43 protein-coding genes and 1 pseudogene (1 of these 44 cut by a window edge) are annotated in these 57,671 nt (G+C 44.3%); 20 read left to right on the forward strand and 24 right to left on the reverse strand.

Features of this window, described 5'->3' with window-relative positions:
* Positions 1–450: 450 nt before the first annotated feature.
* From ACTHQF_RS09165 to rnhA, 5 genes are all read left to right on the forward strand, one after another.
* Positions 451–4,266: a hypothetical protein gene (locus ACTHQF_RS09165; RefSeq protein ID WP_440429845.1), complete on the forward strand. Its 3,816-nt coding sequence runs from the start codon at positions 451–453 to the stop codon at positions 4,264–4,266.
* Complete coding sequence (locus ACTHQF_RS09170; RefSeq protein WP_440429846.1) at positions 4,260–5,078, forward strand: hypothetical protein; 819 nt, start codon at positions 4,260–4,262, stop codon at positions 5,076–5,078. Before ACTHQF_RS09165 ends, ACTHQF_RS09170 begins: the two co-directional genes overlap by 7 nt.
* 5 nt (positions 5,079–5,083) lie before the next feature.
* Entirely contained in the window at positions 5,084–5,722 is a 639-nt protein-coding gene (locus ACTHQF_RS09175) for an SIR2 family protein (RefSeq protein WP_440429847.1), read from the forward strand.
* A 108-nt stretch (positions 5,723–5,830) separates the two neighbouring features.
* Complete coding sequence (locus ACTHQF_RS09180; protein WP_440429848.1) at positions 5,831–6,250, forward strand: hypothetical protein; 420 nt, start codon at positions 5,831–5,833, stop codon at positions 6,248–6,250.
* 62 nt (positions 6,251–6,312) lie between these two features.
* Positions 6,313–6,786: a ribonuclease HI gene (rnhA, locus tag ACTHQF_RS09185; RefSeq protein WP_440429849.1), complete on the forward strand. Its 474-nt coding sequence runs from the start codon at positions 6,313–6,315 to the stop codon at positions 6,784–6,786.
* A gap of 6 nt (positions 6,787–6,792) precedes the next feature.
* Here the strand turns inward: rnhA and fbp are convergent, their stop codons facing one another.
* The 5 genes from fbp to purL are packed head-to-tail and all read right to left on the reverse strand — an operon-like array spanning position 6,793 to position 11,668.
* Complete coding sequence (gene fbp, locus ACTHQF_RS09190; protein WP_440429850.1) at positions 6,793–7,827, reverse strand: class 1 fructose-bisphosphatase; 1,035 nt, start codon at positions 7,825–7,827, stop codon at positions 6,793–6,795.
* A gap of 22 nt (positions 7,828–7,849) precedes the next feature.
* Positions 7,850–8,341, reverse strand: a complete 492-nt coding sequence (locus tag ACTHQF_RS09195) for a metallophosphoesterase family protein (RefSeq protein WP_440429851.1) — start codon at positions 8,339–8,341, stop codon at positions 7,850–7,852.
* Positions 8,342–8,351: 10 nt separating this feature from the next.
* The gene (locus ACTHQF_RS09200; RefSeq protein WP_440429852.1) at positions 8,352–9,002 is read right to left on the reverse strand and encodes a tRNA1(Val) (adenine(37)-N6)-methyltransferase; all 651 of its coding nucleotides are present in this window, start codon (positions 9,000–9,002) and stop codon (positions 8,352–8,354) included.
* 56 nt (positions 9,003–9,058) lie between these two features.
* The gene (gloA2, locus tag ACTHQF_RS09205; protein ID WP_440429854.1) at positions 9,059–9,442 is read right to left on the reverse strand and encodes an SMU1112c/YaeR family gloxylase I-like metalloprotein; all 384 of its coding nucleotides are present in this window, start codon (positions 9,440–9,442) and stop codon (positions 9,059–9,061) included.
* Between the two features lie 3 nt (positions 9,443–9,445).
* Positions 9,446–11,668, reverse strand: a complete 2,223-nt coding sequence (gene purL / locus ACTHQF_RS09210) for a phosphoribosylformylglycinamidine synthase subunit PurL (protein WP_440429856.1) — start codon at positions 11,666–11,668, stop codon at positions 9,446–9,448.
* Positions 11,669–12,101: 433 nt separating this feature from the next.
* On the opposite strand from purL, the gene ACTHQF_RS09215 reads away from it, so the two are divergent.
* Both ACTHQF_RS09215 and ACTHQF_RS09220 read left to right on the forward strand, forming a co-directional pair.
* The gene (locus ACTHQF_RS09215) at positions 12,102–14,285 is read left to right on the forward strand and encodes a glutamine synthetase III family protein (protein WP_440429857.1); all 2,184 of its coding nucleotides are present in this window, start codon (positions 12,102–12,104) and stop codon (positions 14,283–14,285) included.
* Between the two features lie 94 nt (positions 14,286–14,379).
* Positions 14,380–15,561, forward strand: a complete 1,182-nt coding sequence (locus ACTHQF_RS09220) for an AIR synthase related protein (RefSeq protein WP_440429858.1) — start codon at positions 14,380–14,382, stop codon at positions 15,559–15,561.
* 66 nt (positions 15,562–15,627) lie between these two features.
* Here ACTHQF_RS09220 and ACTHQF_RS09225 read toward each other — a convergent pair whose 3' ends face one another.
* Positions 15,628–16,944, reverse strand: coding sequence for a S41 family peptidase (locus ACTHQF_RS09225; protein WP_440429860.1), 1,317 nt, complete (start codon positions 16,942–16,944; stop codon positions 15,628–15,630).
* A gap of 575 nt (positions 16,945–17,519) precedes the next feature.
* Here ACTHQF_RS09225 and ACTHQF_RS09230 point away from each other — a divergent pair.
* Both ACTHQF_RS09230 and ACTHQF_RS09235 read left to right on the forward strand, forming a co-directional pair.
* Positions 17,520–20,711: a SusC/RagA family TonB-linked outer membrane protein gene (locus ACTHQF_RS09230; RefSeq protein WP_440429861.1), complete on the forward strand. Its 3,192-nt coding sequence runs from the start codon at positions 17,520–17,522 to the stop codon at positions 20,709–20,711.
* Positions 20,712–20,740: 29 nt separating this feature from the next.
* Positions 20,741–22,276: a RagB/SusD family nutrient uptake outer membrane protein gene (locus ACTHQF_RS09235; protein WP_440429862.1), complete on the forward strand. Its 1,536-nt coding sequence runs from the start codon at positions 20,741–20,743 to the stop codon at positions 22,274–22,276.
* Between the two features lie 287 nt (positions 22,277–22,563).
* On the opposite strand, the pseudogene ACTHQF_RS09240 reads toward ACTHQF_RS09235, so the two are convergent.
* Positions 22,564–23,981 (reverse strand): annotated as a pseudogene (locus ACTHQF_RS09240) (IS1182 family transposase).
* Positions 23,982–24,153: 172 nt separating this feature from the next.
* Positions 24,154–27,507, reverse strand: a complete 3,354-nt coding sequence (locus ACTHQF_RS09245; RefSeq protein WP_440429863.1) for a TonB-dependent receptor — start codon at positions 27,505–27,507, stop codon at positions 24,154–24,156.
* 466 nt (positions 27,508–27,973) lie between these two features.
* Here ACTHQF_RS09245 and lpdA point away from each other — a divergent pair, with 466 nt between their 5' ends.
* The 3 genes from lpdA (at position 27,974) to ACTHQF_RS09260 (ending at position 31,394) form a co-directional block, all read left to right on the forward strand.
* Positions 27,974–29,362 carry a dihydrolipoyl dehydrogenase gene (lpdA, locus tag ACTHQF_RS09250; protein ID WP_440429864.1) on the forward strand — a complete coding sequence of 463 codons (1,389 nt, stop codon included), beginning with the start codon at positions 27,974–27,976 and terminating at the stop codon, positions 29,360–29,362.
* Between the two features lie 87 nt (positions 29,363–29,449).
* Positions 29,450–30,289, forward strand: a complete 840-nt coding sequence (locus ACTHQF_RS09255) for an MBL fold metallo-hydrolase (RefSeq protein ID WP_440429866.1) — start codon at positions 29,450–29,452, stop codon at positions 30,287–30,289.
* Between the two features lie 244 nt (positions 30,290–30,533).
* Positions 30,534–31,394 carry a sigma-70 family RNA polymerase sigma factor gene (locus ACTHQF_RS09260; protein ID WP_188625209.1) on the forward strand — a complete coding sequence of 287 codons (861 nt, stop codon included), beginning with the start codon at positions 30,534–30,536 and terminating at the stop codon, positions 31,392–31,394.
* A 132-nt stretch (positions 31,395–31,526) separates the two neighbouring features.
* On the opposite strand, the gene ACTHQF_RS09265 is transcribed toward ACTHQF_RS09260, so the two are convergent.
* On the reverse strand, positions 31,527–32,510 hold the full coding sequence (locus ACTHQF_RS09265; RefSeq protein ID WP_440429867.1) for a potassium channel beta subunit family protein: 984 nt from the start codon (positions 32,508–32,510) through the stop codon (positions 31,527–31,529).
* A gap of 156 nt (positions 32,511–32,666) precedes the next feature.
* Between ACTHQF_RS09265 and ACTHQF_RS09270 the strand changes: the two genes are divergently transcribed.
* Positions 32,667–33,608 carry a M28 family peptidase gene (locus ACTHQF_RS09270; protein WP_440429868.1) on the forward strand — a complete coding sequence of 314 codons (942 nt, stop codon included), beginning with the start codon at positions 32,667–32,669 and terminating at the stop codon, positions 33,606–33,608.
* 93 nt (positions 33,609–33,701) lie between these two features.
* Here ACTHQF_RS09270 and ACTHQF_RS09275 read toward each other — a convergent pair whose 3' ends face one another.
* The 4 genes from ACTHQF_RS09275 to ACTHQF_RS09290 are packed head-to-tail and all read right to left on the reverse strand — an operon-like array spanning position 33,702 to position 37,151.
* Positions 33,702–35,339 carry a S41 family peptidase gene (locus ACTHQF_RS09275; RefSeq protein ID WP_440429869.1) on the reverse strand — a complete coding sequence of 546 codons (1,638 nt, stop codon included), beginning with the start codon at positions 35,337–35,339 and terminating at the stop codon, positions 33,702–33,704.
* Positions 35,340–35,377: 38 nt separating this feature from the next.
* Positions 35,378–35,992, reverse strand: coding sequence for an HAD hydrolase-like protein (locus tag ACTHQF_RS09280; protein WP_440429871.1), 615 nt, complete (start codon positions 35,990–35,992; stop codon positions 35,378–35,380).
* Complete coding sequence (locus tag ACTHQF_RS09285; protein WP_440429872.1) at positions 35,992–36,492, reverse strand: hypothetical protein; 501 nt, start codon at positions 36,490–36,492, stop codon at positions 35,992–35,994. Before ACTHQF_RS09285 ends, ACTHQF_RS09280 begins: the two co-directional genes overlap by 1 nt.
* 8 nt (positions 36,493–36,500) lie before the next feature.
* On the reverse strand, positions 36,501–37,151 hold the full coding sequence (locus ACTHQF_RS09290; RefSeq protein WP_440429873.1) for an ABC transporter ATP-binding protein: 651 nt from the start codon (positions 37,149–37,151) through the stop codon (positions 36,501–36,503).
* Between the two features lie 138 nt (positions 37,152–37,289).
* Between ACTHQF_RS09290 and sucC the strand changes: the two genes are divergently transcribed.
* Positions 37,290–38,480 carry an ADP-forming succinate--CoA ligase subunit beta gene (sucC, locus tag ACTHQF_RS09295; protein WP_440429874.1) on the forward strand — a complete coding sequence of 397 codons (1,191 nt, stop codon included), beginning with the start codon at positions 37,290–37,292 and terminating at the stop codon, positions 38,478–38,480.
* Between the two features lie 130 nt (positions 38,481–38,610).
* On the forward strand, positions 38,611–40,059 hold the full coding sequence (asnS, locus tag ACTHQF_RS09300; RefSeq protein ID WP_440429875.1) for an asparagine--tRNA ligase: 1,449 nt from the start codon (positions 38,611–38,613) through the stop codon (positions 40,057–40,059).
* A gap of 24 nt (positions 40,060–40,083) precedes the next feature.
* Here the strand turns inward: asnS and ACTHQF_RS09305 are convergent, their stop codons facing one another.
* Positions 40,084–41,724, reverse strand: coding sequence for an FMN-binding glutamate synthase family protein (locus ACTHQF_RS09305; protein WP_440429876.1), 1,641 nt, complete (start codon positions 41,722–41,724; stop codon positions 40,084–40,086).
* Positions 41,725–41,805: 81 nt separating this feature from the next.
* Between ACTHQF_RS09305 and ACTHQF_RS09310 the strand changes: the two genes are divergently transcribed.
* Positions 41,806–42,426 carry an L-threonylcarbamoyladenylate synthase gene (locus ACTHQF_RS09310; RefSeq protein ID WP_440429877.1) on the forward strand — a complete coding sequence of 207 codons (621 nt, stop codon included), beginning with the start codon at positions 41,806–41,808 and terminating at the stop codon, positions 42,424–42,426.
* 23 nt (positions 42,427–42,449) lie between these two features.
* On the opposite strand, the gene trpA is transcribed toward ACTHQF_RS09310, so the two are convergent.
* The 6 genes from trpA to recR form a co-directional block, all read right to left on the reverse strand.
* Positions 42,450–43,220 carry a tryptophan synthase subunit alpha gene (gene trpA, locus ACTHQF_RS09315; protein WP_440429878.1) on the reverse strand — a complete coding sequence of 257 codons (771 nt, stop codon included), beginning with the start codon at positions 43,218–43,220 and terminating at the stop codon, positions 42,450–42,452.
* Positions 43,221–43,229: 9 nt separating this feature from the next.
* Positions 43,230–44,411, reverse strand: coding sequence for a tryptophan synthase subunit beta (trpB, locus tag ACTHQF_RS09320; RefSeq protein ID WP_440429879.1), 1,182 nt, complete (start codon positions 44,409–44,411; stop codon positions 43,230–43,232).
* Between the two features lie 10 nt (positions 44,412–44,421).
* Positions 44,422–45,048 (reverse strand): phosphoribosylanthranilate isomerase, encoded by a 627-nt coding sequence (locus ACTHQF_RS09325; protein ID WP_440429880.1) that lies wholly within the window; start codon positions 45,046–45,048, stop codon positions 44,422–44,424.
* A 1-nt stretch (position 45,049) separates the two neighbouring features.
* The gene (trpD, locus tag ACTHQF_RS09330; protein ID WP_440429881.1) at positions 45,050–46,039 is read right to left on the reverse strand and encodes an anthranilate phosphoribosyltransferase; all 990 of its coding nucleotides are present in this window, start codon (positions 46,037–46,039) and stop codon (positions 45,050–45,052) included.
* Positions 46,040–46,265: 226 nt separating this feature from the next.
* Entirely contained in the window at positions 46,266–47,081 is an 816-nt protein-coding gene (locus tag ACTHQF_RS09335) for an SDR family oxidoreductase (protein ID WP_440429882.1), read from the reverse strand.
* A 5-nt stretch (positions 47,082–47,086) separates the two neighbouring features.
* Entirely contained in the window at positions 47,087–47,704 is a 618-nt protein-coding gene (gene recR / locus ACTHQF_RS09340; protein WP_440429883.1) for a recombination mediator RecR, read from the reverse strand.
* Between the two features lie 77 nt (positions 47,705–47,781).
* Here recR and ACTHQF_RS09345 point away from each other — a divergent pair, with 77 nt between their 5' ends.
* Both ACTHQF_RS09345 and ACTHQF_RS09350 read left to right on the forward strand, forming a co-directional pair.
* Positions 47,782–49,290: a sodium:solute symporter gene (locus tag ACTHQF_RS09345; RefSeq protein WP_440429884.1), complete on the forward strand. Its 1,509-nt coding sequence runs from the start codon at positions 47,782–47,784 to the stop codon at positions 49,288–49,290.
* Positions 49,291–49,308: 18 nt separating this feature from the next.
* Positions 49,309–50,016, forward strand: coding sequence for a TIGR00730 family Rossman fold protein (locus ACTHQF_RS09350; RefSeq protein WP_440429886.1), 708 nt, complete (start codon positions 49,309–49,311; stop codon positions 50,014–50,016).
* A gap of 136 nt (positions 50,017–50,152) precedes the next feature.
* On the opposite strand, the gene ACTHQF_RS09355 is transcribed toward ACTHQF_RS09350, so the two are convergent.
* Both ACTHQF_RS09355 and ACTHQF_RS09360 read right to left on the reverse strand, forming a co-directional pair.
* Positions 50,153–50,746, reverse strand: coding sequence for a DUF502 domain-containing protein (locus ACTHQF_RS09355; protein ID WP_440429888.1), 594 nt, complete (start codon positions 50,744–50,746; stop codon positions 50,153–50,155).
* Positions 50,747–50,755: 9 nt separating this feature from the next.
* Entirely contained in the window at positions 50,756–53,224 is a 2,469-nt protein-coding gene (locus ACTHQF_RS09360; RefSeq protein ID WP_440429890.1) for a bifunctional UDP-N-acetylmuramoyl-tripeptide:D-alanyl-D-alanine ligase/alanine racemase, read from the reverse strand.
* Between the two features lie 92 nt (positions 53,225–53,316).
* On the opposite strand from ACTHQF_RS09360, the gene ACTHQF_RS09365 reads away from it, so the two are divergent.
* The gene (locus tag ACTHQF_RS09365; protein ID WP_440429892.1) at positions 53,317–54,321 is read left to right on the forward strand and encodes an alpha/beta fold hydrolase; all 1,005 of its coding nucleotides are present in this window, start codon (positions 53,317–53,319) and stop codon (positions 54,319–54,321) included.
* Here ACTHQF_RS09365 and ACTHQF_RS09370 read toward each other — a convergent pair.
* Together ACTHQF_RS09370 and ACTHQF_RS09375 are read right to left on the reverse strand one after the other, a co-directional pair.
* Positions 54,298–54,918, reverse strand: coding sequence for a TetR/AcrR family transcriptional regulator (locus tag ACTHQF_RS09370; RefSeq protein ID WP_440429894.1), 621 nt, complete (start codon positions 54,916–54,918; stop codon positions 54,298–54,300). The genes ACTHQF_RS09365 and ACTHQF_RS09370 overlap by 24 nt on opposite strands.
* 95 nt (positions 54,919–55,013) lie before the next feature.
* Positions 55,014–55,295, reverse strand: a complete 282-nt coding sequence (locus ACTHQF_RS09375) for a hypothetical protein (RefSeq protein ID WP_440429896.1) — start codon at positions 55,293–55,295, stop codon at positions 55,014–55,016.
* A 217-nt stretch (positions 55,296–55,512) separates the two neighbouring features.
* On the opposite strand from ACTHQF_RS09375, the gene ACTHQF_RS09380 reads away from it, so the two are divergent.
* Positions 55,513–57,671, forward strand: partial view of an SDR family oxidoreductase gene (locus ACTHQF_RS09380; RefSeq protein WP_440429897.1) — the 5' portion only. The gene runs 46 nt beyond the window's last position; the window shows 2,159 of its 2,205 coding nt (coding positions 1–2,159); the start codon lies at positions 55,513–55,515; its stop codon lies beyond the right edge, outside the window.

The following is a 57,671-nucleotide window of genomic DNA, read 5'->3' on the forward strand; positions in this document are numbered from 1 at the left end:
CTACCTTTCCGCCGGAGCCTTTCCTGGCTTTTTGATAGTCACCCTCACCTGATTGGGCGGGGATTGCAGACAAGGCTTTGCCGAAAAAAATACTACCCGTAGGGTGGGGATTTTTTTCGAGCAAACCCGAAGGGCCTGGCCTTGGCTGGAAGCCACGTCCCATCAGAAATTTGTGCTCAAAAAGCTTGGAAATCACTCTTTATCCATCTCAAAAAAATCTTACTAGAGACCAGGAAGGCAGCTCTGCCAACGGCAGTGCTGTATTGCAGGTTAACAGCGGCTGAAGGCTGTGCAGCGGAGCGAACAGGCAAAGTGGCTGTCCTGCCTGGCAAATCCAATTCACTTTTATCGTTCCTATAAGTAACGACGGTTTATTGTATAGGAAAATAGTAACCATTAAGATTTGATATTATCTATATTAGTATGATTTTTCGTTTTCAACCACCTGTCATGGATACAATAAACTGGGCTAATTATAGCTTTGATGAATTTGAACTTTTCTGTAGTGCGCTACTTACTTTTGAAATAGGAAAGTCATATCAGCCATTTTCTGCTCCGGGAAGAGATGGTGGAATCGATGGTTCTTATACCGGACCATACCAGCAACAGTCTGGTAAATGGAGATTTCAATTTAAATTCCATCAGGTAGCCAGAAGCCAGGGGGTTAGTTCGTTAAGGTCTCAAATGAAAAAAGAAGCGGAGAAGCTCGGAGATGAGAACTTTTTTGTCCTTTTGACTAATGTGGAATTGCTGCCACAAGAGCATACCTCATTAATTGATACATTTCAGAACGAAGCGCAACTTTTAGGAAAATCGTGCACCTGTTTTGTTTGGGACGGCGCAAAACTTTACAATTTATTTCTTCAATATCCGATTCTTTCACTCTGGTTGAATGAAGGATTTAAGACAGCCCAAATACAAGATTATCGTAACGTATTTAGCAAAAACCTATTTGCGCAAGAATTATCACCAGGATCTTTTTCAAATTTATTTATTTCACGAAAAACGGATTTAGAAAAATTAACCGGATTTCTTGGGTCAGAACAAACCATAGCATTGATTATCGGAGAGGCCGGGATTGGCAAAACGCGTTTGGTTTTAGAATTTTTTAAGCAGTGTGTCGATGTATTGGATGATTGGATACCGCTTGTTTTATTAAACAGGCACGTTGATTTTGATAAAATCAGAAAAGCGCTAACCTCGAAATATAATTATGTCATTTTAATCGATGATGCACACAATTACAGTTCAGAGGTTATTGCAGATATGAAAGCATTGGCAGAAAGTCTGAACAGTAGTGTGAAAATTATATTAACGGCCAGGACGCTTGAGGCCTTTAATTCCCTTACATTAATAAAAGAATACGAAGCTGCAAACTTCCCGAAAATAAAACTTGACGAATTATCACGACCAGATACAGAGGTGCTCTTCCGTCATTATATTACCAGTCAGCATTACCTGCATTTTATTAACGAATTAGTTCAGCTTTCATTTGGGAAACCTATAATGATTATTGCGATGCTCAATGCGATGCGTGAAAACATTCCAATAAGCGAAATTAAGGAGCACGATTTCTTAAAAAGTTATGTAAAAAATTACTTCAACAGCTATGTGCAGACGGTTAGTAAATTAACCGGGGTCAACCATTCTTCTGTTCAGCGTATTCTTCAGACGGTCTCGCTTATTGAGCCGTTTAATTTTAATGACAGCAACATCATTAACAAGATAGCTGACCTGCATGAAACCAAGCCACAGAACATTAGCGACGCGCTAAAGTTACTTATAGACAAAGGTTTCGTTAACGGCCGGTATGAACAGAGCATCAAACCTGATTATTATAGTGATATTATTTTATCGGAAATAGACTATAACGAGGTAATCAAATACATCACAGATTTTGCTGCCCATATTGATAATATCGTAATTAACTTGAGTAGTGTTGATGAAATTAATAGCAAACAAAATGACGTTCTAAGAGAAATCTTGTCCATTTATACGGCATTAATTGAGACTGCGCAGTCGATAGATGTTATCAAGAAGATTTTAGGCACCGTTTTAAGCATTAGTTTTATTCAGCAAGAGATTTCGAAACAGGCCATTACTTACTTTACGAAGTCTATCGCGAATGAAAATCATGTCATCTACACTGATTACATCGAAAATGAAAAGTATAATTACCAGTCGGGCGACGAGCCGATAAACAGAGTAATCAGTATTTTAAGTAATCTTTATATGTACCCTGTGAATCTAGATTTCGTCGTCTCAAATTCAATGAAATTGTATAATGTTACAGCGAATAAAAAGTTAGCGAATATTTTTTCCTTCTCAAAGAGAGACGCTATCGAATCATTTGCCATGACACGGCAACAATATCTCCTTTCTGAACTTAACCGAAGGGCGAAAAAGCTTACAAACAAGGAATTAGAGTTTTCGCTACTATGCGTAAGCTCTCTTTTGAATTTAGATTTCACGATATCTGAATGGAATGCGGTCAACCAAGATGCATTTAATATAACAACATACTATTTGCCGTCATCTGGCCCTGTTAAAAAACTAAGAAAGTCTATTGTAGATTTTTTGTTCCAGATTTACAGCTTGCCCAATGCAGATGGGTTGAGAAGTGAAATATTGAAAAGCATTCTAGATGTGCCGAGAGGTATTTTTGCCTCCAGTAGAAATAAATCCGTTTACAGAAATGATACCGAAATAAAGCAAGTTCTCGGATTTTTGAATGAAAAGGCTGCTGACTTCAGCATCATTGACCAAAAAGAAGTGCTTGAAAAGTTATATTGGTTTGAGAAGTGGGGCATGCCGGAAAGTATGTCTTCCTTAGTCGATGTAGTACGTTCTGCTCTCAAGCCCAAAAATTTGACTGAGCGGATTTCCCAACTATTCTCTAAAGCAGAAACAAGTATCTTAGAAATGCCCGATGTAGAGAATTATGTGGCAGGAAAGGCAGCTGAATTTGTTAATATCGCTAACGAGGACGAATTGGCTGAAAGTATTATCTCTTTTTTGGAACCACAACAATATCCCCCTCATTATTACTGGGCCTTTCAAAATGCGCTAGAAAATAATTACCCAAACTATGCCAAAGCACTCAACAATAAGATGTTTGAGCGATCATTTGCTTTGTACAACCTCTACGGTTACAGGATTTTGAGCACTATGTATTTTAAGCATAATGATCATACCTATTACTGGGAATGGGTAAAAAAACTGCAACAGTTAAAAACTCCCGAAGCAGATAACATTTTGCTGGCGGTTTATGGTCAACGTGTTCCCGGAGAAACGGAACTCACCGATCAGGACATAGAAGTGATTTTGAAGGTGTTTAACAAAAAGAAAAAGGAAAACAACTTCATGCTCGCCACTGCGCTCCAAAGTTTATTTGTCGTAAAAGATCCGCTTACGATGGATTATTGCCGGGATTTTCTAGCAAGGGCGGGGCAGCGGGAAGTTGGCATGTTCTTTATCAGGCTAAGTGATAATGTACTGGTCACGGAAGCGCAAATGGCGGATTTAATTCTCAATCATACTGTACATTTTGCATTGACCTATGAGATTGAACGTTGTTTGAATCTTGTATTAAAGACAAACGGACCCGACGACGTTTTTAATTACTTATTGAGGAGGTATCAGTTTAAAAAACAGATCGTTATCAGCAGGAGGACATTGAGTGGGTATGAATTTGTTCCTGATGGGCGGCATTCCCATCTTTTTGATCAATGTGGGCCTGAAATTAAATTGGAAATGTTTTTTAAGGCCATCGAATGGTATTTAATTGAGGACAACGTTGGCGGCCATTTATATTATGCTAAAGATTTGCTGGAATATCTTCAACCCGGAGACGCCTTAAATAATGAGGTGTCCTCCTTCTATGAGACAAAGTTGCAAGATATGGACAGCAATGGAGAAAAACTATTGAGGCTTATAGAGACATTAAGCATATTTCATGTGAAAGATATTACGCTGATGGACTTAGTGGTCAAGCTATATGATTTGGTACAGGAGAGTAACAATAACAACCCGGAACTTTATCAAAAGCTTCGAACGCAATGCTATATTGCTATTACCACAATGGGCGTGAAATCAGGCGCTGCAAATGAACCATTCCAGGTTGATCTAGATCTACGTGATTTAATTGAATCGTATATCAAAGGTCTGCCAGAATATTATCCGGTAAACCAGTTCCTGCGGGATGTGCTTAAATCGGTAAACAATGAAATAAATCGATCAATTGACAGAGACAACTCAACATGGTAAAAACCCAGACCTTACATAGTTTTGCAGCACAAAAAAATGCCCTGCTAAACGTCCTTACCAGAAAAATTGCGGCAACTAAAGTTACCAATCTGAATGTTGCTTTTGATAACAAGTATTCTGTACGGCTCGATTCAATTACCGATTTACTAAACGCAATTGAATCGAAATTCAGAAAGTGCGAAACACTCTTCTACACATATTTTCAGGACATCGATCATAATATACTTGCAGGAAACATCACCTCTTTGCCCTTTGAAATGGATTGTACATTGATTGATGGAACTTCGACATTAAAATATTATTACAAGGTTGATGATAAATCATTATATAAAGAGATGATTGATCTTAATTTTCAAAATTTCATTTTAATGTTAGCTTCATTATACGAGAATCTGGTGTTGCTTGCAGAGATTTTTATTAAAAAAGTAATGATCTATGTTAAGCAGCCTTTAAGTTCTCCATTGCACGATTATCTAACCTATTTGAAACGTCTGATAGACTTAGGCTATCGGCAAAACGATAAACTGAACAGGTGTATGGTCAGTTTTGATCCCTTCTTCACAAGATATCTTTTGCAAATCAACAACCTGAGAAACAGGTTTATCCATGGATATACCCTGAATCTTCAAACAGATGGGTTTTCATATTTTGTAAAGAAGATGGAAGGAACTGCTTTTTCCCAAACCTCACCAGAACTAATTATTGATCAATTTACTGAACACGTTTTGAACAATACAAGGGACTTTATCAGAGAGCTTTTCGTGGCTTTGAAAGAATCCAGCACTCATCACCGTAAATCTATCCCTGCTTAATAGATATGAATAATGATCTAACCTACCTCTCTTATACACTTTATAACAATCCGGGCGTACAGGCTCTGTTCTTAGGGTCTGGTGTCTCCAGAAATGCTGGCATACCCACCGGCTGGGAAATTAACGAGGATCAGATCAAACAACTAGCTGTTGTACACAAGGAAGATCCCGGAAAAGACCCAGCGCGATGGTACCGTAATAAATTCGGCAAGGAGCCAGACTACTCTGAGATTTTAGAATCAATTACCAGCACACCAGAAGAACGGATTAATCTGCTTAAAAGGTATTTTGAACCTACGGAAGAAGAATTCGAAGAAGGTCTGAAACGACCTACCAAGGCGCACCAGGCTATTGCTAAATTAATTAAAGCCGGAACCTTTAAAGTCGTCGTCACAACAAATTTTGACCGGTTGCTGGAAAATGCGTTAAAAGATGAAGGGATCGAGGCGGTTGTGATCTCAAATGCTAGCCAGATTGAAAATGTGCAACCCATTGTTCACAATAAAATCACCATAGTGAAAATAAATGGCGATTACCTGGACACCAAATTTCTGAATATCAAGTCAGAACTGACGGGTTATGACGAAAGAATGAATGTACTGTTAACGTATACGTTCAGGCTATCCAGAATTGTTTGTCGCTAGTATTGCGGAAGCCTATACCAATCAGCACCGTGCAATAAAAGAAGAAAGCGACGAACTCATCCGACAAATTGGGGAAGCCAATAGAAAATTGACAATGCAAGAGAACTATTGCTGCTACATGAGCTGGAAGCGAATGAGTATCGGAAGATTAAAGAGGAGAACGGTTCGACAGTCGCACGTTTGGAGATGCGGCTAAATGAAGTAAACGTACAGAAGTCGACGCATGTAAACATCAAAAATCTAGCTCAAATGGCTGTAAACGCGCTTTGTGAGGTAGACAGGTTATATGATATTGCCAGTATTGAGGCGAAAAGGTACCTAGTAGGTATTTTGTTCCCTGAAAAAATGATGTACGTAGAAGGGGCATGTCGAACCGGAAAAGTCAACCGGGCGGCCGAGTTAATATATCTGGAAAACAAAGAGTTACGGGAAAAAAAAATGGGGCAAAAATCTCGTTTAAAGACTTTGCCCCATAAAGGGTGGAATATAGGGCTCGAACCTTTACCAAGAAACACCAATAACGACTAAAACGTCCATTAATCCACACCAATATACGTTTTCAAACCAGAAAACTTACCTTTGCCCCTTCTATGATCGAAATCTTCACAGACGGCGCAGCAAGTGGAAACCCCGGCCCAGGTGGCTACGGTGTTATCCTGCGCTCCGGAAAACATTACAAGGAACTTAGCGGTGGCTTCCGCATGACCACCAACAACCGCATGGAACTACTCGCCGTAATTGAGGGCCTAAAAGCCATCAAGACACCAGGCGCGCAAGTGATGGTCACCTCCGATTCCAAGTACGTGATCGATTCCATAGAAAAGAAATGGGTTTTCGGCTGGGCTAAAACCGGCTTCAAAGGCAAAAAGAATAAAGACCTTTGGATGCAGTTCCTCAACATATACAAGCTTCATCATGTTGCCTTTACCTGGATCAAAGGGCATAACCTGCACCCGGAAAACGAACGCTGCGACCAGCTGGCAGTCGCAGCATCAAAAAACCGTGCAGAATGGCAGATTGACGCTGCCTTCGAAGCGGAGCGCAACGCCTCTACCCTACTTTAAACACGCTTAACCTACTTTAACTTTCAGACCGCTTGCTGCCTTGTCCTCTGCGAGGAATCCTTCCACCATCTCCACCATTTCTTTAGAGCCGATGTAAATGGAGGTGCGCTGGTGCAGATCCTTCGGTTCAATGTCCACGATCCGGCGGAAACCGTCTGAGGCCTTTCCTCCAGCTTGCTCCACAATGAAAGCCATCGGATTGCATTCATACATCAACCGCAGCTTTCCATCCTGCGAACAGGTCGTCGTTGGATAGATGTAAATACCCCCCTTAATCAAATTCCGGTGGATGTCGGCCACCATAGAGCCGATGTATCTTGCAGTATAAGGCCGGTTGGTCGCCTGATCTGTACTTTGTGCATAATGCAGGTATTTCTTTACCCCCTCAGGGAAGTTCATATAGTTCCCTTCATTGATCGAGTAGATCTTACCATTGGCAGGAATCTTCATGTCCGGGTGTGAAAGGCAAAATTCCCCAATTGAAGGATCCAGCGTAAAGCCGTTTACCCCCTTACCGGTGGTGTACACCAGCATCGTTGATGATCCGTAAACAACATAGCCCGCAGCAACCTGCTCCGTGCCCCTTTGCAGTACGTCCGCAAGCGTGGCCTTACCCTCAACAGATTTTCGCCTAAGCACAGAAAACACCGTACCCACACCCACGTTACAGTCGATGTTCGAGGAACCGTCAAGCGGGTCAATACAAACAATGTATTTAGCATCCACCGATACCGGTGAATCGATAGCAATAAACTCATCCTCTTCTTCGGAGCCAACAATGCAGCACTCGCCACCGCAGGTCAGGGCCGCAATGAACTGGGTATTCGCAAACACATCCAGCTTCTTCTGCTCCTCCCCCTGGACGTTCACAGACCCGACGTCGCCCAGGATATCCACCAGTCCGGCCTTATTCACCTCCCGGTTTACAATTTTAGCTGCAATTCCAATGTCGCGCAGCAACCTGGATAATTCCCCTTTTGCATACGGGAAGTCGGCCTGTTTTTCAAGAATGAACTGGCCCAAAGTTTTAATGCCTGCCATGATACTTAGTGTAAAGTGTACGTTATCTTTTACCTAACTCTATTACTTCTAAGTTATCAATTTTGTCGAAAGAAATGCTAAAACGAATTAATGTTCTTACTTTATGCCAGCCGGATTTACCTGCTGCTCCGGGATTTATATGCAGACAGTTGATTTTTGGGTCAAACATGACTTTCAGTATGTGCGAATGTCCTGTTATAAAAAGGTTTGGTGGCTTAGTGTATATTTCTGGTCTTACCTGTTGCGCATATTTTCCCGGATAACCACCAATATGCGTCATCCAGATATCCATATCTTCACACATAAAGCGATTATGCTCCGGAAACTCCAGGCGGATGTCTTTATCATCAATATTCCCCCATACACCTCTTAAAGGTTTGAAAGCTGCTAATGGGGCTGCTACATCTGCACCAAAATCGCCCGCATGCCAAACCTCATCACATTCCTCGAAATGTTTAAATACTGCTTCATCCAGATACCCGTGGGTATCAGATATCAATCCAATTCGCTTCAAAATAGTAGATTTAAAATGCCAGGAAAAAGTCCTTCAGCAAACTTACGTAAGCATCCGTGTACACGCCCTGCGCAGCGTAAATATAGAAATCTTCATGTACAGGCGCCACATTGGCGAAACTGAAACAAATCACCTGCCGGATCTCTGGTTTACTTTCATCGGAATGCACATGGATGATGCGCTTCGGAAACAACTTGTACAATACCGCCTGAACCACCAATTCCTCCGCTTGTTTAACGGGTAAGATCAGCCAGCATTCACCAGAAGGATTTAACAGCATGGAAACCTTCCGGATCAGCCCAACAAAAAAATCTTCATCGGCATGCCGCGCGAGTCGCTTTCGTGCTTCCGGATTTTGTAGATCATTTACAAAAAATGGTGGATTGGAGATGATCAGGTCGTAACCAGTAGCACTTTCAAAGTGTAGGATATCTCCGGTATGAACCTTAAGCCTCGAAGCAAAGGGCGATGAAGCGCAGTTCTTAGTAGCTGTAGCAGCGGCAGCAGGATCGATTTCTATGGCCTCCACAACAGCATTAGGAAACCGCTGCGCCAGCATCATGGCGATCACACCGGTGCCGGTTCCAACGTCCAGCATACGCGAGGGCGCATCAGCAGTAACAATTCCGCCAATCAGCACACCATCGGTATTGATCTTCATCGCACAGCCAGTTTGATCAACTTCAAACTCCTTAAAACGGAACACAGAACCCATCGCTAACGTTCGTAGATCTCCAGCGGCAGCTTGTCCGGATCGGTAAAGAAGGTAAAGCGTTTGCCGCTGTACTCGTCCACCCGGATCGGTTCAGTGACCACACCCCGGGCATTTAACGTTGCAACCACAGCATCCAGGTCATTGACCTCAAAACACAAATGCCTTAAGCCGACGGCCTCAGGACCTGAAGCCCGCAATGGTGGGTTTTCAAAAGAAAAAAGCTCGATCTGGTAGTGACTATTCACCGCCAGATCAAGCTTGTAAGATTTCCTGGCTTCCCGGTATACTTCCTGTACCACTGTTAATCCAAGGGTATTCACGTAGAAATCTTTGCTCCGGGTATAGTCGGAGCAAATGATCGCTACATGGTGTATTTTATTGAACATGGCTTATGCGCCTAAGATGTTGTGCAATACGTTTAAATGTACTTGTTTTGCCTCTAACACCGTTCCGAAGTTTTCTTCGTCAACAACCAATGTACCATCAGTTACGGTACCCAATAAGCTGAACTCCGTTTCTGAAGCGGCAAGCAATTCTACAAATGCTTCCTGCTGATCAGAAGACAGGGATACCACCACGCGGCCTTGTGCTTCACCGAACAGGAAGGCGTCTTTACGGATCGACTCATCGCTGCTGATGTTGAAACCAAGGTTGTTTGGCATTGAAGATTCCAATAGCGAAATGTATAAACCACCATCTGCCACGTCATGCGCAGATTTGATCAGCTTTTGAATAATCAGCTGCTTAACCACCTGCTGCATCGCATACTCTTCTTCCAGGTTGAAATAAGGCGCTGGAGATGCTTTTACTTTTACGTAAGAAGCCAGGTATTGTGAGGATGCAATATCGTTTTTAGAGGCACCGATCAGGTAGATCAGATCACCCGCTTGTTTGAAGTCTAAAGTGGTTAAAGTCTCTTTGTTATCCAGGATACCCAACATACCGATGGTTGGGGTCGGAAATACCGGTCCGTCGTCGGTCGACTGGTTATAGAAAGATACGTTACCACCAGTAATTGGCGTTTCGAACCTTGTTGCTGCAGCGCTCATACCTTTGATCGCTGATGCGAACTGCCAGAATACTTCCGGTACATAAGGGTTACCGAAGTTCAGACAGTTGGTGATCGCCACTGGCTCACCACCTGCACAGGTAATGTTTCTTGCCGCTTCTGCTACCGCGATGGCACAACCGGTTTCCGGATCTGCGTTCACGTACCGTGAGTTACAGTCTACTGTTAAAGCAATAGCCTTATCGGTTCCTTTTACAGAAACTACCGCCGCATCACTTGGACGGTTGGTGGTCATGTTTGCCGTACCTACCATAGAGTCGTACTGATCGGTTACCCATCTTTTCGAAGCAATGTTCGGATGTGAAACCAGGTGATCAGCAATGGCTTTCAGGTTTTGTGGTACCGCAACCGAATCAATGTTGAATTTCTTGTATTCCTGGAAATAAGCCGGCTCTTTGTATTCACGGTCATATACCGGTGCACCACCACCCAATACCAGGTCGTCTGCAGGTACATCTGCAACCAGTTCGCCATTCATGTAGTACTCCAGACGCTGCGTATCGGTTACTTCACCGATCTGCACCGCGTGAAGATCCCATTTATCAAATACCGCTTCCACTTCTGCTTCACGGCCTTTTTCAACCACGATCAGCATACGCTCCTGAGATTCTGATAACAGGATCTCGAAAGGTTTCATGTTCTCCTGACGGGTTGGAACTTTATCTAAGTCGATGCGCATACCGTGCTCACCTTTCGCACTCATCTCTGAGTTCGAACAGATGATACCAGCGGCACCCATATCCTGCATACCGATAACGGCACCAGTTTGAATCACTTCTAAGGTTGCTTCCAATAACAGTTTTTCCTGGAACGGATCACCTACCTGAACGGCAGGAAGGTCGTTCACAGAATCTTCTGTAATATTTTTCGATGCAAAGGCAGCACCATGGATACCGTCTTTACCGGTAGCCGAACCTACGATATATACCGGGTTACCTACACCATAAGATGTCGCAGAAACGGTTTCACCAACTTTCACGATACCCGCAGACATCGCGTTTACCAATGGGTTAACGTGGAAGCTCTCATCGAAGAACAACTCACCACCTACGGTAGGGATCCCGAAAGCATTTCCGTAATCACCGATACCTTTTACCACGCCTTTCATCAGCCATTGTGTTTTCGGGTGATTTGGATCACCGAAACGCAACGAGTTCAGCTGTGCGATTGGTCTTGCACCCATGGTGAAGATATCACGGTTGATACCACCCACCCCGGTTGCTGCACCTTGATAAGGCTCCAATGCAGAAGGGTGATTGTGCGACTCAATTTTAAACACGCAGGCAATGCCATCACCAAGATCAACCATTCCGGCATTCTCCTCTCCTGCTTTGGCCAGCATACGTGGACCGTCTTTAGGGAGTTTCTTTAGCCAGTTGATGGAGTTCTTGTAAGAGCAGTGCTCGCTCCACATCACAGAAAAGATACTTAGTTCTGTAAAATTAGGTGTACGACCCAGGATCGCTATAATTCTATCATACTCTTCTGGTAAAAGACCAAGGTCCTTGGCGGTTTCTAATGTTGTCAGCTGTGTATTTTCCACTATAATGTATGTTTAAGGATTATGGCAAAGGTAAAAAAATCCTGTAAATGCCTTGAAGTTTTATAAAGCTATATCCGTTACCCATCTGCCGGGGGGTCAATAGGGCCTCGACCCGCCCTTGACCCGGCCTTGAACCGGGGTTGACTCGCCCCCTGGGCGGATCAAGGGCCTTTCACCAGTGGTTGAATGCCTGCTCAAGCGCCGCTCAGGTAAGGGTAGATCGTCGGTATGCTACCGTTTTTTAGGAAATACAATCTTTGATCATTCATGTAACAAATTGCTAGCCTTCGGTGTTTGACACCCCTGTTTTCATCATTTTTCGATTTTTAAGTTAAAAATTCACTGTGATATTGAAAAATGAGGTAGATTTTTTGAACATTTGAGCAGAAATAAAATTAAAAAGGTCTATTTTTGGACAAATTCTAAAAAACCAATGAAAAGTTTAAGATCATTTGCATTAAACGAAGCACAATCCCGCCTATATCCAGAGGTTAAAGCACCATCAACAAAGATTTCTGACTTTTTTGGATCAAACGTTTTTGATCAGAAAAAAATGAAAGCTTACTTGTCTAAAGAAGTTTACGGCAAGTTGATTTCGGCTGTTGAACAAGGCACACTGATTAGCCAGGACGACGCAAACCATATTGCTACGGCAATGAAAACATGGGCAATGTCTAAAGGTGTAACACATTACACCCATTGGTTCCAGCCATTAACCGGCACCACTGCAGAGAAACATGACTCCTTTTTTGAGCCAAGCAGCGAAGGTCCGGTAGAGAATTTTGCAGGTAGCGCCTTGGTTCAGCAAGAGCCTGATGCTTCCAGCTTCCCGAACGGCGGTATCCGTAATACTTTTGAAGCACGTGGTTATACCGCATGGGATCCTTCTTCCCCAGCCTTCATCATGGAAAGCCCTTCTGGAAAAACACTTTGTATCCCAACCGTTTTCGTTTCTTATACTGGCGAAGCTTTAGATTTTAAAGCGCCACTTTTAAAAGCGGTAAATGCAATCGATAAAGCTGCAGTTGATGTTTGTCAGTATTTCGACAAAAGCATCACTAAAGTAAATGCTTCTTTAGGGATCGAACAGGAATACTTCCTGGTAGATCTAGCCTTATATAATGCAAGACCGGATCTTGTTATGACTGGCAGAGCTTTATTCGGCCACATGTCTGCAAAAGGTCAGCAGTTAGAGGATCATTACTTCGGTTCTATCCCGGAGCGTGTACAGGCTTTCATGGTAGATTTCGAGAATGAATCTTTGAAATTGGGTATTCCTTTGAAAACCCGTCATAATGAGGTTGCACCAATGCAGTTTGAGTGTGCACCGATCTACGAAGAAATTAACCTTGCCATCGACCACAATCAATTATTGATGGATGTGATGGAGAAAGTTGCTTTGAGACACAACTTCAAAGTGCTTTTACATGAGAAACCTTATGCAGGGATCAACGGATCAGGTAAACACAACAACTGGTCATTGATCACCGATACCGGTAAAAACTTATTGGCACCTGGTAAAACACCTAAAAATAACCTGATGTTCCTTGCTTTCTTCGTAAACACGATCAAAGCGGTGCACGAACATGCAGATCTTTTAAGAGCAAGTATCGCTTCGGTAAGCAACGATCACCGCTTAGGTGCAAACGAAGCGCCACCTGCGATCATCTCTATCTTCCTTGGTCAGCAGTTGAACGAGGTACTTGATGAGATCGAGCACAGCCGCATCAGCAAAAAGATTAAAGAAGATAACGCACTATGGTTGGGTATTCCGAAGATCCCGCAGATCTTATTAGACAATACCGACCGTAACCGTACCTCACCTTTCGCCTTCACTGGTAACAAGTTTGAGCTACGTGCCGTAGGTTCTTCGGCGAACTCTTCTGCACCAATGACCGTATTGAACGCGATCGTTGCAGATCAGTTGGTGAAATTTAAAGTTGATGTTGACCGTTTGATCAAAAAAGGCGAGAAAAAAGACATCGCTTTATTAACCGTGATCAAACGTTACATTAAAGAATCGAAAGATATCCGTTTCGAAGGTAATGGTTATGGTAAAGAGTGGGAAGAAGAAGCAGAACGTCGCGGTTTAGCAAACATCAAAACCACACCTAAAGCATTAGACGCTTATGTAAGCGAGAAAAGTGTTGAGCTATTCACTAAAACCAACATCTTCAGCAAAAGAGAGCTTGATGCACGTCACGAGATCCTTCTGGAAAGCTATTACAAAAAGCTTCAGATCGAGGCAAGGGTTTATGGTGAAGTTGCAAACAGCATGATCATCCCGGCTTGTATCGCTTACCAGAATACTTTGATCGAAAATGCTAAGGGACTAAAAGAACTTGGCCTGAACGAGGAAGCGCTATCTACACCAGTAGAGATCATCAACAAACTTTCACAACACCTTAGAATTGTGAAAAACAACGTTGATGCCATGCTGGAAGAACGTAAAGTGACCAACAACATTGAAGATACCCGTGAGAAAGCGATTGCTTATGATGAGAAAGTGAAGTCTTACTTCTTCAACATCCGTTATCACTCTGATAAATTGGAGCAAATTGTTGATGATAACGTTTGGCCTTTACCAAAATTGAGAGAGCTGCTATTTTCAAAATAATTAATCCTTCTTTTACAAACCCTTCAGCCTTGCTGAGGGGTTTTTTATTTCTAAAACACCCTACTTTAAGCGCTTTCTATATCTTTGCAACAACATGAGTGATAACAGGTATAACCAACGTGGCGTTTCTGCCTCAAAAGAAGATGTGCATAATGCCATCAAAAATATTGACAAAGGAATTTTCCCTCAGGCTTTTTGTAAGATCATCCCCGACATCCTGGGAAATGATGAAGCGTACTGCAACATTATGCATGCCGATGGTGCAGGCACCAAATCTGCCCTGGCCTATGTGTACTGGAAAGAAACCGGCGACCTGTCGGTTTGGAAAGGCATTGCACAGGATGCCATCATCATGAACCTGGACGATCTGATCTGCGTTGGTGCAACAGAAAACATCCTTTTATCCTCAACGATTGGCCGTAACAAAAACCTGATCCCAGGTGAAGTGATTGCGGCAATCATCAACGGCACGGAAGAGATTTTAGCTGAACTGCGTGAGCAAGGCATCTCCATCTACTCTACCGGCGGCGAGACCGCTGATGTGGGCGACCTGGTAAGAACCATAATCGTGGATTCGACCGTGACCTGCAGAATGAAACGCGAAGAGGTAATCAGCAACCACAACATCCAGCCGGGAGATGTGATCGTAGGCTTGTCTTCCAGCGGTAAAGCAAGTTATGAATCAGAATACAACGGCGGCATGGGTTCTAACGGACTAACCTCCGCAAGACATGATGTTTTCCATAAGGCCATTGCTTCGGCTTACCCGGAAAGCTTTGACCCTGCAGTACCGTTTGACCTGGTATTCTCCGGAAGTAAAGCTTTAACAAACGAGATCGCTGTTGATGAAAACACCACCGTGACTGCTGGTAAATTGGTGTTATCTCCTACCCGCAGCTATGCACCGGTGATCAAGAAGGTTCTGGAAAGCTACAGAAGCCAGATCCATGGACTGGTACACTGCAGTGGTGGTGCACAGACAAAGGTTTTGCACTTCATCAATGAGGATGTACATGTAATTAAAGACAACCTGTTCCCGGTACCCCCGTTATTCCAATTGATCCAGGAGCAATCCGGTACGAGCTGGGAAGAAATGTACAAGGTATTTAACATGGGTCATCGTATGGAGCTGTATGTTCCGGAGGCAATTGCTGCAGACATCATCGAGATCTCTCAAAGCTTTAACATCGACGCGCAGATCGTGGGTCGTGTAGAAGCTGGTGATAAAAAACAGGTGACGATACAAAGTGAAAAAGGTACTTTCCAGTACTTTTAACTATATTCCATAACGCAGAAAGCCCCGTTGATCGAGGCTTTCTGCATTATGGAAAATTCTGGTTTATTATTTGCCTTGCTTCTTCAGGTCATCATTCACCACTTCCATGAGCTCCTTGCTCCAGTCTTCAGTTTTGAACTCGATGTCTGGCGCAACACCTTTACCCTCGAGCGACTTCCCTTCACTGGTTGTGATCTGACAGGTCGGAACATACATCATATATTTCCCATTGCTGATCATGTTCACCGGGTTACCCCCACCGCCGGTGTTTTTGCCGATGATGGTTGCACGGTCAAGCTCTTTCATCATGAAGGCAAAGTATTCAGCTGCAGAGAAGGTATTGCCGGAAGTAACCACATAAATGGGCTTGTCGCCAAGATTGGGTCCGGCCGACAATGGTGCTACAGGTGGTTCACTGCGGCGCCATTCGTCCTCGCCTTTACACTTCTTGATCAGCAGGGTTTCGAATCGTTTGTCTTGCGGTTTAAACAGATAGTGATACAGGAAGGTGGAGATTTCACCATTTCCACCACCGTTGTGGCTGATGTCAATCACCACCGCACGGGTGTTCCGCATCAGGTTCAAAGCACTCTCCGCCGTTTTATAGGCCTCCGGGCCGGCGATACATTCATCCCAGCGGATGTACCCGATGTTTCCGTTGCGCACTGCGACTTCCCTAAAACCGAAGTTCCGCTCTTCTGGTGTAGTCACGCTCAGGTTAGGTACCCTTTCTGATACTTGTCCACGGTCTACACCAATGTAAAAGTGTTTGTCGTTGGTCTTCTTGCGGAAATATTTCACCAGCTCCCCCGTGAATTTCGAAAGGGTATCAATCTTATCAAACTGACCTTCTTTATAAAACATCCGGTTGAGATCGTCGGTCATCTCTTTTCCAACCTTCGGATCGAAGTAGAACTTATCGAGTCCCTCCAGGGCAAGCTTGAAAATTTCTTCTTTTTCTGCTTTGGAAAGTACGGCTTTACCGCTGATATATGGTGCGGAAAGCTGACGCATACGGCTTAGCACCTGCTCCATACCGCTGCTGCCCAGCGCAGTTTTCAGGGCTTCATCTTCCTTAACGCGGTTGATCGCTAAGAAACCCCGATCAATAGCCTGGTTCAGCAGCTTCAGTGCTTTTGCTTTTTCATCCGCTTGTGCATAGGTTCTTGCATAGTTGTAAAGTACTTCCTTATCTTTTTCGGCGCGTCCGGCGCCAAGTTTATCTATGGCGACTGCGGCGCCTTTGAAGTTGCCCACACTGGCAAGTTCAGACGGTGTTTTCTTATTTTGCTGTCCCGGGTGAGGTCCGGATTGCGCGTTTGAATAGTGAGGTAAGCTGATCAGGGTCAATCCTGCCAGATAAAGAAATTTTTTTAATTGCATTTTTGGTCGGTTAGCAGAAAAATATTGGCTGAATATAGCAGCGGGAAAGCACATTTACAATCTGCAAATCCCTGCAGTAAAGCAGATCATTTCCAGGCTAATCTGCCTTTGTTCCAAACACATATGGGTTCTATGGCACAAGTGTATGCTTACGAACAAAGGTTCCGCCGTTTGCCTCCTGGAACATAAATTATTTGCTTAGCATCGGATAAATTATTATTAATTTATTCGCAATAAATTATTTAAAGAAATTTGGAATATGGATAGTATATACCTATAATTGAATAACGCTTTCATCTGTTTAACTAGCCAAAGAGTTAAAAGAACCCGGGAATTACGTGCCGCTCGATAGATAAGATCCATTAATCGACATCTCAAACCAATTTGATACAAGAATATAGCTGATAAGTATATTAATATAAACACTTAGTAAATCGGTTTAGTAATTCACCTTTAAACAAAGCACCCTTCTTACGCTCTAAAGTCGGCAAGCAACACCAACAGCTCCTTCCCGTATTTCGTACAGCACCTGGTGCCCCGCGCACCTACATCAATTCTAACCAATAATAAACTTTATGAAAATCAAACATTTACTCTGTACAGGTATCCCTGTGCTCATGTTAATGGGCAACCAGGCCTTTGCAAATGGGACTTCTGCATACAGCGCCAGTCTCAAAGCTGCAAGTATCACCTTTTCCAAAAGTAATATCCAACAGATCCGTGTCAGCGGTACGGTCCTGGACGAGTCGGGCAGACCACTCGCAGGTGTTGGGATTAAGAGTGCCTCCGGTAAAACTACAGTAACCGACGGCGCTGGTAAATTCACCATTGAAGCGACAAATGCTTCAGAAACCCTCACTTTTTCTTACATCGGTTATAACCCGCAGACACGTGCTGCAGGTAACGGCGCATCCGCGATCACCATCCGTATGGCCCCAGCTGAGGGCGAGAACCTCCAGGATGTCGTGGTAGTAGGTTACGGTACCCGTCGTAAGTCGGACGTAACTGGCGCCGTGGGTTCCGTACGTCAGGAACAATTGGAAGAACGTCCCGCCGCTTCCCTGAACCAGGCACTGGCGGGCCGAATCGCCGGTGTGCAGGTAAATACGAACTCCGGTCGCCCTGGTGGACAGACCAACGTTCGTGTTCGTGGATTTAGCTCCATCAACAGCTCCAACAATCCGCTGTATGTCATTGATGGTGTGATCCTTCCGGTAGGCTCGCAAACACAAAACAGTAATGCCATTGACTTCTTGAACCCTGGAGATATCGCTTCCGTAGAGGTGCTTAAAGATGCATCTTCCATCGCGATCTATGGTGCACGTGGCGCGAATGGTGTGATCCTGATCACCACCAAAAAAGGTAGTTCTGCAGGGAGTAGAATCACCTACGATGCAGAATTCAGCGTACCAACGATTGGTCCGAACCGGGTGGAAATGCTGAATGCAAGAGAATACCTCGATACCGAAAATCTGGCTTATGCAAATGCACAAACCTATGACCCTGCAGGTTGGGCAGCAGGAAACTATGTTGATCCAAGGATCAAACGTCTGAGCCTTCCAAATTTGTTCGATGCACAGGGCAATCCTTTGTATGACACCGACTGGTTCAAAGAGGCCACCCAAAATAAGCTCTCTCATAATCATCAACTCGGCCTTACCGGAGGTAACCAGGAAACCACTTACGGGATCTTTTTAAACCTTCGTGAAGACAATGGTTTACTGCTTAACTCCTATCTAAAACGCTATTCAGGAAGGTTCAATGTAGAGAGCCAAATGAAAACCTGGCTTAAAGTGGGCGGTAGCTTGACCTATACCAATCAGGATGAAAACCTGGTCGACATCGGTACGGGTGGATTAAACTCGGTAAGGATGATCACTGAAAGTTTCCCATTCCTGCCTGTCAAGTACGCTGATGGAACCTGGGCAGATAACCAGAATTATCCGGGCGCTGAAGGTGGTTCGAACCCGGTCCACATCCTGACCGACAGGAAGTATATGCTGCAAACACAAACGGCCCTTGGTAACGTTTTTGCCAACATTAACATTGCTGAAGGATTGGAATTCAGGAGTATCCTCGGTGCCAACGTCGTAACGCGTGGACGTAACGAATACAATGGACGATCGCTCTACGGTATTGCCTTTGATCAACGTGGCACGGCCTATCTGGATAATAACCGCGAAAGCTACTGGTCGTTGGAAAATTATTTCACTTACAATAAGAAGATTGGAGACGATCACGTGATCAATGCAACCTTAGGTGCTTCCTGGTATCAAACCAGTATCTTTGGATTTAATGCAAGCGGCGAGAATTTTTCGACTGACTTTTTTGGTCCAAATAACTTAGGCGCTGCTGGTAAACCTAACCCGGGAGGTTCCCGCCGTTCAGAGTTTACATTCAACTCCTATTTCGCCAGGGTGAACTATACCTTGAAAGATAAGTATCTTTTCACGGTTACTGCTCGTGCCGATGGATCTTCTAAATTTGGAACCCAACAACAATATGCATTATTCCCATCCGGTGCTTTCGCCTGGAGAGTTTCAGAGGAAGATTTTCTTAAAGGAAGTAACACAATCTCCAATTTGAAGTTGCGCGCCAGCTATGGTGTGACCGGGAACTCTGAGATTCCAGCATATTCTTCGAAAGGTCTACTGGGTACCTATTCAGCCATATTCAACAATACGAGATTTGGTGGTATTGGAACCAACAGGTTAGGCAACAATGAACTCGCATGGGAGTCCACTGCACAATCCGATATCGGGATTGAACTTGGTTTATTCCAGAACCGCATTAATCTGGAAGCTGATGTTTATTATAGAAAAACAACCGACATGCTGCTTGACGCACCTGTTCCAAGAACCAGTGGACATCCGAGTGTTTTCCGGAACATCGGTAAGATGGAGAACAAAGGTTTAGAATTAGGTATCAGCACCGTAAACTTTAACTCTGAAGACTTCACCTGGAATACAACCTTCAACATTTCATTTAACAAGAACAAAGTACTTGAGCTTGCTACACCTGCAGATATCTTCGGTGTGGGTAACCCAGGTTTTACGAACGAAACCGGTATTATCCGCGTTGGCGAACCAGTTGGATCATTCTGGGGTTTAACCCGTCTAGGTACCTGGAGCGAGGCAGAGCGTGCTGAAGCGGCAAGATATACCTATCGCGGTGGTAAACCGTTGTTGCCGGGTGACGTGAAATATTTAGACCGCAATGGTGATTTCGCCATCAATGATGAAGACCGAAGCATCATTGGAAATGGTAGCCCTAAAGGCTGGGGTGCTTTCATTAACAATTTCCGCTACAAAAACTGGGAACTACTGGTTGACCTTCAATACTCCTACGGGAACGATGTAATGGATATGAGCACACACTCCGCGGAAGACCGCGTTGGTATTGCCAACAGCTACAAGAGCGTGCTTAATGCCTGGACCCCACAAAACCAGAATACGCCTATTGCTGCGATCCGCGATACCCGTGCAGGCTACGTAACCAACGTTGATACTCGCTGGATACAAGATGGATCATTTATCCGTGGTAGAAATGCATTGCTTGGCTACTCCTTCCCAGCTGAGGTTGCTCAGAAATTGAAGTTAAGCCGATTGAGGGTTTATGCCAGTGCACAAAACTTCTTTCTGATTACTAAATACAGGGGTAATGATCCAGAGGTTACAACTTATGGAAACGTGTTTTCACAAGGTCAAACTTTCTTTGATTATCCTAAGCCAACAACCTTCCTTTTAGGTCTTAACATCGGTTTATAGTAATATTATCCATTTCAAATAGAATGATCATGAAATACAATTTTAAACATATATCCACGCTTGTCCTGCTTGCCATGATGGTATTCGGCACAGGCTGTAAAAAGTTTCTTGAAGAAACGGATCCTTCCAACTTAACACCTGACACCTATTACACCATACCGGAGCATGCTGAAGCTGCCTTAGCGGCCGCCTATGCGCAAACACGTTTCATTGGGAGTGGTGCAGGTATCTTTGTCGCTAACTTCTCGATGCTGGAGGTTGTAACCGGCACCGCAAAAACAGAGACAGGACAGAACTCTGACCTGAACAACCTTATCGGCTTACAGTACAATGGCGACAACTTACTGGTTCGTAACTGGTGGAATGGGCTGTATAGCGTTATTGCCCAAACGAACCTGGTTCTGGAAAGAGTACCGGCAATTACACCAATGGATGAGACGCGTAAAGCTCAAATCCTCGGCGAAGCACGTTTCCTTCGTGCCTGGGCTTATTTCTATCTGGTACGTTTATACGGCGATGTACCTTTGATCACTAAGCCACAGACTACCGAGTCAGAAGATTTTCTTCCAACAAGAAAACCGATTGAAGAAGGTTACGCACTGATCGTGGACGATCTAACACAAGCTGAAGCTGCTGGCTTGCCTTGGCTCGATGCTAGTGGTCGAGCAAGTCGCGCAGCAGTAAAGTCTTTACTGTCAAAGGTATACCTTACCATGGCCGGACAGCCGCTGAATAAAGGTACAGAATACTACCGCCTTGCTGCTGATGCGGCAAAAGACGTTATAGACAATTCTGGGGCTACGCTATTTGCCTCTTACGCTGACTTGCATAGCCTTGCGCAAGAGAACAAAGGTGAGCATATCTTTCAGATTCAGTACCTGGCTACCGTTGCTGGTAACCCGATGCAGCAATTGCTTTTGCCAAACTTTAAAAACGTTTCGGCATACAGTGATGAGGTCGGCTCTACGGTACCAACTGCACAATTTTACAACTCTTATGAGCCAAATGACTTACGGGCTAAAGATCGTGAGGGCTTCTTTTACACTTCGTACTATGACGGTGGCGATGGTGCGCTGAAAGCATTGAATGCGCCCTACATTTTCAAACACTTTGACGTGGTTGCAAACGGTACTGCCGGTACAAAAGGTACCACTCAGGCAGATCTGAACTGGCCGCAGATCCGTTATGCAGACGTTTTGCTAGTCTACGCTGAAGCGCAAAACCGTGCCGATGGTTCGCCAAACACACAGGCCTATGAAGCACTGAATTCCATCAGACGTCGTGCGCAGATTCCTGTACTTTCGGGATTGTCCCAAACGCAGTTTGAAGAAGCAGTTTGGAGAGAGCGCTGGCATGAGCTGTGCTACGAAGGCGTGACCTGGTTTGACATGGTACGTTTGAGAAAAGCATACAACGAAGCAACGAATGGATTTGATGATTTCGTAGGACATAGGTTTCCCGACAACCCAACGATCGTGCTTGCCGAGAAACATTTGTTATTCCCGCTGCCTACTGCAGAGATGCGTAACAACCCGAACTTAACTCCACAGAACCCAGGATACTAATCCCTGGACTGTGTGCTGCTAAAAACATGAACAATTAGGGTTCGAACTAATGCTCTTGACCACAATACCTGGGTCGTTTATGATCCAGGTATTACTTTAGACTTCGCTTATCAATACCCCTTATCATTTAAAACAACCTCAAAAAAGAAAGAGGCCGTATCATTGAAAGATGATCGGCCTCTTTTTTTGTTGATAGTTTTTTGTTATTCAGCGGTTCTTGATCATCAAGTGTAGAAAGTGGTGCTTCGTTGAAGCTTTTGAGGACAAAACACGCAAAAGCAGGCTTTTTATGCTGCTTTTTTCCTTAAGTTTTGTGCTATCGCGAGTAAACCCCATTCGATCTCGACTTTTTCTTTACCTCGGAGCATGAAGCGGCGGAACCCATGGTTCTGTTTGATATTTGCGAAGACTGGCTCAACATCAAAGCATCGTTTCTTTCGATGCCTTATTCCCTGCTCGCTGTTGAGTCGCTCATGAGCCTGTTGTTTTTGTCTTTTTAGATTTACATTGATCTCGATGATCCGATTGGTTTTAGATTTATGGCAAGCTCCATTCAAAGGACAGCTAGTACAGCTTTTCGCTTGATATTGCCTGTAGGTCTGTATGAACCCGTTGCCGGTCTTATGACTTCTGTCACCAATATATTCCATTTGCTGGCCCATTGGGCAGATATATACATCTTGTTGCTCGTTGTAAAAAAGTCTATCAACATGGAACGGATACTTGTTTTTATAAGTCTCATTTTGGCCTTTATCGAACGTGTTGTACTTCACATATGCCTTAACTTGTCTTCCTTCCAATATGGTGTAATTTTCTTCTGATCCATATCCAGCATCTGCGGTAAGGGTATCAGGAGCCTTACCGAAGCTACGCTCATGCTGCTCCAGATGGGCTTTTAAGGTTAGTGCGTCTGTAGGATTTGGATGGATGGTGTAATTAACGATATACTGGTTGGAGGTGGATATCTGTACATTGTACCCTGGCTTTAATTGGCCATTTAACATGTGATCCTCTTTCATGCGCATGAAAGTAGCGTCTGTGTCTGTCTTGCTGTAGCTATTGCGCTCTCCCAGAGTGGCTTCCTGCTTTTCATATTTGGCAATGTTTTCCGGAAAGTTCTTATTGATATACCTCAGCTTGGCTTTAACTTTCTTATCAACCTGGTCATTTTCTGCAAGCAACTTATTGAGCTTTTCAACGGTGGCATTCACACTTTCGGGATTGATAGTAGTGAGATCAGGTGGTTCAGGCATCCGATCTTCATCAGCAGCGACATGCTGGGCGTAGTTCCAGATATCCTCCAGCTGCTTTTTCATCTTCTCTTTATTGGTCTGGATTGATTTCTTCCAAACAAAGGTGTATTTGTTGGCATTTGCCTCAATCTTGGTTCCATCGGTATAAACCTGATCTATGCTTAAAAGCCCTTCGGTGGCCAGTAATTGAACAACTTCTTCAAACACCGAGCGCAGTGCATGCTATTAGTTACATAACCATAAACCAGCACCTTCAAAAGCAATAAAGGATGATAATTAGATCCACCCCTGATGTGATAAGCTTTTAAAAGCGGCTCAAGATTGATCCGATTAATCACATCATTGACAACGCGGACAGAATGATCCGCAGAAATTAAGTCGTCCAGACTCGGGGGAAGCATCACCAATTGATTCTGGTGATAGGGCCTGAAAGTAGGTCTTTTTACTGCCATTTCCTGTATGTTTTGTACTTAAAAATAAGAAAAACAGCCCTTTAAAGCAAGTAAAAGCAACCATTTAGTGCCTGAAAAAACACCTGTAGAAAAAACCATTATATAAAAAAAGAGCCTGATCATGATTTATGATACAGGCTCTTTCTTTTTTGGAATATTACTTGATTAGATATTAGTTGAAGTTGTAACGTACTCCGAACTGCATGTAATAAGTAGAATTAAAGCTTTGTGTTGTACCGAAGGTAGATCTTACCAGATCACCACCAGATTGAGCCATGTTGAAGATTGGAGCCTGAGTAGCGCTGATTGCGTTTGTGTTTGTAGGAACTAAAATAGAACTGTTTCTAATTAAGTCATAAGTTCCCCAATTACGGTTAATCAGGTTTCCTACGTTAAAGATATCAGCAGTAAACTGGAATGAATTCTTGGTACCGCCTACGTTTTTAAATACCTCTTGTACCAATCTGAAGTCAAACTGGTTTCTCCAAGGAGATTTAGCACCATTCCGCTCTGCATACTGACCTCTACGTTTAGACAAATATTCATCCTGATCGATGTAGGCCTGGAAAGCTTCGCTCTGCTGCGCTGCAGTGAACACAACTCTCTGGCTTGTACCAGTACCTGTAGTAATGTCTGCAAACTCAATATCATTTGCATCTCTAGGGATGTAAATCAAGTCATTACCACTTTGACCATCACGGTTGAAGTCAGATGAATAAACATAAGAGAATCTACCTTGCTGCGAACCTTCATAGAATAGTGAGAACGAAGTCGCTAAGTTTCCTAACCATTCTTTACGGTAAGAAACGTTTGCAATTATACGGTCTGGTGTTAAGTTACTTGAGTAACTTAAAGTAGGGCTATTCGGGTTAGTTGATGTCGGTGGAATAGACCACAGGTTTAATAACTGGTCACCACCTTGGTCACCATAGTTACGCTGGTCTGATTTGGTATACGCAACCATTAAGCCAAGACCATTGCTAAAGTTTTTAGTTAGCTGTGCAGTAGCCATCCAGTTGTATCCGCCTTTAGCATTGGTCATCTCAATCACGTTATTGGCTACATTGCCATTAGGATCAATAATACCTGCAGAAGTTGTATTTACGAATTGCTTTGCATTATTAGAGTTTGCAAAAAATGGTCTGTTATCAGATGAATTCGGGTTGTTTAACTGAACAGGATCTTTCAGATTCACGTTTTTCGCAACGGCAACGTTGAGGTCCTTGCCATAAATACCTTCAAGTGTTCCCACAATGCCCAGTGGTAATCTGAAATCAACTGCTAAACTTGATTTCCAAGTTTGAGGAAATTTAAGGTCTGAAGAGATCGAGCTGATGGTGCCTGGCATGGTTAAACCTGCTTCAGCTTTAGGCGAAGTTAAGTTTGGAGCAATACTCGGGTTAAAGAAAGGAACATCGGTACCTGTGTAGCTTTGGGTGTATTGTAACAATCCAGCGTCGCCTGATTGAGATACAATCCATACAAATGGAATACGGCCGGTGAAGATACCAGTACCACCACGCAATTGCAGCGAGCGATCCCCATTTACATCCCAGTTAAAACCAAAACGTGGAGAGTAGGTCATTCTGGATTCAGGTAAAGAACCTGTATTGATGGTTTTACCACCTGCAAAGGTTTGTTGTGCTACCAATGGATGGGTTTTAACCTCAGAGACGTCCGGATAAGTAGCTTGTTCGAACCTGATACCTCCGGTTAATTTTAAACGGTCGGATACGTTAAATTCATCCTGCAGGTAAGCAGAGTATTGTGCGAACTTAAAGCTCGGGAATGCCTGAGAACCGTCTGCGGTTAGAGGATAGGTAACCGAATATTGTAAAGGTCTTTGATTGTTTACGAAATCATTCCAGGAAGCGAAGGTGTAGAAACCTGTTCCGAAACGTTGGAAACCATTCTTAGTCGTAGAAAACTCAGCCTGCAAACCTAGTGTTAAATTGTGTTTACCTAATGCGATATTTAAGTCGTCACTGTAGGTATAAGTCTCCACATCTCTTAAGTTTCCATAAGTGAAGGCTTCGTATCCGAATGTAGTAAGCACGCTACCAACATTTCTTCCTGAAGGTGTACCATCAAGGATATCCACCATCGGGAACAAGGCACTCTCAGAGTTTCTTGGATCATTCTGGTTTGTATAAGTAACGCGGGCAATGTTGGTAACCTTACTGCCGAAGGTAGAGTTTAACTCTGCCACTGCAGAGTAAAGGTTGGCAGCAGTAAAGTAGTTGGAATTCGAGAACGGCAAACCTGCGTTCGGGTTATTACCAGATCTGTTATTTACATAACCGCCGATTGTTGGCACTCCTGAACCAGTTACTGAGGTACTAGCTGAACTTGGAGTCTGGCTTTCTACCTGGTTGTAACGGATGCTGAAGCGGTGGTTGTTGTTAATGTTCCAGTCTAATCTTGCGAATAACTTTTCGTTATCACTCACATTGCTGTAACCTTGGTAGATACCAGGATCATAACCATATCTATTCAAAAGGTATGATTTAACCTCATCCATGAAAGATGCAGTCGTTTTGGTTACTGTAGAAACGGAACCATAAGGAAGGGCATCCGTCGCAGCAATCCTAGGTGTTCCCGGCTGTATAGTTTTCTTTTTCTCAGCGTTCACAAAAAAGAACAATTTGTCTTTAATGATCGGGCCACCTAAGCTAAATCCATAGTTCTTCTCGTCGAAGCTCTGAACTTGAGCATCAGGAATTCTGAAATCTTTAACACGTTTACCTTGTTGCTCTTCGCCACGCATGGTAAAGAAAGCATTTCCGAAGAATGTGTTTGTACCTGAACGGGTTACAGCATTCACAGAACCACCGGTGAATCCTGACTGACGCACATCATAAGGTGTTACGTTCACAGAGATCTGCTCCAATGCATCAATTGAAATTGGAGAACCGTTCGCTGGAACGTTCTGACCAATACCGAACTGGTTGTTAAAGTTTGCACCATCCACGCTAAAGTTGTTTGAACGGAAGTTACCACCGCCGATTCCGTTGTTTCCACCTGCCTGCGGTGTTAAACGGGTTAAGTCGTTTACACTTCTGCTAATGGTTGGAAGGTTTTGGATCTGAGCTCTGGTAACAACGGTCGAAGAACCGCTTTTGTTAGAGTTCATGATGGCATTTGGCTGATTACCAACTACTCTTACTTCCGCAAGTTGAGCAGCATCATCAGCAATAACAACGTTCAGAACGTAAGGCTCACCTAATTTCAGGTAAATGTTCTCGAACTTCTTTGTGCTGTAGCCTACGTAGCTAACCTCAATGGTGTAAGGTCCGCCTACGCGAGCGTTGGCAATGGAAAAACGACCGTCATTGTTCGTGGTCAAGCCATAAACAGTTCCGGTTGGCACGTGAATTGCCTTGACACTTGCCCCTGGCAGGGCCTGTGTGGCATCTTTCACCGTACCTGTTATCGAAGATGTGGTCACCTGCGCTTGCGAAACTGTGCAGAAACCTACAAAAGCGATAACAATTACTACAATCCGAGATAGTAAAGATTTCATCATACTTTTTTTTTAAAATAAGTGTGTGTTTTTGTGTTAATTGTGATAAAACGCCGCAAAGGTAATTATTTATTTATCACGCATTTAGTTTCGCATGTTAATTTTATATTAACTACACGCTTTTTTTCAACAAGAGCTTATTTTTTCAACATTCCTTCTCGAAATACTCTACAGAAATTGAATTATTATAGATTCTGTATATGTAAACAGAGAACTCCTGGCGCAGGAGGCACTTGCATCTTTCGCCTGTACCTTATCAACTCCCGGGATTTCAGAATTAGCACTTTAACTCGACTGCATTGGTTAAAGAAGCTTTTTGCTTGTATATAAAAAGCTGCAGCAGTCATCTTTTCTGTAACATCTGTATTCAAAATCACAATTCATCGCAGAACCAGATGGGCATCGCCAATTCCTAAAGTATTTTTTCTAATTTTGCGAGGTACTAAGTATTATTCCTTTATTTTAAGATATGAACTACGATGTGATTATAATAGGCAGCGGTCCGGGTGGATATGTTGCTGCGATCAGAGCTTCTCAATTAGGTTTAAAAACTGCCATTGTAGAGCGTGAATCTTTAGGTGGGATCTGCCTTAACTGGGGATGTATTCCAACTAAAGCGCTTTTAAAAAGTGCACAGGTTTTTGAATACATCAATCATGCTGCTGACTATGGCATTAAAACAGCACCTGCAGAAGCTGACTTCGGCGCAGTAATCAAACGCAGCCGTGGTGTTGCTGATGGTATGAGCAAAGGTGTTCAGTTCCTGATGAAGAAAAATAAAATTGAAGTGATCATGGGAACCGCTAAGGTTAAGCCGAACAACAAAGTTGAAGTTCGTGCTGCTGATGGTTCTCAGAAAGAGATCACTGCTCCTCATATTATCGTTGCTACTGGAAGCAGATCAAGAGAATTGCCTAACCTTAAACAGGATGGTAAAAAGATCATTGGCTACAGACAGGCGATGAACCTGCCACAGCAGCCTAAATCGATGGTTGTTGTTGGATCTGGCGCTATCGGTGTTGAGTTCGCTTATTTCTATGCGACTATGGGTACCAAGGTGACCATCGTTGAATTCCTGGACAACATCGTTCCGGTTGAAGACGAAGATGTTTCAAAACAGTTATTGCGCAACTTCAAAAAAGCTGGCATCAATGTGATGACCTCTTCTACTGTGGAGTCTGTAGATACTTCAGGCGCTGGCTGCAAAGTACAGGTTAAAACTGCTACTGGAACAGAAGTGCTTGAGGCGGATATCGTATTGTCTGCAGTAGGTATTGTTGCTAACCTGGAAAACATTGGTCTGGAAGAAACCGGTATCAAAACTGAAAAAGGTAAGATCGTTGTTGATGAGTTCTACCGTACCGGCGTAAAAGGATACTATGCTATTGGTGATGTGGTAACTGGTCAGGCATTGGCACACGTTGCTTCTGCAGAAGGAATCATCTGTGTAGAGAAAATTGCTGGTCACCATCCAGAGCCTTTAGATTACAATAACATCCCAGGATGTACTTACTGCACACCTGAAATTGCTTCGGTAGGTTATACAGAGAAAGCTGCAAAAGCTGCAGGTTACGAACTTAAAGTTGGTAAATTCCCATTCTCTGCATCTGGTAAAGCAAGTGCGGCCGGTGCAAAAGATGGTTTCGTTAAAGTGATCTATGATGCAAAATACGGCGAATTGCTAGGTGCACACTTGATCGGTGCGAACGTAACGGAAATGATCGCAGAGATCGTGGTAGCAAGAAAACTAGAAACCACAGGTCATGAAATCCTGAAAGCTGTTCACCCACACCCCACCATGAGCGAAGCCATTATGGAAGCTACCGCTGACGCCTACGGTGAAGTGATCCACTTGTAGAATTCCTGAACGAACAATAAAATAATCGATAAAACCCCCGGCCTAAATCCGGGGGTTTTCTATTTTTACAGCAAATCATAAGCAAACATGAAGTTACATACCATTGAAACCGGATTATTTAAACTTGACGGCGGTGCCATGTTCGGCGTAGTACCTAAAACCATCTGGCAAAAGACCAATCCTGCGGACGACAATAACCTTTGCACCTGGGCCATGCGTTGCCTGCTGATTGAAGATGGTGACCGGCTGACGCTTATCGATACCGGTATTGGCGATAAACAGGACAGCAAGTTCCTGGGACATTATCACCTGCATGGCGAGGACAGCATGGACAAGTCGCTTGCGGCACTTGGATTTAACCGTTCAGACATTACGGACGTGTTCCTCACCCACCTGCACTTCGACCATTGTGGCGGTGCCATTGTGCGTGATGGCGAAAAGCTGAAGCCTGCCTTTGAACGCGCGACTTACTGGAGCAATGAAAAGCATTGGGACTGGGCGGTACATCCGAATGACCGGGAGAAAGCGTCTTTCTTGAAGGAAAACATCCTGCCGATCCAGGAAAGCGGACAACTGCAGTTTGTTCCCGATGAAGAGGGTCGAACGTTTCAGGATAATGTAAAGATCAGGTTTGCCTATGGCCATACGGACGCCATGATGTTACCACAGATCAGTTATAAAGGGCATACGATTGTCTACATGGCAGACCTGCTGCCTTCTGTAGGACATCTTCCGATCCCTTATGTCATGGCATATGACATGTTTCCCTTGAAAACACTTGTAGAGAAAAAAGCATTTTTAGAGGAAGCTGTTGCGAATAACTATATTCTTTTTCTGGAACATGATGGTGTTAATGAATGCTGTACCTTACAGGAAACGGAGAAAGGTGTGCGGGCCAAAGAAATCTTCAAACTTTCTGATCTTTAGACGATAGTGTAAAGTTCGCACAATGAAATTAAATTTTTAACGTTGTGTGCGGCTGTTGTACAATGCCGCTGCAATGAACTTCTGTATGCTTTTCAAAACAATCTTGGAATAATTTTTGTTGTTTAGTGGACACACATAAATCAGGTGCAAAGTGTAACGTTTACAGGAATTTAAGTTTTAAAATGCCCGGAATTTTCATACTTTTGCACGTTCATACTACATAATAAGGCAGTAACGCACATAAATGAGACAACTCAAGATAACGCAATCCATAACCAACCGTGAGAGTCAATCCCTTGACAAATATCTTCACGAAATTGGTAAAGTAGATTTAATCACGGCAGAAGAAGAGGTAATTTTAGCACGAAAAATACGCGAAGGTGATCAGGCGGCTTTAGAAAGACTAACTAAAACCAACTTGCGTTTCGTGGTTTCTGTGGCTAAGCAATATCAGAATCAGGGTTTAACTTTAGGTGACCTGATCAATGAAGGAAACCTTGGTTTGATTAAAGCGGCGAAACGTTTTGACGAGACCAAAGGATTTAAGTTCATCTCTTATGCTGTTTGGTGGATCCGCCAATCTATTCTGCAAGCGATTGCAGAGCAAAGCCGTATTGTACGTCTCCCATTAAACCAGGTAGGTTCCCTGAGTAAGATCAGTAAAGCTTTTTCAAAACTGGAGCAGGAATACGAACGTGAGCCTTCACCAGAAGAACTTGCCGATATCCTTGAAACAACCGTAGAGAAAATCTCCGATACCTTAAGTAACTCTGGTCGCCACGTATCCATGGATGCGCCCTTTGTACAGGGAGAAGAAAATACACTTCTGGATGTATTGGAAAACCATGAGCCAAATACAGACAGCAGTCTGATCAACGAATCACTTTCTGAAGAAATCAAAAGGTCTTTATCCACCCTTACGGAACGTGAGCGTGAGATTATCGTGTTGTTCTTCGGTTTAAGCACCAATCACCCACTTTCCCTTGAAGAGATCGGTGAGAAGTTTAACTTAACCCGTGAACGTGTACGTCAGATCAAAGACAAAGCGCTACAGCGCCTTCGTCACACCTCGAGAAGTAAAATCCTGAAGTCCTACTTAGGATAGTTTTAGCCCATCCCCGGATCAGCCTATGCTGATCTTTTTTTATAAAGATCCTTTTCTAACCAGAAAACGTTGCCAGACATTTACCTATAACAAGGGCGCTCATCTAAGCGCCCTTTTGCATTTACAGGTAAATTAAAACTGTGATAGTACAGGTTTGGTCTGCATAATATCCTCTATCCTGCTCAGGACTTCCGGTGTTAACAAGGGTACGACATCCAGGGCTGTCAGGTTCTCCTTAAGCTGTTCGGCTTTAGAGGCACCCAGAATTACGGTGCTGACATTCGGATTGGTCAGGCACCAGGCCAGTGACAACCTTGCCAAGGGCACACCCAACTCGTCTGCCAGGCCCTGCAGCTGCTGTGCTTTTGCCAGATTCTGCTCGGCAAGTACAGACTGCTTTAACCATTCCATGCCTTTAAGATCCATACGGGTGTCTTTTACATTACCCTGTGTATACTTCCCGGATAAAAGCCCGGATGCTAGTGGCGACCAGATCGTTGTACCCAGCCCATGTTCTTTAAACAGTAAGAGATAATCTTTTTCTACTTTGGTACGCTCCAGCAGGTTGTATTGCGGCTGTTCCATCGTCGGGCCAATCAGGTGGTATTGTTTGGCAATGCTGATGGCCTCCATGATCTCTGATGCGCTCCATTCCGAAGTACCCCAGTACAGGATTTTACCTTGCTGCAGCAAGGTGTTCATGGCCAGCACCGTTTCTTCAATGGGCGTGTTCTTATCCGGGCGATGGCAGAAGTAAAGATCCAGGTAATCTACCTGCAGTCGCTTCAACGCGGCGTTACATGCTTCAATGACGTGTTTTCTGGAGAGTCCTATCCTATTCGGACCTTTGTTCTCGGTTCCGAAGTAAACTTTACTAGATACCAGGAAAGATTCGCGTTCCCAACCATGCGCCTTTATGATCTTTCCCATCACCTCTTCAGACTTACCTTCCGCATAGCCTTCTGCATTATCAAAGAAGTTGACACCAGCATCGTATGCAAGGCCCATAAGTTCATCAGCGACCTGGTCTGAGATCTGATTTCCGAATGTCAGCCAGCTTCCGAGAGACAGTGCGCTAAGCTGTAAACCGGATTTCCCTAATCTTCTATATTCCATATAATTAAATTTTGTTACTCGATATTACTGCAAAAGAACATACCGGTTTGCATTAAGTTTTTGTTGAGGTAGGGCGTTAAATCATAAAAATGTAATATATTAGAACAAAAGGCAATTGTAAACCATTACATTTCCAGATAACACATCAACACATAAATGAAATTCAGATTATTTATACCACTAGCATTACTTATGAGTTGCCAGACGGTGAAGAAGGTAGAAGAGGTAAAAGGCACCAATAACTTGCTTGAAGATGTTAAGACCTTGTCCTCTGAAGCTTACCAGGGCAGAAAAACCGGAACGGAAGGTGCCGCCATGGCGCGGGCCTATTTAAAAAAGCGAATCGCAGCGCTTGGATTGAGCAGTTTCCCTGCACTATCCGACTTTGAACAAAGCTTCAAAGCCAAGGAACGCAATGGCAGCAGTGTAGACGCAAAAAATGTTGTGGCTTACCTGCCAGGCAAATCATCAAAGATCATCGTAATCTCGGGGCACTATGATCATCTTGGCGTGATTAATAATGAAGTCTATAATGGCGCGGATGACAATGCTTCTGGTGTCGCTGCCCTGTTAAACATCGCTGCGCATTATAAAAAGGAAAAGCCTAATCATACCCTGGTATTTGCTTTCTTTGATGCCGGAGAACTGGACTGGCAGGGATCAAACTACTTTGTTAATCACGCACCATTTGACATGAGCCGGGTGATTTTAAATGTAAACCTTGACATGATCAGCCATAATGAGAAATATGAGCTTTATGCGGCCGGAACATTCAGACATCCGCAATTGCGGAAGTACCTCACGCATACCCAGCCCAAGGTTAAAATTATGCTGGGGCATGACAATCCGGAATTTACCGTAGACGACTGGACCAATCAGAGCGATCAGGGGGCTTTCAATGACAAGGGTATACCTTTTCTTTACTTTGGCGTAGAGGATCATAAAGATTATCACCGGGCAAGTGACGAATTCGAGAACATTAACCAGGAATTTTTCATTGATGCCTCTGAGGCGATATTTGAGATCGTAGACAACCTGGATAAGGATAGGGATATTCAGTCGATGTTCAGGCAAAAGTTACAAATGAGAAAGCAGTAGTGTTTTATGCTCCATCAGATTTTCTATCACTAAAAAGCCAGGCAAGCCTGGCTTTTTAGTGATAGCTGCGTTGATTTGACCTGCAAGCCAAGCTTACTTTATCTTTTGTCTTGTTTCGATCATGCCCACAAAGGTGTTCGGATTTTTAAGTTTTTCTGTCATTGACGGGGAAAGATTCAGCGTCACGCCGTTGCGGCCTTTTACACTCATACTGGCTTGGGTATTTGTAACCCGGCCCGGAGCAAGAATCTCCAGCGCTCTGGCGATGTAATTTTCACTTGCATCATCGAAATCACGCTTTGCATCATCAATCGTGCTGCTTACATCAGGTTTCATCCCAGCATAATACTTGCCTTCATCTCTGGAGTTCAGTGTTTCGAACATGGAGAAATAGACATCATAGCGGTTCTCTATGGTTACGGGAAAGAAGCCTACTGGTTTTCCATAAGTGGTTTCCCCTACTAGCTTCACATTTACATAGGGCTTCAGTGCGTTTATCGTTAACTCACTTGCAGAAGCGGTGTTACCGGTTACAATAAAAACGATATTCTTAACACCGGTCAGTCCGCCTACTTTTTTAAAGCTAGCGGTGTTGCCTGCAATAGAATAGTCGACATTCGCATAAGTGTACATTTGGTTTTTTTCATCAAACCGGATGTTGCCATTCGCATCGGTAAGCGGTTGGTTTCTAAGGATACTGGTGCTGCGATTAATATCCCGCAAGGTCTTGTTGTAAACTTCTTTGTACATCACCCCATTTGCCGTAGCCGGTGCAATGAGGTTGATCAAATGCTCTGCAGTATTTACATAGCCTCCGCCATTGTAGCGAAGATCTACGATCAGATCGGTCAATCCTTCCCGGGCGAACTCTGCAAAAACAGGATCCAGGTTTGTATCAGATGGGTTTGCACCCTCAGGGCTCGTCATTTTGGAGAAGCGGCCAAGGTGCACATACCCCACCTTCTTACCGTTTACTTCGAAAACCTTCTTCTTGTAAACCGGACTACTGTTATAAGAAGCCCGTTCTAAAGTAATATCGAATGCAGTTCCGTCAACTTTGTTCCCTTTTAACTTCGCGGAGCTTTTCGAGTTATCCAGGAGTTCGTTGATCAGGTCTTTTTCCGAGTTAAAGTTTGTACCAATCCGTTTACCGTCGATGGTGGTAATTTCCGCACCTCTGGTAAGGCCCTTTGCAGCAGCAGGAGAACCCGGATACACCGCTTTGATGTAAAGCCGGTAGTTGTTGTCGGTTCCGAAAGCAGAGAAGGAGTAGATGCCCAGGTCAAAGCCAACACCGTCTGTGTTCACCGCACTTTTAGTCACCATAATAGCCTCAGGATTTCTGTCCTCTAGGTCTGAGATATAGGAATATTTGGGATATTCAGGCGCAGATTTATTGTACTCGTAAGGCTGTCCAGTTTCTGCATCTGTACCGTAACGCGTGATCTGGAACAGTTCGGCTTCGTAGCTCAACAGATCTGTTCCCGCGATAAAAGATCTCGGTTTAAAATCTTTATATTCCGGCAGCGCCTCATTCCAGAGGTAGACCTCTTTTGCGTAGTAAAAAATAGAGTCTTTTGTTAGATCAGCTCGCTCGCTTGAAGAGGTGTTCGGTTTTGACGGGTCCGTAGGATCAACTTCAGCATCTGACTTTTTACAGGCTGAAAGACCTACGCATATGATTAATGCAGCTGTAAAGACGCTGCGCATCCAATTGGATTTTATATTCATTTCAAAGAGGTAGCAATGGTTACGGTTTATTAACGTACTTAAGATAAGAAAAGTTTATCTACCGCTAAAAATTTAACACCCAGCTCTGCAGCCATATGGCGATCTGCCTCGGCACGTCCAACTACCAGAACTTCACTAGCCTTCAGCCGGTGTGCGGTCACAAACTTGCTCAGGCTATCATGATCCGGGTTCAGGGTGATTTCGGACTTAAAGAACACCCGGATGTATTGCTCCAGACCATTCCACTCGATCTGCCTGATCTTGTTCAGCTGTTGCTCGGGATCCCCTGCCACAAGTAAGTATATGCTTTTCCGCTCCACCACCAGGTCCTGCATAAACTTCAATACCGGATCAAAAAGCAATAGCTTCAAGGGAAGTTTTGCCGTTTTATTCAGCAGCGCAAAGTTCTCCCTGTACTGTGCTGGTATGGCGAACTTTTCGAAAGTGCTGTCGAGCACCGCTTCTACCCCTTGCTGTTCATAGGTTTCTTTCATAAACTGCACAATGGCGCTGGCATTAAGCTGCTCCGAGTATTCGATGAAAGATGCGAAAAGGTAGTAAACCTGCAGGTGGAAGTCCTTTACGGGATATAAAACATCATCCAGCTCAAAAACAAAAGCCTCATGTTTATCAATATATGCCGATGCTGTCATTACTTAATGGTAAATAAGATGGCTGTTGGTTTATCCAATTGTTCGGGAAGGTAAAATACGCCATTCAAATCGTGTTCCCTACCCAATGCACGCGGGCTTTCATCCGCGCCTAAAGGATACTTCAGGTCGCCTTTAACGAAAATGGCCCATGGACTTTTGACATCTACATCCTGTTGTGGGTAGAAGAACTTCGGCAGATCTAATAGTGCGGGTAAGAGCACCGTAATGTTGAATTCTTCAAACAGCACCAATGATTTGGAAACTTGCGAAACTTCGAAGGCATGCAGCGGTAACAGGCAATCCACGCCATGATCAAGGCAGGTGTTCATCAGGTTATGTGCGATTGCGTCATTCGCTTCACCTAAAGAGATAAAGGTATAAGCTCCGGAACCGAAGGTTGGGGTGTCGCCATAATCGGCTAAGATGACCTCATGCCCTTCGAAAGCTTTAAGTAATTTAAGGGTGCCGGCAGATTTGCCGCCAGTAATCAATATTTTCAATGTGTTTGCTATATAATTAAACCATCTTTCATCGTAACCACGCGGTCGCTGATCTTAGCGAGGCCTTCATTATGTGTTACAATGATAAAAGTCTGTTTAAAGTTTTCACGGAGCGTGATAAAAAACTGATGAAGTGCATCGGCATTCATAGAGTCGAGGTTACCGGAAGGTTCATCAGCGAGTACCACAGTTGGTCTGTTGATCAGCGCACGGGCAACGGCAATACGCTGCTGCTCCCCGCCTGAAAGCTCATTAGGCTTATGCTGTGCACGGTCTCTCAGGCCCAGCATATCGAGCAGTTCCATGGCCTTCAGCTCTGCGTCTTTCTTCTGCACCTTGGCAATGAAGGCTGGGATACAGATGTTTTCCAGGGCTGTAAATTCAGGCAGTAAATGGTGGAACTGGAATACAAAGCCGATGTTCTTATTACGGAATACGGAAACCAGCTCCCCGCTAAGGTTGTTGATCTTGGTGCCATTAAGTTCTACGGTTCCGGAGTCCGGCTTATCCAACGTACCCAGAATATGCAGCAAGGTACTTTTTCCGGCACCCGAGGCACCGATGATGCTAACGATCTCCCCTTTTTCAACTTCAAAGTCTACACCTTTTAAAATGGGTAAACTTCCATACGATTTTCGAACTGCTGTGGCTCTAAGCATATAGCTGCAATAATACAAAACGAATAGCATTAATAAGCCCAAAGCGCCCATCAAAACGTCAAAAAAAACCCAGAAACACGATTATATGTTTTTATAACCGAACTGAAATTGTAGATTTGAAACAAAATAATTCAGCAAATGAACATCCACGAATATCAAGGTAAAGAAATACTAAAGAGTTTTGGTGTTGCCGTTCAAGAAGGCATCGTTGCCGATACAGTTGATCAAGCTGTTGAAGCTGCTAAAAAAATGAAAACTGATTACAACTCTGACTGGGTTGTGATTAAAGCACAGATCCACGCTGGTGGTCGTGGTAAAGGTGGCGGTGTAAAGCTTGCTAAAAACCTGGATGAGGTTAAAGAAAAAGCATCTGCAATTCTTGGAATGCAATTGGTAACTCCTCAAACTGGTCCTGAAGGTAAAAAAGTGAATAAGGTTCTTGTTGCACAGGATGTTTACTATCCAGGTGCTTCAGAAACTAAAGAATTCTATATGAGCGTTCTGTTAAACAGAACAAACGGAACCAACATCATCATGTACTCTACCGAAGGTGGAATGGACATTGAAGAGGTTGCGGACAAAACCCCTCACCTGATTTTCAAAGAAGAAATTGACCCTAAAGTAGGTTTACAAGGATTCCAGGCACGTAAAATTGCTTTCAACCTTGGCTTAACTGGTGCTGCACATAAAGAAATGGTAAAATTCGTTAGCGCACTTTACAAAGCTTACGATGCTACTGACTCTGCAATGTTCGAGATCAACCCGGTATTAAAAACCTCTGACGATAAAATCATTGCTGTTGATGCTAAAGTGAACTTAGATGAGAACGCTTTGTTCCGTCACAAGGATTACGCTGCAATGCGCGACACTGCAGAAGAAGATCCGACAGAAGTTGAAGCAAGTGCATCTAACCTGAACTATGTGAAACTTGACGGTAACGTTGGTTGCATGGTAAACGGTGCTGGTCTTGCGATGGCAACGATGGATATCATTAAAATTGCTGGTGGTGAGCCTGCTAACTTCCTTGACGTGGGTGGAACAGCAAATGCGGAGACCGTTAAAGCTGGTTTTAACATCATTCTTAAAGACCCTAACGTAAAAGCGATCCTGATCAACATCTTCGGCGGTATTGTTCGTTGCGACCGTGTTGCTCAAGGTGTTATTGATGCTTACCAGGAAATTGGTGACGTTCCGGTGCCAATTATCTGCCGTCTGCAAGGTACAAATGCTGAAGAAGCTAAAAAACTTATCGATGAGTCTGGCCTACAGGTTTATTCAGCTATTGCGTTACAAGATGCCGCTAACCTGGTAACTAAAGTATTAGCATAGTATTCTAATTTATATAATATGAAACGCCGGCCAGCATTAATTTGCTGGCCGGTTTTTTTATAGGGCGCTTTTGCCGGAATTCCTTATTTTTGACTGGCTCCATAAAAAGACATGATTCCATAACAAAGACATGATTAAAAGAGAAAAAGTAAAAGACTTATTAGAAACGACCGAATTTGACAGAGAAGTAACCGTGATGGGTTGGGTTCGTACCTTCCGCAACAACCAGTTTATTGCGATAAATGACGGCTCTTGTATGGGTAACATACAGATTGTGGTTGATTTCAATGATACACCGGAGCAACTACTGAAAAGAATTACAACCGGTGCTGCCTTGGCAGTTACTGGTACCATTGTAGAGTCGATCGGAAAAGGTCAGCGCGTTGATGTTAAAGCAACAAGCATTGAAATCCTGGGCGACAGTGATCCGGAGAAATTTCCATTGCAGCCAAAAAAGCATAGCCTGGAGTTCTTGAGGGAAATTGCGCACCTGCGTTTCCGTACCAATACCTTTAATGCGATTTTCAAAGTAAGACACGCACTGGCTTTTGCCATTCACAAGTTTTACAACGAGCGTGGCTTCGTATATATGCATACCCCGGTTATCACCGCCTCTGATGCGGAAGGTGCCGGAGAGATGTTCAAGGTGACTACCCTGGATTTTGAGAATACACCACGAACTGAGGACGGTAAAGTAGATTTCTCTGAAGACTTCTTCGGAAGAGCAACTAACCTGACGGTATCTGGTCAATTGGAAGGTGAGCTTGCAGCCATGTCCTTCGGGCAGATCTATACCTTCGGTCCTACGTTCCGTGCAGAGAACTCTAATACCACACGCCATTTGGCGGAATTCTGGATGATTGAGCCAGAGGTCGCATTCGCTGATCTGGAAGACAACATGCAGCTCGCAGAAGACATGATGAAGTATGTCATCAGCTATGCGCTGGAAAACTGTAAAGAAGAAATTGAGTTCCTGAACAACCGTTTACTGGAAGAAGAGAAATCTAAACCGCAGAATGAGCGTAGCGCCATGTCCCTGATCGAGAAACTAAACTTCTGTCTGGACAACGAATTTGAACGCTTAACCTATACAGAAGCAATACGGATTTTACGTTCTTCTAAACCAAACCAAAAGAAGCAGTTCAAATATCTTATTGATGAATGGGGCGCGGATTTGCAGTCAGAACACGAACGTTACCTGGTTGAGAAGCACTTCAAAAAGCCTGTGATCCTTACGGACTACCCTGCTGATATTAAGTCGTTCTACATGCGTCAGAATGAGCCGGATGAGCAAGGGCGCCAGACGGTTGCTGCAATGGACATCCTTTTCCCTGGCATTGGCGAAATGATCGGTGGTTCACAGCGTGAAGAGCGCCTGGAGAAGCTAACGCAACGTATGGAGCAGCTTGGCATTCCGCAGGATGAGATGTGGTGGTATTTAGATACCCGCCGTTTTGGATCTGCACCGCATGCAGGTTTCGGTCTTGGATTCGAACGTTTGGTACTGTTCGTTACCGGTATGACCAACATCAGAGATGTGATCGCATTTCCAAGGTTCCCTAAGAACGCAGAATTTTAAGATAAGCCGATTGGCTCATGCAAATTACCCATTAAGGGAATTTGCATGAGCATAATCAATGGGCGATACTTTATAATCTGTTGGTGCGAAACTCTTCGCTGTACTCAGCGCCATGCCCAACTCATACTTTATAGGATAAGGTGTTTTCAACAAACTGCCTTCCGGGATATACGGGAAGGTTTCGATGTAAGATTGCATCACATTCGGGCTGATCCTTCTGTTGATGTAAGCTCTTGTAAGCTGGTAAGGATGTCTCAAGCCGGCAGCACCAAGCAACTCGATTGCACTCGCCACCGTTAATCTGTGATAGTTAAATACCCTGGTCTTTTTATCTTCCACAACAAGCCCTTTCATCAAGCTTGGATCCTGAGTGGCAACACCCGTAGGACAGGTATTTGTATTACACTCCAGCGCCTGAATACAACCAATGGCGAACATCATGCCTCTTGCAGAGTTACATAGGTCGGCACCTAAAGCAATATTCTTGATGATATCAAAACCGGAAACCACTTTTCCAGAGGCAATAATCTTAATATGTTTCTTTAGGCCAAAACCTGTAAGCACATCATTTACAAAGGCAACTGCTTCGCGTAAAGGCATACCTACAGCATTGGAGAACTCCTGTGGAGAAGCTCCGGTTCCACCCTCACCGCCATCAACGGTAATGAAATCTACATAGATCCCGGTTTGTACCATGGCCTTGCAGATGGCGAAAAACTCACTCTTACGACCGATACAAAGCTTAATTCCTACAGGTTTTCCACCAGAGAGCGTTCTGAGCTTCTTAACGAAATCCATCAGCTCTAAGGGGGTTGAGAATGCGGAGTGCGCTGGCGGAGACAGTACATCATACCCTTCTTTTACCAGACGGATCCTGGCAATCTCCGGTGTTACCTTTTGTGCGGGTAAGATACCGCCGTGGCCGGGTTTAGCGCCTTGCGATAACTTGATATCAATCATTTTCACCTGCTCCATTTTGGATCGCTCAGCGAAAGCCTCGTCATTGAAGGTACCGTCATGGTGACGGCAACCGAAATATCCTGTACCAATCTGCCAGATCAGGTCGCCCTTCTCGGCTAAATGGTGATCACTGATTCCACCTTCACCGGTGTTATGGGCAAAGTTCCCCATAAAGGCACCTCCGTTAAGTGCACGGATGGCATTCTGGCTCAAGGAGCCAAAACTCATGGCAGAGATGTTAAAGATGCTGGCTGCATAGGGTTGTGTACAATCGGGACCCCCGATCATCACACGAGGGTTCGGGTCCAGTTCATGGTGACTGATGGCGGCAATGCTATGGCTTAGCCACTCGTAACCGTTTTCATAAACATCTAACTGTGTTCCGAAGGGAATGGTGTCGGTTTCTTTTTTCGCACGCTGGTAGATCAGTGAGCGGCTTAAGCGACTGAAAGGTTTACCATTCGTATCACTTTCGATGAAGTATTGGTAGATCTTAGGGCGCAAATCTTCAGCAAAATACCTGAGACGGCCGAAAACAGGATAGTTCCTTACAATGCTATGTTTAGGTTGGTATAAGTCGTAAATACCCAGCAAGACAAATGGACCGATGAAAATATAGGCCCAGAAAAATGGCGGCCAGGCCATGCTAATCATAAAGGTGGCGGTGACCAAAAACGCTGCTATAGCGATAAAAGCTTTCCTCATATTCTAATTATTCAAAACAGATTGCTACAATAGTACATTATATATCAATATGCACACCAAACAATTTCGTAAATTGACCCTATGCTTATCAAGATCTATCCAGAAAACCCTAATCCAAAATTCATAGAACAAGCGGTGGAGGTACTCAAAAACGGCGGTATCATCATTTATCCAACAGACACCATCTATGGTTTAGGTTGTGACATCACCAACCACAAGGCAATTGAACGCATCTGCCGTCTGCGCGGCATTAAGCCAGAGAAAGCAAACTTTTCTTTCATCTGCTCGGACCTGAGTCACATTTCAGATTACATAAAACCGATTGACACCAATGTTTTCCGGGTGTTGAAGAAGGCCCTACCAGGACCTTATACCTTCATTCTCAATGCGAACAACAATGTACCCAAAATGCTAAGTTCCAAGAAAAAGACGGTTGGTATCCGGGTGCCTGATAATAACATTGCCAGGGAGATCGTACGGCTGCTTGGTAATCCCATCCTCTCCACTTCCATCCGTGATGACGATGATGTGCTGGAGTACTCAACCGATCCAGAGTTGATCCAGGAGAAATATCATGATACGGTAGATCTGGTTATCGATGGCGGCTATGGTGGCAACGTGGCGTCAACGGTGATCGATTGCACCTCGGGTGAGTTTGAGGTGATCAGGGAAGGAAAAGGAAGCCTTGAAGATATCCTCTAAATCCAAAGCTTCCAGTGTCCAGTTTATTGGGCAAAGCCCTTCATGAAGTCTTGTATATTTTCTTTAAGGTCGCCACTTTCGATCGCTTTGACGAAAGCGGTACCGATGATCGCACCTCGCGCGTATTGACAAGCCTTATCGAAACTTGCCTGGTCACTGATTCCGAAACCAATCATAGCAGGATTTTTCAACTCCATAGCAGCTACTCTCGAGAAATAGTCTTCAGTAACCTGAGAAAGCGACAGGTTCTTGCCTGTCGTCGCTGAGGAAGAAACCATGTAGATGAAGCCATTAGTAAGCGTATCAATTTTACGAATCCTGTCTGCCGTGGTTTGCGGCGTGATTAGAAAGATGTTGCTGATGCCATATTGCTGAAAGGTGTCTTTGTAGAACTCCTCATATTCCACCATCGGCAGGTCAGGCACGATCAAACCATCAACACCCACTTCCGCACAAGCTTTACAGAAGTTTTCTACCCCGTATTGCAGCAATGGATTCACATAGCCCATAAGCAATACTGGTATCTTCACGAACTTACGTAAGTCTTTAAGTTGTTCAAATAAAATCCTAAGGTCCATACCATTATCCAGCGCTTTCTTACTGCTTGCCTGGATCACCGGACCATCCGCCACGGGATCAGAATACGGGAAGCCGATCTCCAGCATAGCTGCGCCTGCACTTTCCAGCTCTCGGGCAATGGTTAAAGTATCTTGCAGATTAGGATAACCTGCCGTGTAATAAATTGATAATATATTCTTGTTCTTCTCCTGGAATAATTGATTAATTCTATTCATGGTATGCTGTTATAAGCCAAAGTATTTCATGTAAGTTTCCATGTCCTTGTCGCCCCTGCCGGATAAACAAACGACCACATTTTCACCTTCTTTAAGTTCCATCTTCTCCAGCTGCGCCAAGGCGTGTGCACTTTCGATTGCCGGGATGATCCCTTCGAGCTGGGTCAACAACAAGCCTGCGTTCAGCGCTTCTTCATCGGTGATGGAGACATACTGGGCCCGCGTGGTTTTAAACAGATGTGCATGCTGTGGACCTATACCCGGATAATCAAGTCCTGCGGACACGGAAAAAGGTTCCACCACCTGGCCATCTTCCGTTTGCATCAGGATGCTCCTGCTGCCATGGAGTACGCCTTCCTTGCCCAGTGCCGTTGTTGCAGCGGTAAATCCACTGGAAACACCTTTCCCCGCAGCTTCTACAGCAAGCAGCTTTACCTCATTATCGTTGATGAAGTGATAGAACATGCCCATGGCATTGCTACCCCCGCCTACGCAAGCCAGCACATAATCAGGTTGATCATTACCGGTCTGCTCCAACAGCTGCTTTTTTGTTTCTTCAGAAATGATCGACTGGAATAAGGCCACCATATCGGGGTAAGGATGTGGTCCTACTACAGAACCGATGATGTAGTGCGTATCTACAGGATTGTTCACCCAGTCGCGCATGGCCTCGTTGGTGGCATCTTTCAAGGTTTTTGAGCCTGATGTTGCTGGAACAACGGTAGCGCCAAGCATTTTCATCCGGGCAACATTTGGCGCCTGGCGCTGAATGTCGATCTCTCCCATGTAGATCACGCATTCCAGACCACGCAATGCACATACCGTTGCGGTGGCTACCCCATGCTGGCCGGCGCCAGTCTCTGCGATGATCCGCTTTTTACCAAGACGTTCTGCCAGCAGGATCTGCCCGATGGTATTGTTGATTTTGTGTGCGCCAGTGTGGTTCAAATCTTCTCTTTTCAGAAAGATGTTGGCGTGGTATTTTGAGGACAAACGTTTCGCCAGGTATAAGGGCGATGGACGTCCGACATAGTCTTTCAGTAGTTTTTTAAACTCCTCCTGGAAGCTTTCATCATTGATGATGCTCATGTAGTTTTGTCTTAACTCCTCTACATTCGGATAAAGCATTTCAGGAATATAGGCGCCCCCAAAGTCGCCATAATATCCTTTATCATTTACAAAATAATCCATAGCTGGTGTTTTATAGCTGGTTTTTAAATGTTGTTAATTGATCAATATCTTTATAAGCCGGGCTGATCTCAAAGCGGCTGTTTACGTCTACGGCGTACAATCTTGGGTCCATGATTTCCTTTAACTGAGCAACCTGGTCCAGCCCAATGCCGCCGCTCAGGAAATAAGGAACGGGTAATTTGTATTGTTTTAGTAGCGCCCAGTTGAAGGTTTCTCCCGAGCCACCATGTGCTGCAGTCTGCGTATCAAAAAGGAAATAGTCTACGAAGCCCTGGTACTGCTCCAGCAGTTCAAAGTTAAAGTCGTCATTTACACCAAATGCTTTAATAAGCTCAATATCTGGTATCTGAGACTTTAAACACCTACAGAATTCCCCTGATTCGGAGCCATGTAACTGAATTGCTTTCAACTGATAGCGCCTGGCAATACGCAGCAATTCTTCCTGGTTTTCATTTACAAATACACCTGTAGCTTTGATACCGGAGGGCAGCATTTGCACGAGTGCCGGGTCCATCCCGCCCACAAAGCGTTTAGACTTTTGGTAGAAGATAAATCCCATGTAATCCGGTGCCAGTGCTGTAAGCGCTTCGATGTTCCCGGGTTCACGCATACCACAAACTTTCAGTTTCACCCTCATTTTAAGTGCTCAGTAAGGTTTTAAAACTATTCAGTGCCCGCTTGCTCTTCAGCGATGCTTCAGCCTCGTAGAAGCAATCTCCGAAGCTCTTGGTGCCATCAATGGTTTGGATGGCCAAAGCAGCATTACAAAGCACAACATTGTTCTGGGCATCTGTTCCTTCGCCGTTCAATATGGAGGTAAAGATTTTCGCTGAAGATTCCACCGTGTCACCCCCTTTAATGTCGGCCTCCGCCAGCTGTTCGAAGCCAAGATCGGCAACAGCATGTAGCGCCTCACCCTTTGAGGTAAAGGTCTTGAAGTCCGAGGTTAAGGATACCTCGTCGAATCCACCGAGGGCATGAAGAATGGTGTAGTTCTTGTCTGTCTCCTGATACAAATAAGCATATAACCGTGCCAATTCCAGGCTATAAACCCCAACCAGTTGATTTTTTGGTTGCGCTGGATTGCACATTGGTCCGAGCATATTGAAGAAGGTTTTAACACCTAGTTCTTTACGTATCGGTGCTACAATCTTCATTGCCGGGTTAAACAGTGGTGCATGGATAAAACATACCCCTGCCGCATCCAGTGTTCGCTTAAGCTGATCCTGATTGTTGGTAAAGGTGTAGCCCAGGTGCTCCATCACATTTGAAGAACCGCAACCCGAAGACACCCCGTAGTTACCATGTTTGGCGACCTTGTAACCAGCACCTGCCAGTACAAAGGAAGCAAGTGTAGAAATATTGAAGGTGTCCTTCCCATCGCCACCCGTACCACACAGGTCAATAAGCTCGTAATCAGATAGGTCGACCTTGATGCAAAGGTCTAACATCGCGTCGCGGAAGCCTTGCAGCTCTTGTACGGTAATGTTCCGCATGCCGTAAGCAGTGATGAACGCAGCGATCTGAGCACTTTGGTACTCACCGCGGGCAATGGAGATCAGGATTTTCTGTGCTTCAGCTCTGCTGAAGCTCTTGTTTTCGAAAAGATGAGCGAGGATTTTCTTCATGGGTATAAACAAAAAAAGGTTGCCTAATAAAGCAACCCACGTAATTTCTTATAATTAATAAACGAACAACAGGGGTTACACTACGCTTTTGCGTTGTGCCACCACCAAAATTTAAGTCCGCTTGTTTGTATCATCTCTCGCAAATATGGAATTGTTTTTATATAAATCCAATTAATTTCAAAAAATATCCACTACTATGATATTGCAGGGACATCCGCATTGCTATTTACTTGATCAACGCGTTCTTTTCTTTGGTGAAATGTTTAAATACCAGATTGTCTGCAAGTCCCGGCAACAACTTGTTTAACCATACCGTTAGTTTCCCCTGACCGGTCATTACCAGTGTTCTTTTTCTTGCAGCAATACCATCTACAATGATTTTTGCAACCGCTTCAGGGCTCATCATCTTAGCCTCTTCCATGCTCGTCTCCCCATGTGCCTTTCCGTTTTCAGACAGTGCAGCAACACGAATGTTCGAAGACGTGAAACCCGGACAGGCAACCAATACATTTACGCCTGTCTTTAACAATTCGGTCCGCAATGCTTCCATAAAGCCATTCATCGCAAACTTTGAAGCTGAATAGCCTGTCCTGCCCGGTAGCCCGCGGTAACCGGCAATGGAGGAAACGCCAACGATCGTACCTTTGGTCTTCAGGATCTCCGGTAAAGCAAACTTGCTGCAGTAAACCGTACCCCAGAAGTTCACATCCATCAGGTTCTTCAAAACACTCAACTCAAGATCAGCAAATAGCGCACGCATGGACAAACCGGCATTATTGATCAGCACGTCAATGCGGGAAAACGTTAACATCGCCTGTTTGATCAGGAACTGACAGTCTTCTTCAAGGCTTACATCCGCCTGCACAGCAACAGCTTTGATCTGGTACTGCTTTTCCAAGGTTGCGGTAAGCTCGCAAAGCTTCACGTATTGCCTCGCTGCAAGTACCAGGTTCGCACCACGACTGGCCATTTCTATTGCACAAGCTCTTCCAATCCCGGAAGAAGCGCCGGTAATGATGACAATTTTATCTTTAAAATCCATGAATATTATTTAAGTATTGAATTTTCGTAAGGAACGCGGGTGATAATAGAACGGCCAAGGGTGATCTCATCAGCGTACTCCAGTTCGCCACCAAAAGCAATACCTCTGGCAATGGTTGTAATTGGAATATTAAAGGCCTTTAATCGTTTGTAGAGGTAAAAGATGGTGGTATCACCTTCCATAGTAGGACTGATGGCGAGGATCACCTCCTTTACCGGGCCTGTAGAAACTCGTTGCACCAGAGTATCTATAAAAAGGTCTGAAGGCCCAATGCCATCCATTGGAGAAATGAGTCCCCCTAACACATGGTAAACCCCGAAGTATTGACCTGTATTTTCCACGGCCATTACATCACGGGTATCCTCAACCACACAGATGATTTCCTTTTCACGTTTTGTTGAGCTGCAGATTTCACAGATCTGATTATCAGAGATGTTATGGCATATTGAACAATGTTTAATTTCCTGTCTAAGTTTGATAATCGAGTTTCCAAAAGATGCCACTTCTTCAGGCTCCCGGTTTAAAAGATGTAGTACAAGACGAAGCGCAGTCTTCTGTCCGATACCAGGTAATTTCGAAAATTCGTTAACGGCATCTTCAAGTAATTTAGAAGAAAAGTTCATGCTGCAAATTTATATTTATCTATCGTAAAACGCTTTTTAAAAGATGTTTTATTACATTTAGCAGCTAAAAACATACGATGAGCCCAGCGATACTTCTTTCTTTTCTACTCGGTTATTTCATAGTTCTGATTATCATTGCCTTCGCAACCTCTAAAAAATCCGCTGATAACTCGACCTTTTTTATTGCGAATAGAAATTCCAAGTGGTATCTGGTTGCTTTCGGCATGATCGGAACAGCACTTTCCGGAGTGACCTTTATATCCGTTCCAGGCGAAGTTGGTGCCCCCTCGGGTAACCAGTTTCAGTACTTTCAGTTCGTACTGGGAAATGCCGTTGGCTTTATCATCATCGCAACACTGCTACTGCCGCTTTACTACCGGATGAAGCTTACCTCCATTTACAGCTATATCGAACAGCGCTTGGGTTATTTCAGCTATAAAACCGCGGCATCGATCTTCCTGATCAGCAGAACCATCGGTTCGGCTTTCCGATTATACCTGGTGGTCATCGTTTTACAACGTTTTATATTCGACAGCTATGGCGTGCCCTTCTGGGCTACCGTGCTGATTTCGCTCCTTTTGATTTGGTCATATACCTTCAAAGGTGGCTTGAAAACCATCATCATCACCGATACCCTTCAAACCTTCTTTCTGGTACTTTCGGTCTTTATGACCTTGTATTTCATCTGTGACAGCCTGCATCTAGACCTTCCGGCAGCATTTGAAACGGTCAAAAACAGCGGGTATGCGAAGATCTTCTTCTATGAAGACTTCATGACAAATGGCTTTCACTTCAGTAAACAGTTCATCGGCGGTATTTTCGTAACCATCGCGATGACTGGACTGGACCAGGATCTGATGCAAAAGAACCTGAGTATGGGTACAATTAAAGAAGCGCAAAAGAACATGTTCACTTTTACCGGTATTTTCGTCGTGTTGAACATCTTCTTCCTGAGCGTTGGTGCATTGTTATATGTTTTTGCCGCGAAAAATGGAATTGAGATTCCATTGGATCATGCCACCGGATCTCCGAGAACCGACTTCTTATTCCCGGAAATTGCTTTGAACCACCTTGCCGTTGTACCGGCAATCGTATTTATGCTGGGCTTAACTGCTGCAACCTTTGCAACGACTGACTCCGCTCTGACCGCATTAACAACATCATTCTGCGTAGACTTTTTAAACCTGGACAAAGGCGATCAAACAAATTCTAAAAAATCAGTAAACAAAAGGCACATGGTTCATGTTGGATTCTCTTTGTTGATGTTTCTCGTGATCTTGGTTTTTAACGCCTTTAATGATGAATCTGTGGTGAAGGGTATCTTCAAAGTTGCTTCCTATACTTATGGACCGCTTTTAGGTTTATACAGCTTTGGTTTGTTTGTGAGAAACCGTGGACTGCATGATAAGCTGGTTCCTTTCGTTTGCCTGATCTCCCCTGCAATCTGTTACTTGCTGAGTCTATATTCAGCTCAGTTATTTGGCGGTTATACCTTCAGCGTAGAGCTGATCCTGGTAAATGGCTTGATCACCTTTATCGGATTATTACTGATCAGTAAAAAGACAGATCAACAAACAAGATTTTAATTTAAAAATATTTATAGCATGAACAGTGAAGAGAAAATAAGAAGTGCTTTTGAGAACAAAAACTGGCAGGAGATTAAAGTTACGGACTCCTGGCAGATCTTTAAGATCATGGCCGAGTTTGTAGATGGTTTTGAAAAGCTTGCTAAGATCGGTCCTTGTGTATCCATCTTTGGATCTGCAAGAACTGCAGAAACAAATCCTTACTACCAGATTGCCGTCGATTGCGGACGTTTGCTTACCGAACGTGGCTATGGGGTAATTACAGGTGGTGGACCGGGTATTATGGAGGCCGGTAACAAAGGTGCACACATGAATGGTGGTAAATCAGTAGGTTTAAATATTGAACTTCCATTTGAGCAGTTCCACAACAAGTACATCGATCATAATAAGTTATTGGAATTCGACTACTTTTTTATCCGCAAGGTGATGTTCATGAAGTATTCTCAGGGATTCATTGTTTTGCCTGGCGGAATGGGTACCATGGACGAGTTGTTTGAGGCAATCACCTTGATTCAAACCGGAAAGGTTGCACGTTTCCCGATCGTTTTAGTTGGTAAAGACTACTGGGGGGGATTGGTAGACTGGATCACCAATACGATGCTTAAAAAAGAACACAACATCCACGCTGAAGATCTAAACCTCTTCCGTTTAGTTGATACGGCTGAAGAAGCTGCAGAACACATCTTCAGGTTCTATGATAAATACGTATTGAAACCAAACTTCTAAAACTCCTTCAGCAAATCCTTTGCAAAGCCAGGAGTTCGTTTAAGGACATCAAGCAAGTCCCTAATCATAAAAGTAAAAAGCCTTTCGCATTTGATGCGAAAGGCTTTTTACTTTTAAAGCGGTGTCTGCTGTAACATTACTCCAGATGACTTACCCCACCGGATACCACCAGTTTCATGGCATCCGCCGCACTAATCTCCAACACCTTAATATTTTCATTTTTAACAATATATACCTGCCCTGCAAAAGAGTAGGAAAAAGGGAAATAGACAATCGATTCGCCATGTAGACCAATTGCTGATAAGTCACTCTGCGTTAGAAAGCCAATCCGCTTCAAACCAGCTTCAACTTCAACCAGCACCGGATGATTGAATTTTTTCTCATCACCAACAAAGGCCTCCGTAAGATCCTTTATGGAAGAATAAATGAACTTGAGGATGGGCAGCTTGTTGAGCATTCTACTAAACCAGTTATACATTGGCTCCGTAACGAGGTTGGTCACGAAAATACCCGCAGCAAGGATGATGGTGATTACCATACCCAGGCCAAGACCAGGAATATTCCGGTTTTCGCCCGTTCTTGGGTCTACACCGAGAATGTTATTCAGGTTTAGCCAGCTGTCTACCGTCGTCACTGCCCAAATAACAATAAACACGCTGAGTGCTATTGGCAGCACGACCAACAAGCCTTTGATAAAGTAATTAATTAGGACCCTACCTACTCTGTTCATGCCGCAAAACTACTCATAAAAATACACTCGCTTTACTCTTTGAGAAATATTTGTCAGGATCTCATATGGGATGGTTTGGATCTGCTTCGCGAGCATTTCAATCGTTAGCTGATCATCAAAAACAACCACCTCATCCCCGGTTTTTACATCCAGCCCGGTGACGTCCAACATGCACATATCCATACAAATAGATCCTATGGTTGGCACCGCCTTGCCCTGTACGAGCATACGTCCAACCCCATTGCCAAACATACGGCTATAACCATCGGCATAGCCAATCTTAACGGTGGCAATACAGCCATCCTCCACCATCACACCGCGCCTGCTATAACCGACGGATTCATTCGCTTTAACCTTGCGTAGCTGCGTAACGGTCGTTTTAAGCCGGGCAACAGTCTGTAAGCCATGATTATGCTTTAAGGCAGCGTCAAAGCCATACAGTCCAATGCCGACACGTACCATATCCAGGTGAGCTTCCGGCATTCTGGAAATCCCTGAAGTGTTGGATATGTGTTTTAGCGGCGCATAACCCAGCGTATCTGAAATGCGGGAGGCAATTACCTTAAAGCTTTCCAATTGTCCTTTGGTAAAATCATCATGTATGGCATCGTCGCTTGCCACCAGATGGGAGAATATGCTATTTACCTTAATGCGCTTTGCCGTTTTTAGTTCCTGCAGCAATGCGTCGATATCCTCGGCTTCAAAGCCAAGACGATGCATTCCGGTATCTATTTTCAGGTGTATCGGGAAAGCTTCTCCTGAGGCATCTGCATCATCAAGAAAGCTATGGAATGCTTTCAGGATCTGCAAGCTGTAAATCTCCGGCTCCAGGCGATAACGTTTTATTGCCTCAAAGGCAGAAGGCTCCGGGCTCATGACCATGATTGGCAAGGAGATGCCGGCTTTACGCAGGGCAATCCCCTCATCGGTATAAGCCACGGCTAGATAATCCACTTTGTGGTACTGCAGCACATTGGCGATCTCAAAACTACCACTCCCGTAGGAAAAAGCCTTAACCATCGCCATAACCTTCACGCCAGGTTTCAGCTTGGAACGATAAAACTTCAGATTGCTGGCCAGCGCACTCAGGTCTATCTCCAATACGGTATCATGAATTTTTTGTGTAAGCAGTTTACTGATGCGCTCAAACTCAAACACCCGCGCACCTTTCACCAGAATGCTTTCATTATGGAACTGCAGGTTTTGAAAATCGTCTATAAAAGCATCCGTATTCGGGTAGTATTTAGCCTCCGGAGGAAGAAGATCCCTGAAAGTGGAAATGGATTCGCCAATGCCGATCAAGCGGCTCAGCTGCTTTTGCCGAAGCAGTTCGCCAATTTCCTGGTAGAGCGTTGCTTTACTTTTTCCGGTTTCCAACAGGTCTGATAATATCAGGGTCTTCCGCGGATGCTGGTTCTGCAGGTTCAAAAAGTCTAATGCAATGGCAAGCGAGGAAATATCAGCACTATACGAATCGTCAATGATGGAACATTGGTTGATACCGTTTTTCAGTTCCAGTCGCATGCTAAGTACCGTCAGCGACTCCAACTTATGGATCAATGATTCAGCATCATAGCCCATCGCAACCAAAGTAGACCAGCAGATCACTGCATTCTCAATCGAGGCCTGGTCAATGAAAGGCAAACTGCATTCCAGCTTGCGCCCTTGTACCAGTACCGTCAAATGTGTTCTTCCGGCACTGAACTGTTTATCCAGCACCTGCAAGTCGGCGGCTTCGCTAAAACTCCAGCTAAATTTCTGCATTCCTGGCAAGCTTTCCTCAGGCATACCCAAGGTATAGGCCGGGCTATAGATCACCAACGAAGCATCTTTAAACAGTTTCAGCTTTTCACTCAACTTCTCCTCCACCGATGAAAATCCCTCCGCATGTGCCTCCCCGATGTTGGTTAGTACACCAATGGACGGCTGAATCATCATTTGCAGTCGCGCCATCTCACCGGGCTTGGAAATTCCAGCTTCGAATATCCCAAGATTATACGTCTGGTCAATCTCCCATAAGGATAACGCTACGCCGATCTGAGAATTAAAGCTTTTCGGACTTTTTACAACATTGAAGTCATTAGCAAGCAACTGGTACAGCCAATCTTTCACGATCGTTTTACCGTTGCTACCAGTAACACCAATGATCTTAAGCTCGTACCGGGCGCGTTTGTGCGCCACGAGTTGCTGCAGTGCCTGAAGCACATCCGGCACGAGTAAAAAACTCGCGTCATCATATCGATGCATCCAAGACGGATCACTGATGACAAAACTTCGAATTCCGTTTACATAGGCGTCGGAGATAAACTGGTGTCCATCGCGCTGGCCGCTTAATGCGAAAAACAGCGAAGTGTCCGGGTCTACCAACCGGCGGCTATCAATCACCAGATGATCAATTTGATCTTCAGTGAGAAGGGTCGCAGCTTGCACCTGCAGAATCTCTGCGATTTGTTGTAGGGTATATTGTTCTTTATTCAATGTAAAACCGGCAAATGAAAACCTTCACTAAGGTAGGAAAGAGTTTGGCACGACTTTATTGCATTATCAAATTTTGGAATTATTTATCTGGTATGACGGCAAAGAATCAATGGAAGTTACTGGCACTAGGCTTGTTTATGGCATTTGGAAGATACCCAATCTCCTGGTTATTATCTTCGCACCGCAAAGTTAGAAAACCTGGGATATTGCCCTCGCGAAGCCGCGGACACCTAAGCTGCAGCAGTGGTAATATCTACTACGTCGAACTGGATGGTCCTCAGGATGCCCAAGCCATCGTCTTTCTGCATGGCCTGAATGCCAGTGGACTGCAGTGGTACTATCAACGAGCTTACTTCAGAACCAAATACAAACTGGTGTTTATCGACACCCCTGGGCATGGAAAATCACCCTTGGGAAAATCATTAGCGACAGAAGTACTTGCAAATGATCTCGCAGAGATGATGGAGATGCTTGGCATCAAAAATCCGGTAGTTTACGGCCACAGCATGGGTGGAATGGTAACGATGAAATATGCCGGTGGTCCAGGCAGGGCAAATGTAAAAGGCATTATCTTACAACATTCTGGCTACAGCCACCCTTTCAAAACCACTAAATTCCCGAAAACACTACTTTCGATAGAACATCCGTTCTTGCGATCCTACCTGGCTTTCGCGAAGCGACACCCGGTGCTCTTCCGTTTGATCAGCATGCTTAACTACTTAAACGGATTGAGCCTGCTGTCTTACCGTTACCTCTTATTTTCAGGGGAGCAAACAGCCTCACAACTCCGCTTTATGACCCGGATTGCCGCCATAAATCCGCCGGAAGGCATAGCTGATGCATTTCTTGGTATTTTGGATTTTGATGCTACCGCTGAACTCGAGAAAATCAACGTGCCTGCACTGATCATCAGCGCAGATCATGATCCGATCCTGGTTCCAGCCGCGGGCAGCTACCTCGCCAAGGCAATCAAACTTGGTACACATCAACAGGTAGATAGTGGCCACCTTAGCTTAATGGAACACGCTGTAGAACTGAACGTGATGGTCAATAATTTCCTGGAGTCTCCGGGGTTACTTGATCATCGCGGTGATTAACTTCCCCATATGCTTTTTAGCGCGTTCCTTTAGTAGCGCTTCAAACTTCTCATCTGGCAACTTCTTCAAGTCATTTACCTCACGGTAATATGCTTGGTTAAATACAATGTGGTTGATTGTACCAGTGAAGGTGCTGGTGATTAAAGAGACATCAATATCGGGGTTGAATTCGCCGGCAGCGGCGCCAGCTTCAAATACGGATTTCAGCAGATCGTGGTTCCGGTGCCGCAAATTGTTGAAGTGTTGGATCAAAGAAGCCTGAGCGTCACTCGCCTGAAGCTGATATAACAATTTATAGAAATTCTTTTGTTCAAAGACCTTGTCTATATAGAAGTCGGTGAGCGCTAAGATGTGTTCCAGGTTACTGGAACTTTTAGCCTGTAGCTGGGGAAGCAGTTCATCCAGATTTGTCGTCCGGTAGTCGAGAATAGCCTTCACCAGCTTCTCTTTTGATCCGAAGTAGTAAGATATCATTGCGGAATTTACGGATGCTAGCTTTGCTATATCTCGTATCGAAGTTTCTGCATATCCATTCTCAGAGAATAGCTTTTCTGCATGCTCCAGCAAATGAATTTTCTTGGCATTTAGTTCCATCATTATAAATTAACCCAATTTGGTTCACCTAACCCACGCAAAATATCAAATAATTTTGGAAACCTGCCAATCCCTGGGCAACTGTACTGATATAAAATCTATTGCATAGTACTTGCAGACGAGTTCTGCAAGATCGCTGCACCCAACCGGTCCAGATCTTTCTGAGTCATGTTCACTTTAGCTGCACCCTCCGTACGCCAATTTTGTTCGCCATTTCTACTCAGCACAAAATCAAAGTCGTGACTATCCACAGGTACTTCATCAGCGTCAAAAAACTCAACCAGGTTCAGTGTACACCCAAAACGACCAGCCTCCAACGGTTCTACGGTCACGTAAGTACGCACACCGCTCATCATAAATTGTGTTCTAAATGGTTCCATGTCCTAATAAGCTGATCCGGCACTTGTTTGTTTCAGCAAATTCAACGACATGGGTAAAACTACGTTTATGTTCCTGTGTATACCTGATTGCCCCGTAATCATCGTCCACCGATACCTGAATTGTTCTTTTCTACTGAAAAATGCCGCCATGCTTGTTTTTTGACCAGTGTTGTAACCATTTTACAAAAAACACGCGCTTGCAATTAGAATAGAGACTATGGAACTGAACAAGAAAGACAAACTCGAACTATGGGGTGGCATCGAATGCACCATCAACCGTGTACACGACAGCTATTTTGATCAACTGGAATATTCAGGGCACTACAACCGGATAAGCGACCTGGATCATCTCGCCTCGCTGGGGATTACCAAGCTACGCTATCCCGTGATCTGGGAAAAACACCAGCCCGAACCAGATACCATCATCGACTGGTCCAGGAGTGAACGTTATCTAAACCGCTTGAGGGAACTTGGAGTCACCCCCATCGCAGGCCTGGTTCATCACGGAAGCGGACCCAAATACGTGAACTTCTATGACGGCAGCTTTGAGAAAGGACTTGCAGCATATGCAGTGCAGGTTGCAAAACAATTCCCATGGCTGGAGTACTACACACCCGTGAATGAACCACTTACAACCGCCAGGTTCTGCGGGCTCTATGGCCACTGGTACCCACACAAAAGCAGTGACTATGATTTTTTTAAGGTTCTGCTAGCGGAATGCAAAGCTACAGTGATGGCAATGAAAGCCATAAAGGAAGTGAATCCAAATGCGAAGCTGATTCAGACCGATGATCTTGGGAAGTGCCACAGTACAACATTACTACAATATCAGGCGAAATTTGAGAATGAAAGACGCTGGGTATCCTATGAACTCTTATCCGGGAAACTTAGTCCCGATAAGATGATGTGGAAATACATGATTAAAGTAGGAATTAAAGAAGAAGAGCTGTATTACTTTCTGGAAAACAACTATCCACCGGATATTTGTGGTTTCAACTACTATCTTACATCGGAACGTTTTCTTGACGAAGATCTGCAGAAGTATCCGGAGCATTACCATGGGGGAAATGGTAAACACCAATATGCCGATGTACATACGGCGCTGGTCAAAATGGACGAAGAATCTGGCCCTTACCATGTGATTAAAGAGGCTTGGGAACGTCTTCAGCTGCCGCTGGCGATTACCGAATGTCATCTTTACAGCCCCCGGGAGGATCAGATGCGCTGGTTCTATGATATGTGGCTGACACTGAACCAGCTCAGGGATGATGGTGTCGACATCAGGGCACTTACGGCATGGGCATTGTTTGGCTTGCATGGCTGGAACCGGCTTTGTACCGAGCCCTGGGGTGAATATGAACCCGGCGTTTTTAGCCTCAGCGCTGGTGAACCCCGCCCTACTGCAATGGCGCGACTTATTCAGGAGCTCAGCAAACAGGGAAGCTTCGAGCATCCGGTACTTACCGGTGAAGGTTGGTGGAAACGCGACCTTCACAAAATACCCGTCGGCAAAAGAATCATGAGCCTTCCTAAACCGACCAAAGAAGCACAATGCTGTAGGCCACTGGTCATCATCGGCAAAAACGGCACCCTGGGCAATGCCGTTCGTGAGATTGCCGAAGAAAGAAACATTCACCATGTGGTATTAAGCAGGTCAGAGCTGGATATCGCAGATCCTGCAAAAGTAGAACAGATGATCGATCAACTCAACCCATGGGCAATCATCAATGCTGCCGGATACGCGAACATCGACACCGCCGAATCGGAAGTAAAAGACTGCCTGAAATCCAACTTCAAAGGCCCGGTAATCCTCGCTGATCTTTGTGCTAAGAGGCACATCAGGTTCCTAACCTTCTCTTCGGATCAGGTATTTGATGGAAAAAAGTCGACACCCTATGTGGAAAGCGATCGCCCGGCACCACTAAGCAGCTATGGAAAAAGCAAGGTTAAAGCAGAAAAGAAAATTCATGAACTAAACCCAGACGCTTTAATCATCCGTACGAGTAGCTTTTTTGGGCCATGGGACGAACAAAACTTTGTGTTCCATGTCTTAAAAGCATTGACTGAGCGGCAGCGATTTAAGGCGGCAAATGATGTCTTCATCTCAGCCACCTACCTGCCGGATCTAATTCAGGAGTCGTTGAACATGTTACTGGATCATGAGCGTGGCATTTTCCACCTGACCAATGTGGGCGTAATTACCTGGGCTGGCCTGGCGGAGAAAGTAGCAGCGGTCGCCGAGCTCGATGGTAGCTTTATTGAATCCATTCCTTTGAAGGAGATGGGTCTAACGGCAGTACGACCGCGGTATAGCGCTTTGATTAGTGAAAAAGGTGTACGGATGCCATCGCTCGATGACGCGCTGCAACGTTGTAT

The sequence above is a fragment of the Pedobacter sp. SAFR-022 genome (assembly GCF_051965375.1).
In the GTDB taxonomy this organism is placed as follows: Bacteria; Bacteroidota; Bacteroidia; order Sphingobacteriales; family Sphingobacteriaceae; genus Pedobacter.

Excerpts from the sequence above, each read along its gene's own strand:
- ACTHQF_RS09165 (WP_440429845.1), top strand. The coding sequence starts at position 451 with ATGGATACAATAAACTGGGCTAATTATAGCTTTGATGAATTTGAACTT.
- ACTHQF_RS09170 (WP_440429846.1), top strand. The coding sequence starts at position 4,260 with ATGGTAAAAACCCAGACCTTACATAGTTTTGCAGCACAAAAAAATGCC.
- ACTHQF_RS09175 (WP_440429847.1), top strand. The coding sequence starts at position 5,084 with ATGAATAATGATCTAACCTACCTCTCTTATACACTTTATAACAATCCG.
- rnhA (WP_440429849.1), top strand. The coding sequence starts at position 6,313 with ATGATCGAAATCTTCACAGACGGCGCAGCAAGTGGAAACCCCGGCCCA.
- fbp (WP_440429850.1), bottom strand. The coding sequence starts at position 7,827 with ATGGCAGGCATTAAAACTTTGGGCCAGTTCATTCTTGAAAAACAGGCC.
- ACTHQF_RS09200 (WP_440429852.1), bottom strand. The coding sequence starts at position 9,002 with ATGAAGATCAATACCGATGGTGTGCTGATTGGCGGAATTGTTACTGCT.
- gloA2 (WP_440429854.1), bottom strand. The coding sequence starts at position 9,442 with ATGTTCAATAAAATACACCATGTAGCGATCATTTGCTCCGACTATACC.
- ACTHQF_RS09215 (WP_440429857.1), top strand. The coding sequence starts at position 12,102 with ATGAAAAGTTTAAGATCATTTGCATTAAACGAAGCACAATCCCGCCTA.
- ACTHQF_RS09220 (WP_440429858.1), top strand. The coding sequence starts at position 14,380 with ATGAGTGATAACAGGTATAACCAACGTGGCGTTTCTGCCTCAAAAGAA.
- ACTHQF_RS09225 (WP_440429860.1), bottom strand. The coding sequence starts at position 16,944 with ATGCAATTAAAAAAATTTCTTTATCTGGCAGGATTGACCCTGATCAGC.
- ACTHQF_RS09230 (WP_440429861.1), top strand. The coding sequence starts at position 17,520 with ATGAAAATCAAACATTTACTCTGTACAGGTATCCCTGTGCTCATGTTA.
- ACTHQF_RS09235 (WP_440429862.1), top strand. The coding sequence starts at position 20,741 with ATGAAATACAATTTTAAACATATATCCACGCTTGTCCTGCTTGCCATG.
- ACTHQF_RS09245 (WP_440429863.1), bottom strand. The coding sequence starts at position 27,507 with ATGATGAAATCTTTACTATCTCGGATTGTAGTAATTGTTATCGCTTTT.
- lpdA (WP_440429864.1), top strand. The coding sequence starts at position 27,974 with ATGAACTACGATGTGATTATAATAGGCAGCGGTCCGGGTGGATATGTT.
- ACTHQF_RS09255 (WP_440429866.1), top strand. The coding sequence starts at position 29,450 with ATGAAGTTACATACCATTGAAACCGGATTATTTAAACTTGACGGCGGT.
- ACTHQF_RS09260 (WP_188625209.1), top strand. The coding sequence starts at position 30,534 with ATGAGACAACTCAAGATAACGCAATCCATAACCAACCGTGAGAGTCAA.
- ACTHQF_RS09265 (WP_440429867.1), bottom strand. The coding sequence starts at position 32,510 with ATGGAATATAGAAGATTAGGGAAATCCGGTTTACAGCTTAGCGCACTG.
- ACTHQF_RS09270 (WP_440429868.1), top strand. The coding sequence starts at position 32,667 with ATGAAATTCAGATTATTTATACCACTAGCATTACTTATGAGTTGCCAG.
- ACTHQF_RS09275 (WP_440429869.1), bottom strand. The coding sequence starts at position 35,339 with ATGAATATAAAATCCAATTGGATGCGCAGCGTCTTTACAGCTGCATTA.
- ACTHQF_RS09280 (WP_440429871.1), bottom strand. The coding sequence starts at position 35,992 with ATGACAGCATCGGCATATATTGATAAACATGAGGCTTTTGTTTTTGAG.
- ACTHQF_RS09290 (WP_440429873.1), bottom strand. The coding sequence starts at position 37,151 with ATGCTTAGAGCCACAGCAGTTCGAAAATCGTATGGAAGTTTACCCATT.
- sucC (WP_440429874.1), top strand. The coding sequence starts at position 37,290 with ATGAACATCCACGAATATCAAGGTAAAGAAATACTAAAGAGTTTTGGT.
- asnS (WP_440429875.1), top strand. The coding sequence starts at position 38,611 with ATGATTAAAAGAGAAAAAGTAAAAGACTTATTAGAAACGACCGAATTT.
- ACTHQF_RS09305 (WP_440429876.1), bottom strand. The coding sequence starts at position 41,724 with ATGAGGAAAGCTTTTATCGCTATAGCAGCGTTTTTGGTCACCGCCACC.
- ACTHQF_RS09310 (WP_440429877.1), top strand. The coding sequence starts at position 41,806 with ATGCTTATCAAGATCTATCCAGAAAACCCTAATCCAAAATTCATAGAA.
- trpA (WP_440429878.1), bottom strand. The coding sequence starts at position 43,220 with ATGAATAGAATTAATCAATTATTCCAGGAGAAGAACAAGAATATATTA.
- trpB (WP_440429879.1), bottom strand. The coding sequence starts at position 44,411 with ATGGATTATTTTGTAAATGATAAAGGATATTATGGCGACTTTGGGGGC.
- ACTHQF_RS09325 (WP_440429880.1), bottom strand. The coding sequence starts at position 45,048 with ATGAGGGTGAAACTGAAAGTTTGTGGTATGCGTGAACCCGGGAACATC.
- trpD (WP_440429881.1), bottom strand. The coding sequence starts at position 46,039 with ATGAAGAAAATCCTCGCTCATCTTTTCGAAAACAAGAGCTTCAGCAGA.
- ACTHQF_RS09335 (WP_440429882.1), bottom strand. The coding sequence starts at position 47,081 with ATGGATTTTAAAGATAAAATTGTCATCATTACCGGCGCTTCTTCCGGG.
- recR (WP_440429883.1), bottom strand. The coding sequence starts at position 47,704 with ATGAACTTTTCTTCTAAATTACTTGAAGATGCCGTTAACGAATTTTCG.
- ACTHQF_RS09345 (WP_440429884.1), top strand. The coding sequence starts at position 47,782 with ATGAGCCCAGCGATACTTCTTTCTTTTCTACTCGGTTATTTCATAGTT.
- ACTHQF_RS09350 (WP_440429886.1), top strand. The coding sequence starts at position 49,309 with ATGAACAGTGAAGAGAAAATAAGAAGTGCTTTTGAGAACAAAAACTGG.
- ACTHQF_RS09355 (WP_440429888.1), bottom strand. The coding sequence starts at position 50,746 with ATGAACAGAGTAGGTAGGGTCCTAATTAATTACTTTATCAAAGGCTTG.
- ACTHQF_RS09365 (WP_440429892.1), top strand. The coding sequence starts at position 53,317 with ATGACGGCAAAGAATCAATGGAAGTTACTGGCACTAGGCTTGTTTATG.
- ACTHQF_RS09370 (WP_440429894.1), bottom strand. The coding sequence starts at position 54,918 with ATGATGGAACTAAATGCCAAGAAAATTCATTTGCTGGAGCATGCAGAA.
- ACTHQF_RS09375 (WP_440429896.1), bottom strand. The coding sequence starts at position 55,295 with ATGGAACCATTTAGAACACAATTTATGATGAGCGGTGTGCGTACTTAC.